The organism is Aeromonas genomosp. paramedia, assembly GCF_023093515.1.
GTDB lineage: Bacteria > Pseudomonadota > Gammaproteobacteria > Enterobacterales > Aeromonadaceae > Aeromonas.
Genome location: NZ_JAAROG010000002.1, coordinates 21,844 through 79,514 on the forward strand (window position 1 = coordinate 21,844; position 57,671 = coordinate 79,514).

At 61.0% G+C, this 57,671-nt stretch carries 48 protein-coding genes and 2 tRNA genes (1 of these 50 running past the window's edge); 24 read left to right on the forward strand and 26 right to left on the reverse strand.

All coding sequences use genetic code 11. The features are described from left to right. A partial coding sequence (locus HB860_RS02205; RefSeq protein WP_247625614.1) for a type I secretion C-terminal target domain-containing protein occupies positions 1-3,176 on the forward strand: 3,176 nt, incomplete at its 5' end. A 191-nt stretch (positions 3,177-3,367) separates the two neighbouring features. Here HB860_RS02205 and mdtH read toward each other — a convergent pair. Further along, positions 3,368-4,561: a multidrug efflux MFS transporter MdtH gene (gene mdtH, locus HB860_RS02210; protein WP_247625615.1), complete on the reverse strand. Its 1,194-nt coding sequence runs from the start codon at positions 4,559-4,561 to the stop codon at positions 3,368-3,370. Positions 4,562-4,769: 208 nt separating this feature from the next. Between mdtH and HB860_RS02215 the strand changes: the two genes are divergently transcribed. After that, a complete protein-coding gene (locus HB860_RS02215) occupies positions 4,770-5,669 on the forward strand; it encodes a LysR family transcriptional regulator (protein ID WP_025325890.1) in 900 nt (299 codons plus the stop codon). Positions 5,670-5,717: 48 nt separating this feature from the next. Here the strand turns inward: HB860_RS02215 and HB860_RS02220 are convergent, their stop codons facing one another. After that, the gene (locus HB860_RS02220) at positions 5,718-7,487 is read right to left on the reverse strand and encodes a M4 family metallopeptidase (protein WP_247625616.1); all 1,770 of its coding nucleotides are present in this window, start codon (positions 7,485-7,487) and stop codon (positions 5,718-5,720) included. A gap of 348 nt (positions 7,488-7,835) precedes the next feature. Here HB860_RS02220 and HB860_RS02225 point away from each other — a divergent pair, with 348 nt between their 5' ends. From HB860_RS02225 to putP, 8 genes are all read left to right on the forward strand, one after another. Then, positions 7,836-8,396 carry a GNAT family N-acetyltransferase gene (locus HB860_RS02225; protein WP_025325892.1) on the forward strand — a complete coding sequence of 187 codons (561 nt, stop codon included), beginning with the start codon at positions 7,836-7,838 and terminating at the stop codon, positions 8,394-8,396. A 61-nt stretch (positions 8,397-8,457) separates the two neighbouring features. After that, positions 8,458-9,009 (forward strand): ribosomal protein S5-alanine N-acetyltransferase, encoded by a 552-nt coding sequence (gene rimJ, locus HB860_RS02230; protein ID WP_139436032.1) that lies wholly within the window; start codon positions 8,458-8,460, stop codon positions 9,007-9,009. Between the two features lie 221 nt (positions 9,010-9,230). Then, positions 9,231-10,337: a 1-acyl-sn-glycerol-3-phosphate acyltransferase gene (locus HB860_RS02235; RefSeq protein ID WP_247625617.1), complete on the forward strand. Its 1,107-nt coding sequence runs from the start codon at positions 9,231-9,233 to the stop codon at positions 10,335-10,337. Between the two features lie 300 nt (positions 10,338-10,637). After that, on the forward strand, positions 10,638-11,108 hold the full coding sequence (locus tag HB860_RS02240) for a YhcH/YjgK/YiaL family protein (protein ID WP_139435960.1): 471 nt from the start codon (positions 10,638-10,640) through the stop codon (positions 11,106-11,108). A gap of 327 nt (positions 11,109-11,435) precedes the next feature. Beyond that, positions 11,436-12,635: an acetate kinase gene (locus tag HB860_RS02245; protein WP_247625618.1), complete on the forward strand. Its 1,200-nt coding sequence runs from the start codon at positions 11,436-11,438 to the stop codon at positions 12,633-12,635. 133 nt (positions 12,636-12,768) lie between these two features. After that, complete coding sequence (locus tag HB860_RS02250) at positions 12,769-14,010, forward strand: mechanosensitive ion channel family protein (RefSeq protein ID WP_139435964.1); 1,242 nt, start codon at positions 12,769-12,771, stop codon at positions 14,008-14,010. Between the two features lie 183 nt (positions 14,011-14,193). Next, positions 14,194-15,120: a L,D-transpeptidase family protein gene (locus HB860_RS02255; protein WP_139435966.1), complete on the forward strand. Its 927-nt coding sequence runs from the start codon at positions 14,194-14,196 to the stop codon at positions 15,118-15,120. Positions 15,121-15,384: 264 nt separating this feature from the next. After that, positions 15,385-16,893, forward strand: coding sequence for a sodium/proline symporter PutP (gene putP, locus HB860_RS02260; RefSeq protein ID WP_247625619.1), 1,509 nt, complete (start codon positions 15,385-15,387; stop codon positions 16,891-16,893). A 61-nt stretch (positions 16,894-16,954) separates the two neighbouring features. Here putP and HB860_RS02265 read toward each other — a convergent pair whose 3' ends face one another. From HB860_RS02265 to HB860_RS02295, 7 genes are all read right to left on the reverse strand, one after another. Further along, positions 16,955-17,545: an MliC family protein gene (locus HB860_RS02265; RefSeq protein WP_247625620.1), complete on the reverse strand. Its 591-nt coding sequence runs from the start codon at positions 17,543-17,545 to the stop codon at positions 16,955-16,957. A 147-nt stretch (positions 17,546-17,692) separates the two neighbouring features. Then, the gene (locus HB860_RS02270) at positions 17,693-18,298 is read right to left on the reverse strand and encodes an NAD(P)H-dependent oxidoreductase (protein WP_247625621.1); all 606 of its coding nucleotides are present in this window, start codon (positions 18,296-18,298) and stop codon (positions 17,693-17,695) included. Positions 18,299-18,354: 56 nt separating this feature from the next. Beyond that, the gene (locus tag HB860_RS02275; protein ID WP_247625622.1) at positions 18,355-18,786 is read right to left on the reverse strand and encodes a MerR family transcriptional regulator; all 432 of its coding nucleotides are present in this window, start codon (positions 18,784-18,786) and stop codon (positions 18,355-18,357) included. 248 nt (positions 18,787-19,034) lie between these two features. After that, positions 19,035-19,328 carry a hypothetical protein gene (locus tag HB860_RS02280; RefSeq protein ID WP_247625623.1) on the reverse strand — a complete coding sequence of 98 codons (294 nt, stop codon included), beginning with the start codon at positions 19,326-19,328 and terminating at the stop codon, positions 19,035-19,037. 23 nt (positions 19,329-19,351) lie between these two features. Beyond that, positions 19,352-20,008 carry a hypothetical protein gene (locus tag HB860_RS02285; RefSeq protein ID WP_247625624.1) on the reverse strand — a complete coding sequence of 219 codons (657 nt, stop codon included), beginning with the start codon at positions 20,006-20,008 and terminating at the stop codon, positions 19,352-19,354. A 2-nt stretch (positions 20,009-20,010) separates the two neighbouring features. After that, positions 20,011-20,244 (reverse strand): DUF2188 domain-containing protein, encoded by a 234-nt coding sequence (locus HB860_RS02290; protein ID WP_247625625.1) that lies wholly within the window; start codon positions 20,242-20,244, stop codon positions 20,011-20,013. Positions 20,245-20,784: 540 nt separating this feature from the next. Continuing rightward, the gene (locus HB860_RS02295; RefSeq protein WP_247625626.1) at positions 20,785-21,147 is read right to left on the reverse strand and encodes a DUF2061 domain-containing protein; all 363 of its coding nucleotides are present in this window, start codon (positions 21,145-21,147) and stop codon (positions 20,785-20,787) included. 179 nt (positions 21,148-21,326) lie between these two features. On the opposite strand from HB860_RS02295, the gene HB860_RS02300 reads away from it, so the two are divergent. Then, positions 21,327-21,533 carry a hypothetical protein gene (locus HB860_RS02300; protein ID WP_139435985.1) on the forward strand — a complete coding sequence of 69 codons (207 nt, stop codon included), beginning with the start codon at positions 21,327-21,329 and terminating at the stop codon, positions 21,531-21,533. A gap of 80 nt (positions 21,534-21,613) precedes the next feature. Here HB860_RS02300 and HB860_RS02305 read toward each other — a convergent pair whose 3' ends face one another. The 3 genes from HB860_RS02305 to HB860_RS02315 are packed head-to-tail and all read right to left on the reverse strand — an operon-like array spanning position 21,614 to position 24,826. After that, positions 21,614-22,468, reverse strand: coding sequence for a 23S rRNA (adenine(2030)-N(6))-methyltransferase RlmJ (locus HB860_RS02305; RefSeq protein ID WP_247625627.1), 855 nt, complete (start codon positions 22,466-22,468; stop codon positions 21,614-21,616). Next, a complete protein-coding gene (locus HB860_RS02310) occupies positions 22,462-22,923 on the reverse strand; it encodes a DUF2390 domain-containing protein (protein ID WP_202046630.1) in 462 nt (153 codons plus the stop codon). Before HB860_RS02310 ends, HB860_RS02305 begins: the two co-directional genes overlap by 7 nt. After that, entirely contained in the window at positions 22,916-24,826 is a 1,911-nt protein-coding gene (locus tag HB860_RS02315) for an ABC transporter ATP-binding protein (RefSeq protein ID WP_247625628.1), read from the reverse strand. Before HB860_RS02315 ends, HB860_RS02310 begins: the two co-directional genes overlap by 8 nt. Before the next feature lie 152 nt (positions 24,827-24,978). On the opposite strand from HB860_RS02315, the gene HB860_RS02320 reads away from it, so the two are divergent. The 3 genes from HB860_RS02320 to HB860_RS02330 all read left to right on the forward strand — a co-directional run bounded on the left by HB860_RS02320 (position 24,979) and on the right by HB860_RS02330 (position 28,103). Beyond that, positions 24,979-25,389: a CBS domain-containing protein gene (locus tag HB860_RS02320; protein WP_139435991.1), complete on the forward strand. Its 411-nt coding sequence runs from the start codon at positions 24,979-24,981 to the stop codon at positions 25,387-25,389. Positions 25,390-25,708: 319 nt separating this feature from the next. Beyond that, entirely contained in the window at positions 25,709-26,809 is a 1,101-nt protein-coding gene (locus HB860_RS02325; RefSeq protein WP_247625629.1) for a porin, read from the forward strand. Between the two features lie 349 nt (positions 26,810-27,158). Next, on the forward strand, positions 27,159-28,103 hold the full coding sequence (locus HB860_RS02330; protein ID WP_139435995.1) for a chemotaxis protein CheV: 945 nt from the start codon (positions 27,159-27,161) through the stop codon (positions 28,101-28,103). A gap of 105 nt (positions 28,104-28,208) precedes the next feature. Here the strand turns inward: HB860_RS02330 and HB860_RS02335 are convergent, their stop codons facing one another. Continuing rightward, entirely contained in the window at positions 28,209-28,817 is a 609-nt protein-coding gene (locus HB860_RS02335; RefSeq protein WP_247625630.1) for an arylesterase, read from the reverse strand. Positions 28,818-28,874: 57 nt separating this feature from the next. Here HB860_RS02335 and HB860_RS02340 point away from each other — a divergent pair, with 57 nt between their 5' ends. Next, positions 28,875-29,600 (forward strand): ABC transporter ATP-binding protein, encoded by a 726-nt coding sequence (locus HB860_RS02340; protein WP_043132953.1) that lies wholly within the window; start codon positions 28,875-28,877, stop codon positions 29,598-29,600. A 97-nt stretch (positions 29,601-29,697) separates the two neighbouring features. Then, on the forward strand, positions 29,698-32,139 hold the full coding sequence (locus HB860_RS02345; protein WP_247625631.1) for an ABC transporter permease: 2,442 nt from the start codon (positions 29,698-29,700) through the stop codon (positions 32,137-32,139). A gap of 63 nt (positions 32,140-32,202) precedes the next feature. Here the strand turns inward: HB860_RS02345 and HB860_RS02350 are convergent, their stop codons facing one another. Beyond that, the gene (locus tag HB860_RS02350) at positions 32,203-33,108 is read right to left on the reverse strand and encodes a TIGR01777 family oxidoreductase (RefSeq protein WP_247625632.1); all 906 of its coding nucleotides are present in this window, start codon (positions 33,106-33,108) and stop codon (positions 32,203-32,205) included. Positions 33,109-33,389: 281 nt separating this feature from the next. On the opposite strand from HB860_RS02350, the gene HB860_RS02355 reads away from it, so the two are divergent. Then, on the forward strand, positions 33,390-34,940 hold the full coding sequence (locus tag HB860_RS02355) for an EAL domain-containing protein (protein ID WP_247625633.1): 1,551 nt from the start codon (positions 33,390-33,392) through the stop codon (positions 34,938-34,940). Positions 34,941-35,056: 116 nt separating this feature from the next. Here the strand turns inward: HB860_RS02355 and HB860_RS02360 are convergent, their stop codons facing one another. Both HB860_RS02360 and HB860_RS02365 read right to left on the reverse strand, forming a co-directional pair. Next, positions 35,057-36,238: a PLP-dependent aminotransferase family protein gene (locus HB860_RS02360; RefSeq protein ID WP_247625634.1), complete on the reverse strand. Its 1,182-nt coding sequence runs from the start codon at positions 36,236-36,238 to the stop codon at positions 35,057-35,059. 245 nt (positions 36,239-36,483) lie between these two features. Beyond that, entirely contained in the window at positions 36,484-37,551 is a 1,068-nt protein-coding gene (locus tag HB860_RS02365; protein WP_247625635.1) for a M28 family metallopeptidase, read from the reverse strand. A gap of 277 nt (positions 37,552-37,828) precedes the next feature. Between HB860_RS02365 and trmB the strand changes: the two genes are divergently transcribed. The 4 genes from trmB to HB860_RS02385 all read left to right on the forward strand — a co-directional run bounded on the left by trmB (position 37,829) and on the right by HB860_RS02385 (position 41,257). Continuing rightward, on the forward strand, positions 37,829-38,542 hold the full coding sequence (gene trmB, locus HB860_RS02370; RefSeq protein ID WP_139436010.1) for a tRNA (guanosine(46)-N7)-methyltransferase TrmB: 714 nt from the start codon (positions 37,829-37,831) through the stop codon (positions 38,540-38,542). Positions 38,543-38,584: 42 nt separating this feature from the next. Continuing rightward, positions 38,585-38,917 (forward strand): YggL family protein, encoded by a 333-nt coding sequence (locus HB860_RS02375; protein WP_005348158.1) that lies wholly within the window; start codon positions 38,585-38,587, stop codon positions 38,915-38,917. A 97-nt stretch (positions 38,918-39,014) separates the two neighbouring features. Continuing rightward, the gene (glsB, locus tag HB860_RS02380; protein ID WP_202046621.1) at positions 39,015-39,935 is read left to right on the forward strand and encodes a glutaminase B; all 921 of its coding nucleotides are present in this window, start codon (positions 39,015-39,017) and stop codon (positions 39,933-39,935) included. 38 nt (positions 39,936-39,973) lie between these two features. Next, on the forward strand, positions 39,974-41,257 hold the full coding sequence (locus HB860_RS02385; RefSeq protein ID WP_432612665.1) for a rhodanese-like domain-containing protein: 1,284 nt from the start codon (positions 39,974-39,976) through the stop codon (positions 41,255-41,257). An 82-nt stretch (positions 41,258-41,339) separates the two neighbouring features. On the opposite strand, the gene HB860_RS02390 is transcribed toward HB860_RS02385, so the two are convergent. The 5 genes from HB860_RS02390 to HB860_RS02410 form a co-directional block, all read right to left on the reverse strand. After that, positions 41,340-43,427 (reverse strand): YjbH domain-containing protein, encoded by a 2,088-nt coding sequence (locus HB860_RS02390; RefSeq protein WP_247625637.1) that lies wholly within the window; start codon positions 43,425-43,427, stop codon positions 41,340-41,342. Beyond that, a complete protein-coding gene (locus tag HB860_RS02395; RefSeq protein WP_247625638.1) occupies positions 43,427-44,176 on the reverse strand; it encodes a capsule biosynthesis GfcC family protein in 750 nt (249 codons plus the stop codon). The genes HB860_RS02390 and HB860_RS02395 overlap by 1 nt, the downstream gene beginning before the upstream one ends. Then, the gene (locus tag HB860_RS02400) at positions 44,173-44,784 is read right to left on the reverse strand and encodes a YjbF family lipoprotein (protein WP_247625639.1); all 612 of its coding nucleotides are present in this window, start codon (positions 44,782-44,784) and stop codon (positions 44,173-44,175) included. The genes HB860_RS02395 and HB860_RS02400 overlap by 4 nt, the downstream gene beginning before the upstream one ends. A gap of 462 nt (positions 44,785-45,246) precedes the next feature. Then, positions 45,247-46,206, reverse strand: coding sequence for a Wzz/FepE/Etk N-terminal domain-containing protein (locus HB860_RS02405; RefSeq protein ID WP_247625640.1), 960 nt, complete (start codon positions 46,204-46,206; stop codon positions 45,247-45,249). Positions 46,207-46,254: 48 nt separating this feature from the next. After that, positions 46,255-48,795 carry an SLBB domain-containing protein gene (locus HB860_RS02410; protein ID WP_247625641.1) on the reverse strand — a complete coding sequence of 847 codons (2,541 nt, stop codon included), beginning with the start codon at positions 48,793-48,795 and terminating at the stop codon, positions 46,255-46,257. 904 nt (positions 48,796-49,699) lie between these two features. Between HB860_RS02410 and HB860_RS02415 the strand changes: the two genes are divergently transcribed. Next, positions 49,700-49,909: a YgdI/YgdR family lipoprotein gene (locus HB860_RS02415; protein ID WP_247625642.1), complete on the forward strand. Its 210-nt coding sequence runs from the start codon at positions 49,700-49,702 to the stop codon at positions 49,907-49,909. A 43-nt stretch (positions 49,910-49,952) separates the two neighbouring features. Here HB860_RS02415 and HB860_RS02420 read toward each other — a convergent pair whose 3' ends face one another. Then, positions 49,953-53,516 carry an ATP-binding cassette domain-containing protein gene (locus HB860_RS02420; protein WP_247625643.1) on the reverse strand — a complete coding sequence of 1,188 codons (3,564 nt, stop codon included), beginning with the start codon at positions 53,514-53,516 and terminating at the stop codon, positions 49,953-49,955. A 99-nt stretch (positions 53,517-53,615) separates the two neighbouring features. Beyond that, complete coding sequence (locus HB860_RS02425) at positions 53,616-54,893, reverse strand: alpha/beta hydrolase (protein WP_247625644.1); 1,278 nt, start codon at positions 54,891-54,893, stop codon at positions 53,616-53,618. Between the two features lie 522 nt (positions 54,894-55,415). Here HB860_RS02425 and HB860_RS02430 point away from each other — a divergent pair. Continuing rightward, positions 55,416-55,637, forward strand: a complete 222-nt coding sequence (locus HB860_RS02430) for a hypothetical protein (protein ID WP_080675078.1) — start codon at positions 55,416-55,418, stop codon at positions 55,635-55,637. Between the two features lie 64 nt (positions 55,638-55,701). Here HB860_RS02430 and HB860_RS02435 read toward each other — a convergent pair. Further along, positions 55,702-55,777, reverse strand: a tRNA-Asn gene (locus HB860_RS02435). Between the two features lie 5 nt (positions 55,778-55,782). Next, positions 55,783-55,858: transfer RNA gene (locus tag HB860_RS02440), tRNA-Phe, on the reverse strand. 611 nt (positions 55,859-56,469) lie between these two features. Here HB860_RS02440 and rraB point away from each other — a divergent pair. After that, positions 56,470-56,805, forward strand: coding sequence for a ribonuclease E inhibitor RraB (gene rraB / locus HB860_RS02445; protein ID WP_025325934.1), 336 nt, complete (start codon positions 56,470-56,472; stop codon positions 56,803-56,805). A 70-nt stretch (positions 56,806-56,875) separates the two neighbouring features. Here rraB and HB860_RS02450 read toward each other — a convergent pair whose 3' ends face one another. Then, positions 56,876-57,671: the 3' end of a putative bifunctional diguanylate cyclase/phosphodiesterase gene (locus HB860_RS02450; RefSeq protein WP_139436744.1), read on the reverse strand. 1,175 nt of this gene lie beyond the right edge of the window; 796 of the gene's 1,971 nt are visible here — the last part of the coding sequence; its start codon lies off the right edge, out of view; the stop codon is at positions 56,876-56,878.

A 57,671-nucleotide genomic window follows, 5' to 3' on the forward strand; every position in this document is an offset into this window, starting at 1 on the left:
TGCCGACCGTTGATGACCGCGTGGACGAAGCGGACGAGACCCTGACACTGACGGTGGGTGGCAAAGACGCCATCGGCACCATCGTGGACAACGATCGGGCGCCGACGGCGGCCGGGGGCCACTGTGTCGGACAGGAAGACAAGCCCCAGGTGCTGACCTGGGCCCAGTTCGGTGCCAGCGACGATCAGGCCGCAGCTGATCTCGGGGTACAGATCAACACCCTACCCCTGAACGGTACCCTCGAATACCTCAATGCCACAGGGCAGTGGGTTGCGGTGCAAACCGGATCCCTCATCTCCTACGCCGAGGTGAATGCGGGCCATCTGCGCTTCGTGCCCGGTCTGAATGAATCGAGCGCCAATGCCGCTAACGGCAACGGCGCCCTGGTCGGCAACATGAAGGGCGACTATGCCAACATTGGCTATCAGATAAGCGACGGTGCCAACCTCAGTAACGGCGGCAAGCTGGTGATCGATGTGGCGGCGGTGGCCGACAAGCCCACCGTGGATGTGGTGTTGAGTGGTAATGGTACCCCCCTCTACCAGGGGTTCCCGAGCGCTGGCATCAGCACCGACAGCTTCCAGTCAGGCAATATCGACCATACCGATCTGGGAGTCGGCGCTCCGAAGCGGGACGCCAGCAGCGGCAATGATCAGTTGAATGGATCCAATACCAAGAATGACTACCTGCTGAGCAGCAAGGGCGGCGGCGACATGCTCTACGGCAAGGGTGGAGATGACCTGCTGGTTGGCGGCAACGCAGAGCAGGGTGATTCCCTCTATGGCGGGACTGACAATGACATCCTGGTGGCCGGTCTGGGTAACGATGGCCTCTATGGTGACACGGGCGATGATATTGCCGTGCTGCGCGGCAACCGGGCCGATTACGTGGTTCAGAAAGGGAGCGGCCACTCAGTCCATGATGCCTGGTTTAATTTCAGTGTTAATGAAAGGGGCGTCGGGGTCATCAAGGCACTCCACGATATCGAACACGTACAGTTCGATGACGGCATTTACGCGATCAATCAGAGCACGGGGGAGCTGACCCTGGTACAGCCGACCCAGGTGGATTACCCGATCGATATCAAGGTTTCCCTCACGGACCGCGATGGCAGTGAAGTACTCGACAGCTTGTTGCTGAGCGGCTTGCCGGCAGGGAGCAAGCTCTATCAGGGGAATGAGCTGCTCGGTACGGTCGGGGCGGAGGGCACACTCCGCCTGCCTGCGAGCAGTGGCCTGTGGAGCAACAGTGCCCTGGATGTCTCCCTCAGTGGCCTCACTCTGCGGGTGCCGGGTGCCCAGGCAGGTCAGGTGGATCTTAAGGTGGAGGCGACCACTCGTGAGCTGCATGCAAATCAGACCAACACGGCCAGTGACGATGACAGCATCCGGCTGAGTTATTTCCAGGGCACGGAAGGGGAACAGGGAAGCCAGACTCGCAACTATGGGAGCGAGCACAATATCGTGGTGGGGGATCTGGATGGCAGCGTGGTGCTGCCGGGTCAGAACTACAACATTGCCTTCATCGTTGATAGTTCCGGTAGTATCGGTGACGAGGCAATGGAGACGATCCGTACACAGCTGGAGCAGGTCTTTACCAGCCTCAAGACCAGCGCGGGCTCTGACAATGCGGGGACCGTCAATCTCTTCCTCGCGGATTTCGATACTACTATTCGCGGCAGTGTCAGTGTCAATCTGGCCGATAGTGGGGCATTGAAGATACTGCTTGATGCCCTCAAGGGGATGTCCGCCGATGGTGGCACCAACTATGAGGCGGCGTTTAGCAAGGCGGCGGACTGGTTTGCCAGCAGCATGGCGACAAACAATGTCGATGCGAAGAACCTGGCCTATTTCATCACCGATGGCAAACCGACTTTCTATGATCTCGGCGCCACCACCAAACTCAGTGATGTGAAGGTCATCGATTGGAATGGTTACGGTGATGAGTATCTCAGCAGTACCTCTTTGAACCTCGGCAACTATGTGCTCGGCAATACCGTGACCTACCGTGGGGTCGAAGTGGTAAACAGCAAAGGGGAAGTCATCAAGTGGACGCAAGAGTGGGGCAACTGGTCTAAGGCCACTGTTGGCGTCATCGTCAAGGGCAGCAATAGTCAGAACCAGATCCAGCTGCTTGGGGGGGACGGTCGAAACAGTACCCAGGACGTTCGCTCCGATTCCTTGCTCGGTTATCAGCTGCTGACGTCAAAAGGGGTGCTTGTTGAGGCTATCGGTTTGGGAGCGGACATCTCCGAAGCTGACCTCCGGTCCTATGACTCGGATGAGATCACCCATACCAATGTGGATGCCAGCGATCTCGCCAGTACCATACTGGGCTCCACGAACAGCAACCTGCCGGGGGCCGACCGCTTCGATGGTGGAGCGGGCGACGACATCCTGTTTGGCGACGCAGTACGCTTCACCGGTATCAGCGGGGAAGGCTATGCGGCCATCAAGCAGTATGTGAGCGGCAAGCTGGGGGCCGGGTCGGTGACCGATGCCCAGGTGCATTCCTATATCACGGAGCACGCCAGCGAGTTCGATCAGTCGTCGAGCAACGACAAGGCGGATGTGCTGCTCGGCGGGGATGGTAATGACATCCTGTTCGGTCAGGGCGGTGACGACTTCCTGTATGGCGGCGCCGGCAACGACATCCTGTTCGGTGGCAGCGGCAACGACACCCTGTTTGGCGAGAGTGGCAGCGACGTGTTGAGTGGTGGCAGCGGCAACGACACCCTGTACGGCGGTACTGGCAACGACATATTGAGTGGCGGGCTGGGCAACGACATCCTCATCGGGGGGATTGGCAACGATGTTCTCAAGGGGGATGCGGGATCCGATACCTTCACCTGGCTGAAGGGGGACACGGTCGCAGGCTCCGTTGCCAAGGACTATGTCGTCGATTTCAGCAAGTCGGAAGGGGACAAGCTGGATCTGAGCGACCTGCTCGACAGCGATGGCAGCAAGAACCAGAGCTCCCTGAAGAGCCTGCTCTCGGTGTTCCAGGACAGCGAAGGGGTGCACCTGCAGGTGAAGGAGAGCAGCGCGGCACCTGTGACCCAGGAGATAGTGCTGGTGAATCACACCTTCGACACTCTGACCGGGGGATCGGGATCCACGGCCAACCAGGTCATCGACTACATGTTGAACAACAATCTGCTGGATATCGACAAGTAACCCAGCCAGATGGACACAAAGCGGCAGAGCAATCTGCCGCTTTTTTTATGTGCGCCATTCGGTCTGTGGGGTGGGGGAAAGAGGAGGGCAGCCAAGGGGAGGGGGAGCCGGTCCTGTGTTGCCGCATATAAAGAAGGGCGCCGACTCGAAGGAGGGGCGCCCCGGGGTCATCCGCATTGTGTGCTCAAGGATCAGGCATTGACCTGGGCCAGGCGGGAATCGCGCTGAAAGCAGTTCACCAGCAGCAGCAGGGTGGTGACGCCGACGGTGCCGAGCACCAGCCAGGGCAGCCAGGGCTGGCCCTGGGCCATGGCGTAGTCGTGCAGGGCGCCGCCCCCCACGTACCCCGTCATGCCACCCAGCGCCAGACCAAGGCGACTGAAGCCCATGTAGCTGCCGCGCGCCCCCGGCTGGGCCAGCTTGGTCATGAGCGTTTCCCGCGCCGGCTCGGCGATGACGATGCCGAGATAGAAGCAGGCGAGCAGCAGGAAGACCGCAGGCAAGGTGGTGGCAAAGGCCACCAGCCCTATCCCCGCCGTCATCAGCAGCACCCCCGCCATCAGGCGGTTTTCCAGCTTGAAGTGGCGCTCGCCGTAACGGGCAAGGGGGTAGAGCAGGGCCAGGGAGATGGCCGTCTCCAGGGTATACATCCAGCCCACCGCCGTGGTGCTGCCCGCCATCTGTTTGACCAGGATGGGGAAGATCAGCATCACCTGCACCCAGAGCGCGTAGTAGCCGCTTAAGATCAGCACCAGCCGGCAGAAGGCCTTGTCCGCCAGCACCTGGCCGAGGCCTGTCCGGATCGGGGTCGGCCGCAGGGAGAGCTTGTAGGGGGGCAGGATCAGCAGGTTGCACAGGGCGGCGCAGATGAACAGACCTGCTCCCAGCAGGCAGACATATTCAAAGTCGAAGTTGAGCAGCCAGCTGCCGAGCAGGGCCCCCACCACGGCGCCGGCACTCTCCAGCATCATCAGCAGGGAGATGTAGCGGCCGCGCTCCCGCGGGCGGGTGAATTTGATCACCAGGGCGGCGCGGGGGGGATCGAACAGGCAGCCGCCGAGCCCAGAGATGATGCAGGAGACGATGAGTTCCAGCCCGCTCTGGGCATAGGCCAGGCTGGCAAAGCCCAGCGCCCGCAGCAACATGCCGCAGACGATGAGGGGGCGAGCCCCGAACTTGTCGGCCAGCGAGCCGCCGAAGACCCCCAGCCCCTGCTGGGTCAATTGACGCAGCCCCAGCGCGAGCCCGACCACACCGGCGGCCCAGCCAAGCTGATCCACGAATCGCAGGCTGATCATGGGCATCACCACGAAGAACCCCAGGATCACCAAGAGGGAATCCAATGCCAAGAACCACCGCCCCAACCGCCTCGCCCGCTCCACCATGACCCTTATACCCCTGCTTGCTTCGATGACATTATTTGTTGTGTACTCATTATCCGAATGGCGCCGTCACCAAACAGAGCCAAGGGCGACGATAAGTCCCTGACTCGCTGGCGTTCTGCCATTTCACGACGATTGATGCTGCTATTCTGGTGGGGCTCCAGATATAGTGGTAGCCGACAACTGGCTATATTTCATATTGGATTTGGTTATGGCTGTGACACTCGATGATTTGCAATTGCTGCTGGATGTGGCCAACCGTGGCAGCTTCAGCAAGGTGGCGGCCATTCGCGGCTGGTCACAACCCATGGTGAGCCAGCGGATCGCCGTGCTGGAGCAGGAGCTGGGTCAGTCCCTGTTCCGTCGTCACCGCCGTGGCGCCACCCCCACACCGGCCTGCGAGCAGTTCCTGCCGGCGGCCACCAGTGCGTTGAGTGCCCTGGAGGGGGGGCGGCTGGCGATGCAGGGGGCGCCCGCCTTGCCGCGGATCCGGCTCTCCTGTCTCCCCTCCCTGACTACAGTGGTGTTTGGTCCCCTGCTGCTGGCTTTGGTGGACGAGGCCTTCGAGATCCGCTGCAGCACGGATCACTCCGGCGTCATCATGCAGGAGCTGCTGACCGGCGAGACAGACGTCGGCTTCATCCTCAAGTGTCCCGCCATCGCGGGCATCCAGCTCGAGCTGCTCTATCGCTCCCCCATCATCGCCGTGGCCTGTGCCACCCATCCGCTGGCCGGACGGCAGGGGCTGACCCTGCAGGACATCGCCAACGAGCGGCTGGCCCCCCAGCAGTGGGGCACCGGCTGTGACGAGTTGATCCTGCAGCTGCGACTGCTGCGCCAGGTAGCGAGCCCGCTGCACGCCATCCAGCCCGCCAGTGCGGCGCGGGAGCTGGCGCTGGAGCATGGCTTCATCACCCTGATGCCGGCGCTCGCCATCACCCGGGACCTGGAGTTTGGCCGCCTGGTGAAACTGGATGTGACGGATCTGCCGCCGGATCACTGGGACGTGATGATGGCCTGGCGCAGCGGCAAGCGGCCCAATCCCGCCAAGGAGCGGGTGCTGGAGGCGGCGCGCACCCTGGCCCGGCGCTGGTCGGGCAAGCCCGCATGAAAAAAGCGCCGGACAAGTCCGGCGCTCTCCCTTCACTGACATTCGGGATCAGTAGCTGGCCTTGAGGCTCACCCCCGAGAAGGCACTGAAGCCGCTCAACTGCACGTGCCAGGTGCCCGCCTTGGGCGAGTTCAGGGTGCAGGTTTCGGCGTTGCCGCTCTTGTAGGGGCGGCAGTCATAGCTGCTGCTGGTTGGCACGCTGCCGAACTTCACGTAGAGATCCGCATCCCCGCTGCCGCCGCTGCTGGTCACCACCAGCTGGCTTCTGCCGGCGGGCACCTCGATGGTGTAGTTCAGCTTGCCCCCCTTGGTGGCGGTGAGATTGGTCACGGCGACCCCGTTTTGCAGCACGTTGCCGGGTTGGGGCGTGGCGCCGCAGCTGGCGTTGACCCCGACCGCACTGAAGGCAGCCGCCACGTCGCTCAGGCTGTAGCCGAGATCGGTGGCCGCCCTGGTCACGCCGCAGGCACCCTGGTCGAAGCTGGTGTTGGGGCCCCAGTAGAGGCGGTTGGCCAGCACGAACACCTCGAATGCCTTGCGGGTATGCCAGCCGCTGGTGTTGGCCAGCAGGTAGAAGGCGCGGTTGTAGACCCCGGAGCTGTGATGCACGTCGATGCCGTCATAGTAATCGCTGGCATGGCCGATGGAGCTGCCGTCCCGGGTCGGATCCTCGAAGTAGCGCAGGGAGCCGTTGCCCTTGAAGATCTGGGCCCCCACCAGCCAGTCGTTGCTGCCCTTCATGTAGTTTTCTGCCGCTTCCCCCGCCATGTCGGAGAAGGCCTCGTTGATGCCGCCCGACTGACCCGAGTAGACCAGGCCCGAGTTCTGCTCGGTGAAGCCGTGGCTCACCTCGTGGGCCGCCACGTCCAGGCTCACCAGGGGGTAGAAGGTGGTGGCGCCGTCGCCGAAGGTCATCTGGCTGCCGTCCCAGAAGGCGTTCTCGTAGTTGCGGCTGTAGTGCACCCGCATCTTGAGCTTGAAGCTGAGCGGCGCCGTGTTGTACCAGTTGCGGTACATGTCGAACACCACGTTGCCGAAGTAGTGGGCATCGTTGAGGGGAGAGTAGGCGCCGTTGATCTCCTTGACCGTGTTCTCCGGGCAGCTGAACTGGTGCACCGCCCCCCCACTGGTGGCGTGGTTGAGGTTGATGGTGTCCACGTTGGTGCTGCTCATGCGGCAGCTGTCGTCCACCTTGAGGGGACCAAAATCGGCGCCATAGAAGTACTTGCCGGTCTTGACGTTGCCCCCCGGGCCTGTGGCGTCCTTGTGGTTGATCCCCTCCCAGCGCTTGAGCTCGCTGCCGGTCTGGGCGTCGATCATCACGAAGGGGCGGCTCGGCTCCTTGCTGGCGGCGAGCCAGGAGACCAGATAGACCAGCCTGGCCTGACCGGTCTCATCCTGCATCACGAACAGCTTGACCTGTTCGTTGCTCCCCTTGGCGCCGCTGCGGGCCTTGAGGGCGGCGTCGCTGGCAGAGAGGGCGACGGCCGGGCCCGTCAGGTCGGCATCTATCTTGCGCAGCATGGTGCCGGACACCTGGTTGACCTGGCCCCCCAGGGCCTGATCGGCCACCAGCACCTGGCCCCACACCGGAATGCCCTGCCAGGTCTGCTCATAGCGTATCCGCTGCTGGCCATTGGGCAGCGTCACCGCCCGCACCTTGCGAAACTCGCCATCCCCTGCGGCGAGGGCGCCGATCCTGGCGGCGCCGCTCACCGCGCCGGGCAGGTCGGAGACCTGGTTCACTTCCACCTGTTCCGCCGCCATGGCGGCGCTTCCCCAGCAGGCCAGCATGACGGCCAAATAGACTTTGTTCATCTCGTCTTTCCTTAGTCGATGAAGATTACACGCCGGGTCCGTTGCCCGGCGCTCTTACACTAGTGCGCCGGTCTGAAATAACTGCCTGTCATTTGTGACAGAGCAGCATAAAGGCGTAGCAGATCTGACTGTTTCCATCCGTGGCTGCTGAAAGTCGTCATTAATCTGGTGACTTGTGCCAATGAAAGGGCTGATTGCTGCAAGGCTGAAAATAGTGCCCAAATGGGCACATCCATATGGGGGTTGCCTGCCGGTGAAAGGCAGCGAAAGTCCTTGGCAAACAAGGGATTGATTGACTACATTGGCTCCCATGACGGCGGGGGCCGGACCAAAGGCGGGGGAGGTGCAATGTTTTCATGGCAACTGGATGACGAGCTGGCGCTCCTGTTCCTGCAACCCGACATGGCCAGCGAACTCTTTCGCCTCTGCCAGCGTAATCGCGACTATCTCTCCCAGTGGCTGCCCTGGGTGCCCCACATCCAGCAGCCCTCTGACAGCGCCACCTTCATTCGCCACGCCATCGAGAAATTTGCCCGGGGCGAGGGGCTGACCACCGCCATCGAGTATCAGGGGGAGGTGGTGGGTGTCATCGGTTACAACCAGATCGATCAGGGGCTGGCCAAGGTCAGCATCGGCTACTGGCTGGCGGAGCGCTGGCAGGGCAACGGCATCATCACCCGGGCCTGTCAGGCCCTGATCCATCACGCCTTCGAGGAGATGGGGATGGAGAAGGTGGAGATCAGCGCCGCGCTGGAGAACGAGCCCAGCCGGGCGGTGTGCGAACGGCTCGGCATGCAGCAGGAGGGGATCACCCGGCGGGCGGAGCGGCTGGCGGACAGGGTGGTGGATCACGTCCACTACGGTCTGCTGCGGGATGACTGGCTCAGGCTGCGGGAACGGGATCACTGATGGGGTCCAGGCCCTGCCAGGTCGCTGGCGCCATGCCTGGCCAGCATGGGGAGGCACAGTGCTGACCCTGCCCCATATCACCACGGCCCGCACCCGGCTGACCGTCCTTCCCCCGGAGCGGGCCGAGCTGATGCTGGATTTCTACCTGCGCAACCGCACCCATCTGCAGCCCTGGGAGCCGAGACGGGACGAGAGCTTCTATACCCTGGGTCACTGGCAGGGGCGGCTACGCGACGGTTACGGCCAGTTTTTCGACGGCAGCGCCGTGCAACTGGTGGCGCTCGATCCCAAAGGGGAGCGGGTGCTCGCCACCTGCAACTTCACCCACATCATGATGGGCATGTTCAAGGCATGCCATCTGGGCTATGCCATCGACCAGGCCCATGAGGGGCAGGGGCTGATGCAGGAGGTGGTGACTGCCGGCATCGACTATCTGTTCCGGGAGCGCGACCTGCACCGCATCATGGCGAGCTACATGCCGGTGAACCGGCGCAGCGGCGCCCTGCTGGCGCGTCTCGGGTTCGAGCGGGAAGGCTATGCCCGGGACTATCTGATGATCAACGGCCGCTGGGAGGACCATGTCCTCACCGCGCTGCTCAATCCGGCCGGTTGAGGAGTCGGTGGCTTTCTCCGGGCGGGGCCAGCCCCTCGTCAAGTCGTCGGCGCAGGTCGTCCCGGATCCTGGTTACCCAGGTTCTCTCGGCTTTTTCACGGCAAGATCGCACTATCTGTATGCCTCTCATACCCCTGACCCCAAAAGCGTGTAAAATTGCGCCCTGAATTTTCCCGGCCAGCAGCAGCTGGTCGCGACTCCATACATGCAAGGCTGACATTGTGACAGAAGTAGATAGATTCGCGGACATTCGCCCCTATCGCGATGACGAAGTGCCGGCTGCCATCGAGCGGCTGATCCAGGATGACGAGTTTATCGGCGCCATCGCCAAATACCGTTTCGGTTCCCTGATGAGCTGGCTGGGCTGGGCCATTCGCCCGCTGATCCGCCAGTTCCTGCGCCACAAGTGGGCCAAGGTCAGCACCGTTCATCAGGTGCAGATGGGGGTGACCCGCTACATGAGCCGCATGATAGCCACCTCCACCCAGGGGGTGAGCTTCTCCGGCCTAGAGCATCTGAAGAAGGAGCAGGGCTATCTGTTCGTCTCCAACCACAGGGACATCGCCATGGATCCGGCGTTCGTCAACTGGGGGCTGCACACCCATGGCTTCGACACCGTGCGCATCGCCATCGGTGACAACCTGCTTCGCAAGCCCTGCGCCACCGAGTTGATGAAGCTCAACAAGAGCTTCATCGTCAAGCGCTCCGCCAAGGGGCCGCGGGAGATGATGAAGGCCCTCGGCGAGCTCTCTGCCTACATAGGGCAATCGGTGCACGAGGGGCACTCCATCTGGATCGCCCAGAAGGAAGGGCGCGCCAAGAACGGGGACGACAAGACGGATCCGGCCATCCTCAAGATGTTCTACGTGGACGGCAAGAAGCAGAAGATCGACTTCGTCGACTACATGCGCAGCCTCAACATAGTGCCGGTGAGCATCAGCTACGAGCTGGACCCCACCGACAAGGCCAAGGCGCGGGAGCTCTACGAGAAGTCGGTCAACGGCAGCTACGAGAAGGGCGAGTTCGAGGACATCGAGAGCATAGTCGCCGGCATCGTCGGCCAGAAGGGGCGGGTACATGTCTCCTTCGGCGCCCCCATCACAGAGGGTTTCAGCGATCCGGACGAACTGGCCGCGCTCATCGACAAGGCGATCTGGAGCAGCTACCGCCTCTTCCCGGGCAACTACCTGGCCGCAGATGTGCCCGGCAAGGCCAGCATCATAGAGCAGACCGCCTTCCTGACCCGCCAGTCGGAGGTGCCGGAAGAGCACAAGGCCATCTGGCGTGCCATGTACGCCAAGCCGGTGGAGAACGCCAGCAAGGTTTGAATGACGCCGATTCGGTGAAAAAAACGGGAGCAGATGCTCCCGTTTTTGCGTCTGGTCAAAGTCGCTGGCAATCGACTAGTGAATAATATTGTTTCAACTGGTACGATCATCGGGTGAATGAGCGGGTATCTCTTGGCAAGGGGCGGGCGACTGTGCAACAGTGACCCGGCGCCAACAAGACGAACCAGGCGCTCTTCGAGTCTGCACGGATGGCAGACGACGCTGAATAAGGACCTTTAGGGGTCCTTTTTCATTGATGGACAAAGATAGGCGGCAGATATACCTAAGGATGCGAACCCCATGATCACCGGCAGTCTGGATACCTTGCAACGCACCCCCTTGCCCGCACCCCTGGCCCGCATCATGGCCGAGGTGGTGAAGAGCCTTGCCCACTGGCGTGAGGCGCCGCTTGGCAAGCAGGAGATCGACGGCCTCAAGCTGTTCTGCCTGGTGAGCGAGGCGCTGACCGAGCCGGTCGCGGATCGCCGCGGCGAGTTTCATGAGCAGTATCTGGACATCCAGCTGCTGCTGCGGGGGGAGGAGTGGATCGGCGTCGGGCCCCATGCCTATGTGAGCGACGGTGCCGATCATCCCCACCCCGATCTCTGGTTCGTCGATGACGACCAGACCAGTTATCTGGCGTTGCAGCCCGGCGACTTTGCCATCTTCTGGCCGGGAGAACTGCATCGCCCTCTCTGTACCCTGACCACCCCGGGCTTGGTGAAGAAGCTGGTTGTCAAGGTCCACCAGTCGCTGCTGACCTCGGTCTGAGCCGCAGCGCCGGGTGCCCGGGCACCCGCCACGACAGGGCCGCGTTGAATACTCGCTGGCCTGTCCCGCATTGATGATTCGATGTGTGCGCCAGTCCCGAGTCTGCACCAGAGAGTTTGAGAAAGATGAGCGCGCCAGGTCCAGGGTTGGCGGTCGGCGCCAGAGAGTTTGAAAGGATAAGCGCGCCAGGCCCTGGGTCGGCGCCAGACAGTTTGAAAAATTGGGCGCACTTTCCTGCGACCATAACGCCCCCGGCAGGGGAATCCCATCCATGTTGGATGACACGACACTGTCGGCATAAAGCCGAAGCACAGGAAGATGTAGAACATGAGCAAGTTGGTATTGATCCTTAACTGCGGTAGCTCTTCCCTGAAATTTGCCGTAATGGACGCCGAAACAGGTGAGGACATGCTGTCCGGCCTGGCCGAATGCTTCAATCTGGATGACGCACGTATCAAATGGAAACTCCACGGAGTCAAGGGCGAAGCCATGCTGGGCGCCGGTGCCGCGCACCAGGCCGCCCTTGACCACATAGTGGGTCACATCCTGCCCCAGGATCCGACACTCGCCGAGCAACTGGTCGCCATCGGCCATCGCATCGTGCACGGTGGCGAGCAGTTCTCCCGCTCCGTGCGCATCGATGATGGCGTCATCGCCGGCATCGAGGCCGCCATTCCGTTCGCCCCCCTGCACAACCCGGCGCACCTCATCGGCATCCGCGCCGCCCTCAAGGTCTTCCCGGCCCTGGCCGAGAAGAACGTGGCCGTGTTCGACACCGCCTTCCACCAGACCTTGCCGCAGGAAGCCTACCTCTACGCGCTGCCCTACAAGCTCTATCAGGAGAACGGCATCCGTCGTTACGGCGCCCACGGCACCTCCCACCGCTTCATCGCCGAAGAGACCGCCAAGGCGCTGGGCAAGCCGCTGTCCGAGCTCAACATCATCAACTGCCATCTGGGCAACGGTGCCTCCGTCTGCGCCATCCGAAACGGCGAGTCCGTCGATACCTCCATGGGCCTGACCCCGCTGGAAGGGCTGGCGATGGGCACCCGCTCCGGCGACATCGATCCCGCCGTGGTCTTCTTCATGCACGACCAGCTCGGCTACAGCGTGGACGAGATCAACCAGGTGCTGACCCGCGAGTCCGGTCTGCTGGGCATGACCGAAGCGAGCAGCGACTGCCGTTACGTCACCAGCAACTATGCCACCGACGCCGGCGCCAAGCGGGCACTGGATGTCTTCACCTACAGAGTTGCCAAGTATGTCGGGGCCTATGCCGCCGCCATGGACGGTCGTCTGGACGCCCTGGTGTTCACCGGCGGCATCGGCGAGAACGCCGCCATGGTGCGCGAGATGGTGCTGGCGCGGCTGGCCCTGTTCGGCTTCAAGGTCGACAAGGAGGCCAACAACGCCGCCGTGCTGGGGGGTGAAGGCCCCATCACCGCCGAAGGCAGCCGCCTGGCCATGGTGATGCCCACCAACGAGGAGCTGGTCATCGCCCGCGATGCCCTGAGCCTGGTCGGTTAAGGCCACCTCGCAGCGAATCAACGCCCGGCCTCTGCCGGGCGTTGTCGTTTCGGGGGCTCGTTGAGCAAGCTGTCATTTGACATGGGGGGCCAGATACGTACCCTGACCGCAGTTTCACGTCGCAGAGGTAGAGATGAAGGAGATATTTTTCAACTGGTTGTCCGGTCTCGGGGTGGAGGTCACCGCCATGATGGCGCTGGTGATCGCCCTGGGCTTCATCGTGCTGACCGGGTTGGCACTGCACCTGGTGCTGCACCGCATCCTGCTGGTGCGCCTGGTGGGGCTGCTCGGCAAGACCAAGCAGGTGTGGCTGCCGCCCCAGTTGCAGCAGCGGCTCTTCTACCGGCTCGCCCTGGTGCTGCAGGGGGCCGTGCTGCTCGGTCAGGCGGAGATCTGGCTGCCCAGGGAGTCCGACAGCCTGCAGCTTATCGAGATGCTGGCCCAGCTCTGGATCCTGCTGTTCCTGCTGCTCGCCCTGTTTGCCCTGCTCGACTGCCTGCTGTCGGTGAGCCGCCATACCCGGCTCGGGCGGGATCTGCCCCTGCGCGGCATCTTCCAGGGGGTGAAACTGGTGGCCAGCATCCTGGTCGGCATCCTGATGATCGCCCTGCTGCTCGGCAAGTCGCCGCTCTTCCTGTTCAGCGGCCTGGGGGCCATGACAGCGGTGCTGATGCTGGTGTTCAAGGACCCCATCCTCGGTCTGGTGGCCGGGATCCAGCTCTCCGCCAACCGCATGCTGAGCGTCGGTGACTGGCTGCAGATGGACAAGTACGGCGCCGATGGCGAGGTGACCGACATCGGCCTCACCACGGTCAAGGTGTCGAACTGGGACAAGACCATCACCACCATTCCCACCTATGCCCTCATCTCCGACTCCTTCAAGAACTGGCAGGGGATGACGGAATCCGGTGGCCGGCGCATCAAGCGCAGCGTCAACATCGACATGACCAGCGTGCGCTTCCTGACCGCCGAGGAGCAGTTGCAGCTCAAGCAGGCCAGGTTGCTGGCCCCCTATCTCAGCCGCAAGGAGCAGGAGCTGAGCAGCTACAACCAGCAACTGAGCGACGCCATCAGCTGCCCCATCAATGGCCGTCACCTCACCAACCTCGGCACCCTGCGCGCCTATCTGGATGCCTACCTGCGTGCCCACCCCGGCATTCGCAAGGACATGACCCTGATGGTGCGCCAGCTGGCACCGACCTCCGACGGCCTGCCGCTGGAGATCTACTGCTTCACGGCGACCACCGCCTGGGCCGATTACGAAGGGATCCAGGCCGATATATTCGACCATATATTCGCCATTATCGGGCAATTTCATCTGCGGTTGCATCAATCTCCAACCGGTTATGACATGCACGCCTGGAAGAACGGGTGATTTGATTCTTGTTGCAGGATGAGGGCAGGGGAAAACGCCATATTAATCATCGACCCGTCACCAAGTGTCGGTTGAAATTTGCGGTGCAGAGGAGAAAAATGGCGGCCTTCTCTTCGCCCCGGGCGCGCAAGCCGCTCCCGGCCTGGCCAGAGTCCTGAATCACCCCAATATCACAGGAAAGTTATGAAGCTCCTCCACAACACGGCGGCTGCACTGTGCTGCAGCCTGCTCCTGACCGCCACGCCCGTGCTTGCCGTCGAATATGCCCTGCCAGCGGCCAACAGCCGCCTGGTGGGCGAGAACCTGGAATACGTGGTGCCGGCCGAAGAGGCGGGCCAGCCCCTGGAAGCGGCCGCGGCCAAGTTCCAGCTGGGATTGACCAACATGCTGGAAGCCAACCCCAAGGCGGATCCCCTGCTGCTGCAGGCGGGCGAGAAGCTGGTCGTGCCGCACCAGCTGATCCTGCCGGATGCCCCCCGCGAGGGCATAGTGCTGAACGTCGCCGAGATGCGCCTCTACTACTACCCCAAAGGCAAGAAGGTGGTGGAAGTGCTGCCCATCGGCATCGGCCAGCTCGGCACCGACACCCCGGAAGACTGGGTGACCAGCGTGCAGCGCAAGAAGGCGGGCCCGACCTGGACCCCGACCGCCAAGATGCACGCCGAGTACGCCGCCCGTGGCGAGACCCTGCCTGCGGTCTGGCCGGCCGGCCCGGACAACCCCATGGGGCTGTTTGCGCTCTACATCGGCAAGATGTACGCCATCCACGGCACCAATGCCCAGTTCGGCATCGGCCTGCGGGTGAGCCACGGTTGCGTGCGGCTGCGTAACGACGACATCGAGTACCTGTTCAAGCAGGTACCGGTCGGCACCCGTGTCCAGTTCGTGAACCAGCCGATCAAGGCCTCGGTCGAGCCGGATGGTCGTCGCTATCTGGAAGTGCACCAGCCCCTCTCCCGCAGCCAGGAGGAGTTCAACTCCAGCCTGCCGGCACCCTTGCCCATGTCCACTGCGGTGACCCGTTTCATCGCCCACGCGGACAGCGACTCCCAGCTGGTCAAGCAGGCCCTGGAGCAGCGCAGCGGCATGCCCATCGCCATCAACCGCTGATCCGGTTGCCCTCGATGTCGAGCCCCGGCCAAGGTCGGGGCTTTTTTATGATGCGTAAAGGAGGGTAAGTCTTTGCAGCGTCGGGATAAAATCCGGCCTAACCGCTCTTGATTGGTTACTTGATTAGGTGTGAAACGTTTTCTCTGTGTTTTTTATTTGTTAAAAATGGTTGTGATCAGGCGATCTGCTGATTAATCTAGGCCGGTTTTTTAAGGAAGAGCCCGTCGCGAGAACGGGTACAAGAGTCACATAACGGAGTTTTGAATGACAGCTAGCACCCCAATGCTCATCACCTTTCTGGTGTACATCCTGGGTATGGTCCTGATCGGCTTTATCGCCTATCGCGCCACCCAGAACTTTGACGACTACATTCTCGGCGGCCGCCGCATGGGGAGCTGGGTGACAGCCCTCTCCGCCGGGGCCTCCGACATGAGTGGCTGGCTCCTGATGGGCCTGCCTGGCGCCGTCTTCATCGGCGGCATCTCCGAGAGCTGGATCGCCATCGGCCTCACCATAGGTGCCTACTTCAACTGGCGCTGGGTGGCCGGTCGGCTGCGGGTTCACACCGAGAAGAACCGCAACGCCCTGACCCTGCCGGACTACTTCACCTACCGTTTCGAGGACAAGAGCCGGGTGCTGCGCATCCTCTCCGCTCTGGTGATCCTGCTGTTCTTCACCATCTACTGCGCCTCCGGCGTGGTGGCCGGTGCCCGCCTGTTCGAGAGCACCTTCGGCATGAGCTATGACACCGCCCTCTGGGTCGGTGCCGCGGCCACCATCACCTACACCTTCTTCGGCGGCTTCCTCGCGGTGAGCTGGACAGATACGGTGCAGGCCACCTTGATGATCTTCGCCCTGATCCTGACCCCGGTGTTCGTCATCATCGCGGTCGGCGGCATCGACACCGCCATGGTGCAGGTGGCGGCGCAGAACGCCAGCAACCTCGACATGTTCAAGAACCTGGACTTCATCGCCATCATCTCCCTGATGGCCTGGGGCCTGGGGTACTTCGGCCAGCCCCACATACTGGCGCGCTTCATGGCGGCGGACTCCCACCACTCCATGGCCAGCGCCCGTCGCATCAGCATGACCTGGATGGTGTTCTGCCTCGGCGGCGCCGTGGCCATCGGCTTCTTCGGCCTCTCCTACTTCTCCACCTTCACCGAGCAGGCCGCCGGCGTCACCGGCAACCCGGAGCGGGTCTTCATCGAGCTCTCCAAGATACTGTTCAACCCCTGGGTTGCCGGCGTGCTGCTCTCCGCCATCCTGGCGGCGGTGATGAGTACCCTGAGCTGTCAGCTGCTGGTCTGCTCCAGCGCCATCACCGAGGATCTCTACAAGCCCTTCCTGCGCAAGAATGCCTCCCAGAAAGAGCTGGTGTGGGTCGGCCGCGCCATGGTGCTGGTGATCTCCCTCATCGCCATCGCCGTGGCCGTGAACCCGGAGAACCGGGTACTGGGGCTGGTGAGCTACGCCTGGGCCGGCTTCGGTGCCGCCTTCGGCCCCGTGGTGCTGCTCTCCGTGCTCTGGTCCCGCATGACCCGCAACGGCGCCCTGGCCGGCATGCTGGCCGGAGCCCTGACAGTCATCGTCTGGAAGCAGTTCGGCTGGCTGGGCCTGTACGAGATCATCCCGGGCTTCGTCTTCGCCACCCTGGCGATAGTGGTGTTCAGCCTGATGGACAAGGCGCCCTCCAAGGCCATGCTGGATCGCTTCGCCGAGGCAGAGCAGGAGTTCCAGACCCCCATGGCCGAGGCTATTGCGGTGAAATAACCCCTGTGACCGCTAACAAAAAGCCCCGCAACTGCGGGGCTTTTTCATGGGCGGGGCGGGCTTATTGGCCGCTGACGCGGCACTGCCGGGCGGCTTGGTCATAACGCTCCAGCCTGGCTTCGTTCCCCTTGGTCAGCAGCGTGAGATTCTGCCCCTCGTAACGGGCGCCGCTGGCGCTGGGAGCTTCAAAGGCGAGCACTTGCGACTGCTGCGCCCCCTCGCTCAGGTTGATCACGGCGGCGGGCCGCTTGGCCTCGTTGTAGAAGTAGGTCGAGAGCCGGATCCCGCCGTCGCACTGGTAGTCGACCGGGCTTGGCACCCTCAGCTGGCCCCCCTTTATCTGCAGCTCTGTGATGCGCAGCTGGTAGCTCTCCTCCACGCATTGGCGCGAGTCGCTCTCTTTCCAGCACTCGTTGCGCCCCTTGATCCAGCCGCGCTGCATCGCCTTCTCCGTCTTCTGCTGCTCGGCCGACAGCTTGCTCAGCGCCTTGGGGTAGAGGGCGGCGAGTTCGTTATCCAGCGCCGCCAGCCCGGCGTCCTGGCAGACAAGCTGCTCGGCCGCGCTGTGAGCCTTGGCACAATCAAAGGAAGGGGTGGCGGCACTGGCCAGCAGCGGCATCAAGGCGAGGGTGCCCAGCAACATCTTGGTCATCGAAAAGGCTCCAGCAAGAGGGGATTCCCACTTACTACAGCACAAGGGCGCCGGGCCGCCGAGGACTTTTTCACCCCAGGCTCCCTTGCCCGCCTCTTCGGGCACCGCTGCCGACAACAATGGTCATCAGGTCGTCGCCGCCCTGACTCAGGGTCGCCGCCGCGCCAGCCGCTGTGCATCACTGCGGGCCGTGGCGGCGGTACGGCCCAGCCAGCGCTGCCGCTCCCGCTCGCTGGCGGTATGGACAGGCCCCAGATGCTGGCGATGGGTCAGCCGGATGCCGCACAGCCCGAGCACGGGCTTGGCGAGGGTACGCTCGACGGGGGAGCCCAGCCACCAGCGGTAGTACCAGACAGGGCTGTCCATGGTGAGCAGCAGGCGCGCCGTCTTGCCGGCGAGCAGGCGTTCGGGAAGCGCCTTGCCTTCCTGATAGCGAAAGGCAAACCCCGAGAGCAGCACCCTGTCCAGCAACCCCTTGAGCCGGGCCGGCAGGTGGCCCCACCAGAGGGGGGCGACGATCACCAGATGGTGGGCCTGCTTCAGGCTCTGCTGCAATGCCTGCAGATCGGGCTCGAGGGGCTGCGCCTCGTCATAGCCATGGTGCAGATCCGGCTCGAAGGCGAGTTCCCCCACGTGATGCAGGGTGACCTCTGCGCCGCCCTCCTCGGCGCTGCGGGCATACTCCCTGGCCAGGGCATGGCAGAGGCTGTCGGGTTTGGGGTTGCCGTTGATGATAAGCAGCTTGGGTGTCATGGCGTGGCTCCTGATGAAGTGAGCCCCCATTACACCCCTTGTCCCATGGGACAGAGTCAAGCCACCTTGTGCGCCCGTCCTGCAAGCCCTTGCTCAGCCTGTGGGAGCGGCTCGTTCTGGCCGGGGGCGCCATAGCGGCAGGGGTGCTGCGCCAGCAGGGCGGCGCACTGGCTCAAGGCCTGGTGCTGGCGTTGCAGCCTGGCCACGTCGGCCTCGATCTGCGCCAGCTTGCCCGCGATAAGCAGCTCCACCTTCTGCCAGGGAAACTCGGCGAGACTGGTTAGGCCCGCCAGCAAGGGAACCAGCTCCCCCAGCTTGCAGCCAAGTCGCTGGGCCTCGCGGATAAAGCCGACCCACTCCAGATCCTCGGCCCGGTAGACGCGATACTTGCCGCGCCGCCTGGGCTCGGGCAGCAACCCGAGCTGCTCGTAGAGACGGACAGCCTTGGGTGTGGTGCCCGCCAGCCGGGCAAATTCGCCGATATACATATTGCTGCTCGCAAAGGTGGTGTGAAAGGAGCCCACTATAAGCAAACATTGGGTCATTTGCGGAAAATCCATAAATTGAGCTTATAGTGGCTACTGCGAGCCAGACAGGGCCATCTGGTGGCCGAAAAGGGCTCCCCAAGGAGATTTCCCGATCCTGGTTTATGTCGTGGCTGGGTTATATGTGATGGTATGAATACGCTATTCTAATCGCATCTACAGGCTGTATGGAGTTGGTATACATAACCGATTTAGCCAATAGAAGCATTTGGCGAAATTTTCGTTTCACCCGCTTGCTCAATTACCTGGCCAGTTACGGTGCCTGTGATGGAAAGCTTGCCACCGCTGTTGATTATGTTGCCAGTAACCATTCCGAGCATCTCCACAACTGCGCCATGCTCAACAACCAAATCTTTCGTAGCCATTCCATGCAAAACGAGGAAGCCACCAGGCTTAACGGTGACTTTCCCGGTAAACATGCCATACATTTTTAGTTCAGAGACGATTTCAATATCGCCCTCGATTTTTCCGTGCTCAGTGCGCATGGGTTCTCCTTTATAAAAACGCTTCAAACAGCTGCCTCGCTTGCGAACTCCTGCAGGCTTGACTTGTTACATTTCTTTGCGAACCATAAATCCATCATAGAAATAATTTCTATGACTTCCACCTCATCAACAGAATCATGACCATCATTAATTACAAGCTCGTCATGTAAAAATGCTTGGAAGTCATTAAAGTCACCCCATATTACACTCCCACTTGGCGCCCTTTCTATTTCACTAGGAAGAAACCAATTTCTAACAACCTTTATGACTTTTATTGGATCATCATCATGATTCTTAATATCCGAACCAGAAAGGTCAGAAAGTGCCTTTTGATAACGATACCTTTCCTTTTCAAGAATAAGTATTTTCTTTCTCGACCAAACATCGCCTTTAAGTTTTTGACAACCATAATCAATCCCTAATTCGAAGGGCATATTCATACGATAATGCTCCTCCGAACCTGACGAAATGATTCGGGATAGGTCATGAATACCGAACTTAGACTCAAGTATTAGGTTAAGGATCTTATCGATTCTCGTTTCGCCTGAATCATTGCGCTCTAAAGACAAACGAGGAGTAAATCCCAAAGTTTTAACTGTGAAAACGACCGAAAGTAGCAATTGTCGATAATCATCATCAAATGGACAGTTCACAAATACATTAGAATCAAAATCATCCATAACTATTTCTTGTCCTTCGGTGGATGAGGATCATTTCCATAACTGTCCTTCTCCTTGATTCGACCATCACGGCCATGGACATAGAATTCGGCATTTTGATTTTTTGCTACTTGTCTGCCGTAATCGATAGCCTCTTGCTGAGTGTCAAAGAGCTTAGTTGCTTTTGAGCTACCACCTTTTTTTACCGCCCAGCCGCCATCACTACTTCGTACTACGTGTTGAGAATTCTTACTCATATCAACCTCCATAAAATGTAACAGTGATTAGATGGAAGGGGTACTAACACATGAATACAGCCCTCTATCTAACCCACTTTAAATAACATTTAAATAAATGGATTACTTTCCTGCCTCTGAAGCGGATGATATTCGTTTTCCCTCTTCTTTTTACACAACCATTTTGACTGTGTAGAAAATCAGTGTGACTTTGGCCATGGTAAGCGCCGGTATGGCTACCGCACTGGATTTCAGCTTCCAGATTGCTGCGATTGACCAAAGGGACGTGTCTGGCGTGGCTCATGGGTGACTCCAACGAGGCATATATTGCCATTCGGATATGTTAGCGGGGGGAGCGATGAGGGGAAGGGCAGGGTGATGGATTTTCGGGCGGGATCAAAGAATGAGCTGCTATGGCAAGGGATGCGTCGGTGCCCCGGGTCTGCAAGAGGGGGCTATGCCCCCTCATTGGGCTCATGGGGCCGGTTGTCTTTTAGGCCAGCACCAGGGGTTGGCGGCTGTTATGGCAGCTCGTGAAGGGGAAGGGCTGGTCGCCCTCCCTTACGCCAGCGCCAATGTCTGGCGGCTGCGCCACAGCCGCTCGTGGAAGAAGAAGACGACTGTGTTGATGGCAGGTTCGATCAGTGCCATCACGCCGCCGGTGAGCAGCTCGCCGCTCAGCAGGTAGGCGACGCCGAAGGCCACCGAGAAGTGCACCAGGGCGAAACTGCTGGTCTTGGCCTGCAGGCTGTGGTCGGGCTTGAGCTTGTGCCAGCCAAGGTCGTGGAAGTAGAAGGCGACAGTGTTGACGGCGGGCTCGATCAGGGCGATCAGGCTGGCGGTGAGCAGTTCGCCGGTCAGCAAATAAGCCACGGTGAAGGCGACACTGAAGTGCAGGATGGCGAAGCTGATGGTCTTTTTCATGATGGTATCTCCTCTGGCGATGAAGGCAGTATCACCCAGAATCACATCAAATGAAAATCATTCTCATATATCAGCTAAATAGAAAAAGCCTATCGACCGAGGAGAAGCCACCAGATTGGGAGTTGCCTGGGGCCATGGCGGCGCTAGAGTGTGCCTTTTGCCATGAAAAAGGAGCTTTCATGACCATCAATGCCAACATCTATGTGCTGTTCATCCTGCTGCTGATGATCCTTGTCGGCGTCGTGGCCTGGCGACTGGCCCGGCGCAAGAGCCGCCACCCCGTGCTTGTCACCGTCCTGTGCGTACTGCTCTGCCTGATGCCGCCCTTCGCCCTGCTGGCGCTGCTCATTCTGGCGCTCTGGCGAGATATGCCCGTGAGGGCCTGAGGCGAGCGGCGTCATTCCGGCAACGGCAGACAGAGAAAAGCCCCTTTCGGGGCTTTGTCATGTTTGTGGCTGGTGAGGACTCAGTCGGCTGCCTTGTTGAGCCACTCCACCCTGTACTGGGCGCCGGCGCCCTGGGCCAGCTTGGCGCACAGGGGTTTGAGGAAGGCTTCGATCTGCTCGTCCAGCATCCAGGGGGGGCTGACGATCAGCATGCCGGAGCCGTTCATGCCCCAATCGGCGGTCTGGCCGGCCACTTCGAGCTCCGCCACCAGGACATTGCCGAAGTTTTCCCGCTTGATCGCCTTGAGCATGTCGCGGGACTTGTCCGCCTCCTGCCCGAGGATGGGATACCAGAGGGCGTAGATGCCGGTGGCCCAGCGCTTCTGCGCTTTTTTAAGGGTATCGACCACGGCGAAGTAGTCTTCTTTCAGCTCATAGGGAGGGTCGATGAGCACCAGGCCCCGGCGCGGCGTCGGCGGCAGCAGGGCGACCAGCCCCTCGAAACCGTCGCGATGGTGGACGGCGACGCGGGGGTCATAGCCCATGTTGGCGCGAAGATCCTCCACCTCGTTGTTGTGCAGCTCCATCAGCGCCAGCTTGTCCTGCTCGCGGATAAGGCGGCGCGACAGCTCCGGCGAGCCCGGGTAGTAGTGCAGCTGACCATCGCTATTCATCTCTTCGATGACGCCAAGATAGGGGGCCATGGCGGACCATTGGGCCCGCTCGTCCCACAGGCGGCCGATGCCGTCGGCGTACTCAGCCTTCTTCTGGGACCAGTCGCCGCGCAGGTCGTAGAGACCGCCACCGGCATGGGTGTCCAGCACGATGAAGGGCTTCTCCTTCTTCTTGAGGGACTCGATGATCAGGGCCTGGACGGCGTGTTTCAGCACGTCGGCATGGTTGCCGGCGTGAAAGGCGTGGCGATAGCTCAGCATATTAGGTCTCTGAGGGGGCCCTGCTGGGCACCCAGTAACGATAGATAGTTCAACAGGTTGTGGCTCTTGCCACGAAACAGGGAGAGGCCGCGCAGGGTCTGCAGCAAGACCCCCTGTTGCAGCCGCTCCAGCTCCAGCTCGTGGGCCAGCATGGCCTGATACTCCTCCTCGGCCAGCCGTGATTTGGCTTGCTGGCGCAGGGTGCGCCAGGGGAGCAGCACGGCCTCGGTCTGGACCAGGGCCGGTTGCAGATCGGTGAGGTCGACCGGGATACCGAGCAAGTCCAGATGATGCAGCAGGAGCGCCAGATTGACGTTGCCCCCCTGGCTCTGCACCTCGAGCCAGTCCTGGCTGCGCTGGCCATAGACCTTGCCGCTCCAGTGCCAGAAGCCGAGCGGCGTCGGCAGCTCGTGCACGGCGACCCGCTCGCTTGCCATCAGCTGTTCGTCACGCAAAGAAGGCCTGCTCCATGGTTTCCAGCTCCTCACTGAGGCTCATCCACTCCAGCTCCACCTCTTCCAGCTGCTCCTTGAGGGGGCCCTGGGACTTGAGCAGCTCGGAGAGCTTGCCCTTGGCGCTCTCTTCGTAGATGGCGGGATCGGCCAGCTGGCTCTCGATGTCGCCAAGCTTGCCCTGCAGCTTCTCCATGCTGGCCTCGAGTTTCTCCAGCTTCTGGCGCAGGGGCCGGGTCGCTTGCCGGAACTGGGCCTCGAGCCGTTTCTGATCCTTGCGTGCCACCGCCGAGTTGGCGGAGATGGGGCCGTCCACCGGCTTGGCGTTGGCCTCTTTCTCCTGCTCGCCGAGCCACTTGTGGTAGTCGTCCAGATCGCCGTCGAACGGTTCGACCCGGCCACCGTGGACCAGATAGAAGTCATCCGTGGTGGTGCGCAGCAGGTGACGGTCGTGAGAGACCACCACCATGGCGCCTTCGAAGCCTTGCAGCGCCATGGTCAGGGCGTGGCGCATCTCCAGATCCAGGTGGTTGGTCGGTTCATCCAGCAGCAGCAGGTTCGGCTTTTGCCAGGTGATGAGGGCCAGCACCAGCCGCGCCTTCTCGCCACCGGAGAAGGGGGCCACCTTGTCCAGCGCCTTGTCGCCGTGGAAGCCGAAGCTGCCGAGGTAGTTGCGCAGCTCCTGCTCGGACTTGTCCGGGGCGAGGCGAGCCAGGTGATCGAGGGGGGTATCGTCCAGACGCAGGGTCTCGAGCTGATGCTGGGCGAAGTAGCCGATGCTGACCCCGGCGCTCACTTCAAGCTTGCCCGAGAGCGGCGCATTGGAGCCCGACAACATCTTGATGAAGGTGGACTTGCCGGCGCCGTTGCGCCCCAGCAGGCCGATGCGCGAGCCCGGCACCAGGTTCATCTTTATCTTCTCCAGGATCACCTTGTCACCGTAACCGGCACACAGGTTCTCCATGGCGATGAGGGGGGTCGGCAGGGCCGAGGGCTCGCGAAACTCGAAGCTGAACTCGGAGTCGGCGTGGGCGGGCAGGATCTTCTCCATCCGCTCCATGGCTTTCAACCGGCTCTGGGCCTGACGGGCCTTGGAGGCCTTGTAGCGGAAGCGGTCCACATAGGCCTGCATGTGGGACATCTCCCGCTGCTGCTTCTCGTACATGGATTGCTGCTGGGCCAGCTGCTCGGCGCGCTGCAGCTCGAAGTCGGAGTAGCCGCCGGTGTATTCGTTGAGCTTGCCGTTCTCGATGTGGATGATGCGGTTGATGACCGAATCGAGGAAGTCGCGGTCGTGCGAAATCAGCACCAGCGTGCCCTGATAGCCCTTGAGCCACTTCTCCAGCCAGATGACGGCGTCGAGATCCAGGTGGTTGGTCGGTTCATCCAGCAGCAGCAGATCGGAGCGGCACAGCAGGGCCTGGGCCAGGTTCAGGCGCATGCGCCAGCCACCGGAGAAGCTCCTTACCGGCGAGTCGAGCTGATCGCCACCAAAGCCCAGCCCGTGCAGCAGCTCGGCGGCGCGGGCGCGGATGCTGTAGGCGCCTATGGTGTCGAGCCTGCCGTGCAGCTCGGCGACCAGGAGGCCATTGTCATCCGCCTCGGCCTGGGCCAGCTGGGCTTCGAGGGCGCGGAACTCCTTGTCGCCATCGACCACGTACTCCAGCGCGGAGCAGTCCAGCGCCGGGGTCTCCTGGGCCACGCCGGCAATCTGCCAGCCGGCAGGCAGGCTGAAGCTGCCGTTGTCGATGGCCAGCTCGCCCCGCACCAGCGCAAAGAAGGTGGACTTGCCACAGCCGTTCTTGCCCACCAGGCCCACCTTGTGGCCGGGGTGAATGGTGGCGGACGCGTTGTCCAGCAGCGTGCGGCCGCCGCGGATCAGTTCGATTTGACTGGCAACTATCATGGATGGATCTGCTTGGCTCAATGAAGGGGAGAAACTGGCGCGGATCTTACGTGAAATGACTCGGATTTGCACTTGAGGCAGGCGGGCATGGCTGGCTGCGGCAAGAAAAACGTGCCATAACAGAGACATCTGTCAGGGGGCTGGAGGCTTCCATGTTGATTAAAGAGATCATGACGACCCGGGTTGCGACCGTTTCCATGGATGACAGGCTGGGTGTCATCAAGGCGATCTTCGAGCAGGCCCACTTTCGCCACCTGCTGGTGCTGGAAGATGACGTGCTGGTGGGAGTCATCTCGGACCGGGATCTGCTGCGCGCCCTCAGCCCCTATCTCGACACGGATGCCGAGATGAACCGCGACACCGAGACCCTCAACCGGCGGGCCCATCAGATCATGAGTCGCCAACCCATCACCATCTCTCCCGACTCGTCCTTGCCGGAAGCCGCGGCCATCATGCTGGAGCAGCATGTCTCCTGCCTGCCGGTACTGGAAAACGGCGCCCTGGTCGGCATCGTCAGCTGGAAAGACCTGCTGCGCGTCATGCGGGACTGGCAACCTGTCTGAGGCGTTCCTGGGAGCGACTGGATCCCGTTTTGCCGGGTTTTCATTGACTCTTTCTCGATATAACCCTCTGCACTTACCAATAACAACTGCCGTATAACTCTGGTTTATTCTATTTATTGGTTTAAAATTCTACATATTGATAAATTTGCGACATTTGGTGTCGCAATGAATGGGTTAAATCGAGTATTTCTAATTAATCAGCCCCCTCTTCAGTTCCTATCAAGGTTCGCAGATCTACCCTAGGTCATCGGAACATAAACCCGATCCTAACGACCGAGTACAGGTCTGATTGATAGTGTTTACACCAGAGGAATGAACAATGAAAAAGACAGCATTGACGATGGCCATCTCCAGCCTGCTGCTGGCCGGTGGTGCACAAGCTGCAACTGTTTACGATCAGAATGGTACCAAGCTTGATATCGGTGGCCGCGTCAACGGCATGTACTACGGTACCGATGACAACGCCAGCGAAGGCGACGCCAGCTACCTGCGTCTGCACGTCGCAGGTGAGACCAAGATCGACGAAGAAACCACCGCATTCGGTTTCGCCGAGTACAACCTGCCTGTCTCCGGTTCTGACAATGACGAGCTGCGTTATGGCTACGCCGGCATCAAGAACGATCGTTTCGGTGCCTTCAGCTATGGTCGTCAGGACGGTCTGTTCACCAAAGCGGTAAACAACTACACCGACGTACTGCCTGAGTGGGGTGGTGACGGCCTGGGCAAGGACACTGACGTGTTCGGTACCGGCCGTACCAATGCGCTGGCCCAGTACATGTACAACTGGCAAGGCCTGACTCTGGGCGCCCAGTTCACCGGCAACAACGACCCGCAAAACCAAAGCCGTAGCGATCGTAGCGGCGTCAACGGTACCTGGAACCCGAAAGGCTCTTCCGAAGGTTACGCCCTGTCTGCCAACTATGACTTCGACATGGGTCTGAGCCTGGGTACTGCCTATAACCAGGCTGGCAAGACCGACGAGCAAGCCGAGAACGTGAGCTTCGGTGGCGATAACGATGCCAAGCTGTTCGGTTTCGGTGCCAAATACTCTGCCGGTAACCTCTACATGGCGGCTACCTACTCCCACGGTGAAGATCACCTCTTCGTCGACACCGGCTCCATGCGCGGTTATGCCGAGAAGATGGATGGCTACGAAGCCGTCGTACAGTACAACATCACGCCGAAGTTCAAGCCGTCCCTGGCCTACCTGCGCACCGATGTTAAAGACAGCGCCCACGGTATCGATGACACCGCCACCGAGTACGTATCTATCGGTGCCTGGTACAACTTCACCGACAACTTCAACGCCTATGTTGACTACAAAATCAACATGCTGGACGAAGTTGGTTCTACCGGCAAGAACAGCCTGAACAAGTCTACTGACGATATCGTTGCTGTAGCACTGCAGTACAACTTCTAAGTCGTTCCCTGACTGCCTACTGTATTTTTTGACCGGCCGCCTCGCGGCCGGTTTTTTTATGGGCGCAAAACCAGACGTGCCCTTTCTCGGCCATCAGGCCAATCCCGGGTTCAGCATTCTTCCCTGCTGGTCGATAACTCTCTTTGTCGGGCCGATGGAGATGAGGGCTGCTGGCATGGGGCTATGGGGTGAGGATCACGCCCCGCGGTCAAGATCCTATCTTTTCTCGACCCTTTTCATTATTTCTATAGAGACTTGCGTTGCTCCTGCCGGGGGAATGCGGGTCTGGTTGGCATGCTGGCGCCCCTCTGGCGGGGCGGCACTCGGAAAACGGACGTAAGGGCTTTATATGGCGAGCATATTGGATTCGGTGGATCAACGTACCCAGCTGGTGGGGGAGAATCGCCTGGAGTTGCTGATGTTCCGGTTGGGATCCCAGCAGCTGTTTGCGATCAACGTCTTCAAGGTGCGGGAGGTGGTGAAGCTGCCCCATCTCAACAAGATGCCGGGCTCCCATCACAACATCAGCGGGGTGGCGAACATCCGCGGCGTCTCCATTCCCGTCATCAACCTGCGCGGTGCCATCGGCATGCGCCCCATGGCGGTCGACAACGAATCCAACCTCATCATCACCGAATACAACCGTACCATTCAGGGGTTCTTGGTGGGGCAGGTAGCCCACATCGTCAACATGACCTGGAAGGACATATTGCCGCCTCCCCGTTCGGCGGGGCGCGCCAACTACCTCACCGCCATCACCCGCATCCCGGAGGGCGGGGTCGACCAGATTGTCGAAATCATCGACGTGGAGAAGGTGCTGGCGGAGATCATCACCTATGACATCCGCATCTCGGCGGAAGTGCTGGACAAGGAGATCCTGCCCCAGATGCAGGGGCGCCGGGTGCTCATCGTCGATGACTCCAGCACGGCACGCAATCAGGTGCGCGAGACCCTCGCCCAGCTCGGCCTCGAGGTGATCGAGTGCCAGGATGGGCTGCAGGCGCTCAAGCTGCTCAAGGGGTGGTGCGATGCGGGCAAGAAGGTGACCGACGAGATCATGCTGATGATAACGGACGCCGAGATGCCGGAGATGGATGGCTATCGCCTGACCCACGAGGTGCGCAGCGATCCGCGCATGGCCGATCTCTTCATCACCCTCAATACCTCACTGAGCGGCAACTTCAACGAGGCCATGGTCAAGAAGGTGGGATGTGACCGCTTCATCTCCAAGTTCCAGCCTGATCTGCTGGTCGGGGTCACCCAGGAGCGGATGCGCCAGATCCTGGGGGCTTGAACCCGACTCAAGGGCTTATCGCCTCAAGCCAGCCCGATAACAGAACACCCGCCTTGGCGGGTGTTCTGTTTTGGCGGGCAGGGGGCCAATGCCGTCCCCCTGGGGTCACTGGGTCAGCAGGGGCTCGATAAAGCGGGCGACCCGGTCGCGGATCTGGGGCTGCGCCGCTGCCGTGGGGTGGAGCCCATCGTTCATCATGAGTTCAGGGCGCAGCACAATATCATCGATAAAGAAGGGCATCAGCGGCAGGTCATTGGCCTGCGCCAGCTCCGGGAAGATCTGCTCGAACTGCTGCAGGTAGCGGGCGCCATAGTTGCGGGGCAGCTGGATCTGGGTCAGCACCGTCTTCGCCTGGCTGGCCTTGGCCAGCTCCACCATCTTGGTGAGGTTGGCCCGGGTGATGGCGGGGGCGAAGCCGCGCAGGCCATCGTTGGCCCCCAGCTCGATCAGTACCCAGTCAGGCTTGTGCTCCTCGAGCAGGGCGGGCAGGCGGGCCAGCCCTCCCTGGGTGGTTTCACCGCTGATGCTGGCGTTGATGAGCCTGTGCTCGCCACCCTGCTGCTGCCACTTCTCGTTGAGCAGGGCAGGCCAGCTCTGTTCGGCCTGCATCTGGTAGCCGGCACTCAGGCTGTCCCCCAGTACCAGCAGGGTTTGCGCCTGGACCGATGAGATCCAGCAACACAGGCAACTCAAGACGAACAAGACACGGGTCATGCATTCAACTCCCAGGATCTATTGTCATTACAGGTTAAGGCAAACAGGAAACGCATCATGAGTTCAACGCCCATTATCACCGTCAGGGGGCTCGGCAAAACCGTTCGCCTCGGCCAGGAAAGTCTCACCATCCTTGAAGGGATCGATCTGCAAGTCAATACCGGCGAGACGCTGGCCCTGGTCGGCGCCTCCGGTTCCGGCAAGTCCACCCTGCTCGGCCTGCTGGCCGGGCTCGACCTGCCGAGCAGCGGCGAGATAGAGATCCTGGGCCAGTCCCTGACCCGGCTGGACGAGGAGGGGCGGGCCAGATTGCGTGCCGAGCAGGTGGGGTTCGTGTTCCAGTCCTTCCTGCTGCTGCCCACCCTGAGCGCCCTGGAGAACGTCATGCTGCCGGCCGAGCTGCGCGGCGAGACCGACTGTGAGCCCAGGGCCCGCGAGCTGCTCACCCAGGTCGGGCTGGCCGAGCGGCTGCACCACCTGCCGCCGCGCCTGTCCGGGGGGGAACAGCAGCGGGTCGCCATCGCCCGGGCCTTTATGACTCGGCCCAGCCTGCTGCTGGCGGACGAGCCGACCGGCAACCTCGACAGCAAGACGGGGGAGACGGTGATCGAGCTGCTGTTTCGTCTCAACCGCGAGCACAACACCACACTAGTGGTGGTGACCCACGATCATGAGCTGGCCCAGCGCTGCCAGCGGCAGCTGGTGATGGCGGCGGGACGGCTGGAGGCGGATGCGCCAGCATCTGAAGCCACCTTGGCTCCCCGTGTCAGGGAGCTGTCATGAATCAATGGAGACTGGGTTTCAAACTGCTGCGCCGGGAAGGGTTCAGCGGGGAGCTGTGGTTCTGGCTTGTGCTGGCGCCGGGCATGGGGAGCAAGTCATGAGTCAATGGAGACTGGGTTTCAAGCTGCTGCGCCGGGAAGGATTCAGCGGGGAACTGCGCTGGTTCGTGCTGGCGCTGGCCCTGAGCGTGGCCTGCGTGCTGAGCGTGGCCCTGGTGGCGGATCGGCTGGATGCGGGGCTCAAGGCCTCGGGCCGCGACTTCATCGGGGCGGATCGGGTGCTGCGCTCCGCCACCCCGGCGCCCGAGGCCTGGCTCGCCCAGGCGAAGCAGGAGGGGCTCCTCGTCCAGACCACGGTCAGCTTCAACAGCATGTTGTTTCATGGCGACGGCCTGCAGCTGGCGTCCATTCGTGCCGTGCCGAGCGATTTCCCCTTCTATGGCAAGCTGGAGCTGATGCCCCAGCGTGCCCCTGCGCCCGGCGAGATCTGGCTCTCCGCCCGGGTGATGCAGTTGCTCGGTGCCAAACTCGGGGACGAGCTGGAGGTCGGCAACACCAGATTGACGGTGGCGGGGGAGCTGGGTCAGGAGCCGGATCAGGGCTTCAGCCCCTTCCAGATGGCGCCAAGGGCGCTGATCCACAGCGCCGATATCGAGGCAACCGGCGCCCTCTTGCCGGGCAGCCGCCAGCAGTGGCGCTATCTCATCAAGGGATCCCGGGAGGGGGTCGCCCGCTATGAGCGCTGGCTCAAGCCCAAGCTGACGGCAGGGCAGAAGCTGATCAAGCCCGACGATCAAGGTTCCCAGGTCGGCAAGTCCCTGGCCAATGCCGAGCGCTTCTTCCGCCTGGCGTCCCTGGCCGGCGTGCTGCTGGGGGCCCTGGCCATGGGCATAGCGGTGCGCCACTTCGCCGAGCGCCAGACCAACATGGTGGCGCTGCTCAAGACGCTGGGGGCGTCGCGGCGTACCCTCTGGCAACTGATGGGGACGCTCCTCGCCTCCCTGACCCTGATAGGTGCCCTGATCGGCCTGGTGGCGGGGAGCGCCATGCAGTGGCTGACGCTGCAACTGCTGGGGGATCTGCTGCCAGCTGATCTGCCGCCGCCCTCCTGGCGCCCCTTTGCCCTGGGTCTGGCGGTCGCCTTCTTCATCACCCTGCTGCTGGCCTTCATCCCCTTCCTGCGCCTGCTCAAGGTGCCGCCTCTGCGGGTGCTGCGCCGGGAGCTGGAGGCGGGCATTCCCCCCTGGCTGACGGTGCCCGTGGGCCTGCTCGGTCTGTTCGCCCTGGTCTGGGGCTTTACCGCCGATGTCAGGCTGGCGCTCGGTCTCATCGGGGGCATGGGGCTGCTGATGGTGCTGCTGGCGCTGCTGGCCTCCGGGCTGCTGCGACTCGGTGGTCGGCTCAAGGGGCCCCATGCCCTGCGTCTGGCCATCAGTCACCTCTCCCGCGAGCGCGGCAGCGGCCTGTTCCAGCTGGCGGGCTTTGCCCTGGCGCTCATGTTGTTCGGGCTCTTGTGGGCGGCGCGGGTCGATCTGCTGGATGATTTTTCCGCCCGTCTGCCCGCGGATGCCCCCAACCGCTTCCTGGTCAATGTGGCCGACGGGGAGCGCGACGGCATACTGGCGGATCTGCACAAGGCCGGCGCCATCACCTCGGACTTCTACCCCATGGTGCGCGGGCGTCTGACCCGGATCGCCGGTCAGGCGGTGGGTGAGGATGCGGCCCGGGAGGGGGTGAACCGCGAGCTCAACTTCACCACCACGGCGACCCTGCCCCCCGACAACCAGGTCACCTCGGGCCAGTGGCTCGGCGGCAAGGGGGAGGTCTCCGTCGACGAGGTGCTGGCGGGCCAGCTCGGCATCGCCCTGGGGGACGCCCTCAGCTTCACCATAGAGGGGCGCAGCTTCGAGGCCAGGGTGACCAGCCTGAGGTCCATCAAGTGGGACAACATGCGGCCGAACTTCTACATGATCTTCTCGCCGGACGTGCTGGCCCCCTTCTCCCAGACCTGGCTTGGCAGCTATCGTCTGCCGCCTGAGGGACGCAGCGCCGAGGTGGAGCTCATCCGTCGTCACCCCACGGTGAGCCTCATCGACGTGGAGGATCTGATAGGGCGGCTGACCCTGGTCTCGGATCAGGTGAGCCGGGCGCTGGGGCTGATGCTGGGGCTGGTGACGGTGGCCGCCCTGCTGGTGCTGCTGACCCAGACCCAGGCCAGCATGGCCCATCGGCGCCGGGAGCTGCTCTTGATGCGCACCCTGGGGGCGGGCAGCAAACTGCTCGAGAAGATGCTGCGCTGGGAGCTGGTGGCGAGCGGCGCCCTGGCGGGGCTGTGCGCCGCCATGGTGGTGGAGCTCTGCTCCTTTGGCCTGCAGTGGTGGTGGTTCGATGGCCAGTGGCAGTTCCACTGGGCCATCTGGGCCGGCCTGCCCTTGCTGGGGGCCCTGCTGGTGACCCTGGCCGGTCAGGGCATGCGCCGTCAGCTGCTGGCAGGCACCCTGAGCGACCGCCTGAGAGGCCTGGGGCAGGGGCTGCTCTGACGGCCGCTGGCGAGGCACCGATAGTAACAATCCCGACCCAGGTCGGGATTTTTCATGGTGGTGTCAGCGCGGGGGCTGCAGCAGGTTGCCAAGGGCCTCGGGGAGGGCCGGATAGGTGAAGTGGAACCCCGCCTCCTGCAGGCGTGCGGGCAGGATCTGCTGGCCGGTGAGCAGCAGATCCGCCGCCTCGCCCATCAGCAGCCGAAGCACCCGGGCTGGCACGAAGAAGAGGTGCGGGCGATGCAGCGTGCTGGCCAGGGTCTGGCTGAACTGGCGATTGCTGACCGGCTGCGGGGCCGTGCCATTGAAGATCCCCTCGCACTCGTCGTGCTCGAGGAGAAACAGCATGGCCCGCACCAGATCCTGCACGTGGATCCAGCTCATCATCTGGGTGCCCGGGCCCATGGGGCCGCCGAGCCCCAGCCGATAGGGGGGCAGCATCCTGGGCAGGGCGCCCCCATCGGTGCCGAGCACCAGGCCGATGCGCACTATGCAGACCCGGATCTGGGGGCTGCGGGCCTGCAGGGCCAGCTGCTCCCACCGCTGGCAGAGGCGGTGGGTGAACTCGTCGTGGGGATGGTGGCAGCGCTCGTCCAGGGGCTCATCCCCCTGGCGGCCATACCAGCCGATGGCGGAGGCGCTCAGCAGCAATCTGGGGGGCGTGCTGGAGAGCTTGACGAGATCCACCAGTTGCTCGGTCAGCAGCCAGCGGCTGTTGCACAGCAACTGCTTGCGGGACTCGCTCCAGCGGCCACTGGCGATGGGCTCCCCGGCCAGGTTGATGACGATGTCCACGTCGTTGAGGTGATCCAGCCGGTCCAGGTTGTCCAGCAGAGTGACGTCGTGACCGAGCAGCTCATAGGCCCGGCTGCCCTGGCGGGTCAGCACCACCACCTCGTGCGCCACCTTGAGGTGTGCCACCAGGCGGCGGCCGATAAAGCCCGTTCCCCCCGTGATCAGTATCTTCATGTGCTGCCTCCCTGATGGCTGTTGGCTCTACTCTAGAGGCTGGGCACTGGATGGACAAGCTCCTGTTTTTATGAGCATTATAAATTCATGATGGCGCCGCCTCGCGCGCCTCGCGCCAGGGTGCTGGCGCTGGCCCAAGGCATGTGCGCTGGATGGGGAGGGGGGCTTGCCTCCCAGAGCGGGTGCCATCCGGATTTCACCCGAGCGCCTCATCATTGCTTGCCAAGCGGGCGGCAGCGGGTAAACTCGCCTGCTTTTTCGCCGTGACCATGAGGACGGTTATGCCATTTCGTCGTTTAAGGGTGCGTCAATTCTATGTCCGGCTGGCCTGTGCCCTGCTGGCGGGTCTGCTGCCCATGGTGCTGGGGCTTGCCGTCATCACCTGGCAGACCGCCGCCGGAGTGCAGCAGGATGCGGTGGAGCGGCTGCAACATGCCAGGCTGATGTTCGACCGCACCCTGGACAACGCCCAGCTGGCGGCATCGGCCCTTGCCGGCAGTCTGAACAAGCCCTGCCTCGAGGTGGTTCAGGGGCTGCGGGATCAGGTGGCGACGGTGCCGGATGTGCGCAGCGTCAACCTGGCAGAGGGCTCGACCATCTACTGCACCTCCCTCTATGGCCCGGTCAGCGGGGAGGTCCAGCTGGGCGACTACGTGGGTGGCAAGCTGGATCTCATGAAGGGCAACCCCGTCACTCCGAATCGCCCCCTCATCGTCTACCGGGAGGAGATGGGCAGGTTCAGTGTGCTGGTGGGGATAGATGGCTACTACCTGCTCAACATTCTGGACATGCTGAGCCGCAACTCCCCCCTCGGGCTGGTGGTCGGCCAGGAGATGCTGCTGCGAGACAGCCAGCTCACCGACCGACTCATCCCGTCGGACAGTCTGGGCTACCTGGAGGAGGCCTCCAGCAAGTATCCGTTCAAGGTGGTGACCAGGGTATCTGTCGATGAATACAGGGCCCACATCTGGGACTACTCCAAGGTCGGCATCATAGTCTACCCCCTGCTGAGCGTGCTGTTCGGGGTGGGGATCTTCTGGCTGATGGGACGCTCGACCTCCCCGACCCAGGAGCTGAAGCGGGCGCTGGATCAGCAGGAGTTCATCCCCTATCTGCAACCCGTGGTGACGGGGAAGGATGCACACTGGAGTGGCTGCGAGGTGTTGATGCGCTGGCAGCATCCCCGTCAGGGGATGATCTCGCCGGATCGCTTCATTCCGCTGGCGGAAGACAGCGGCCTCATCGTCCCCATGACCCGGCTGCTGATGGCCCAGGTGCGGGAGACCTTTGCCCCCCTGGCGGATCAGTTGCCCAGGGGATTCCACTTCGGTTTCAACATCAGCGCCAGCCACTGCAAGGATCTGAGCCTGCTGGACGATTGCCGGGACTTTATCGACGCCTTCCGCAACAACCCCATCAAGCTGGTGCTGGAGTTGACCGAGCGGGAGCTCATCGTAGCGGACGAGACGACAGACCGGCTGTTTGCCGAACTGCATCAGCTCGGCGTCTTCATCGCCATCGACGACTTCGGTACGGGCCACTCCAGCCTGACCTATCTGCAGGCCTTCCAGGTGGACTTCCTCAAGATCGACAAGAGCTTCGTCGGCATGATTGGCTCGGATGCGCTCTCCAGCCACATCGTCGAGAACGTCATCGATCTGGCGACCCGGCTCGGTCTGCTGCTGGTGGCGGAAGGGGTGGAGAACCAGGTGCAGGCCGATTACCTGAGGGAGCGCCAGGTGGATTTCCAGCAGGGCTACTTCTATGGCAGGCCCATGCCGATGACGGCCTTTGCCAGCCTGCTGCCCACCCAGCAGCCCCCGTCAGCCTGAGGGGCAGCGCCAAGGTGCTCGGCGCCAATGGCTTGCTCGCCCGCTGACAAGGGCTGAGAGCGAGGCATAAAAAAACCAGCGACCCGGGTCGCTGGTTTTTTTTCATCCCCAGAGGCTCAGAGCATGCGGGAGAGGGCGCGGCAGAGGCGCTTGATGCCCTCTTCCGTGGTGGCCTCATCCACACAGGAGAAGCTCAGGCGCAGGGTGTTCTGGATCTCGGGGCGCACATAGAAGGGGGCGCCGGGCACGAAGGCGACCTTCTCCTTGATCGCCTCGTCGAACAGGGCCATGGCGCTGACGCTTTTTGGCAGGGTCAGCCAGAGGAACATGCCCCCCTCGGGGCGGGTGTAGCTGACGCCGGGCGGGCAGTGACGGCTCAGGGCGGCCTCCATGGCGGCCCGCTGGCGGCCATAGACCTCCTTGATCTTCTCCAGATGAGCGTCGAGGGAGTGATCGGTCAGGAAGCGGTGCAGCACCTGCTGGCTGAAGGCGTTGCTGTGCAGATCCGTGGCCTGCTTGGCGATGGTGACCTTCTTGCGCAGCCAGTCCGGCACCAGCATCCAGCCCAGACGGAAGGCGGGCACCACAGTCTTGGAGAAGGAGCCGAGCAGTACGGTATTGTTCGGCGCCAGCTTGGCGATGGGGGGCAGGTGTTCCCCCTCGAAGCGCAGCTCGCCGTAAGGGTCGTCCTCCACCATCAGCAGATCGTGGCGCACCAGCCGCTCGGCCAGAGCCTCGCGGTTGGCACGGCTATAGGAGACCCCGCTCGGGTTCTGGAAGTTGGGCACGCCGTACAGCAGCCTGGCGCTGGAACCCTGCTCCAGCAGCGCATCCAGCGCGGCCAGATCCAGTCCCTCTTCCCCGAGCGTGATGGGCTTGAAATTCGGTTGATAGACGGAGAACGCCTGGATGGCCCCCAGGTAGCCCGGCTCTTCGATGATGAGATCCTGCCCCTCGTCCACCAGTACCTTGCCCAGCAGATCCAGCGCCTGCTGGGAGCCGCTGGTGATCAGGATATTGTCCGGGTTGACCTCCATGCCGTGGCGGCTCTGGTAGCGATCGGCGATGTACTGGCGCAGCGGGGCGAACCCTTCGGTGGTGGCGTATTGCAGCGCCGCGGCGCCCTGCTCGCGCAGCACGTCCTGGCAGGCTTGCTCGATGGCCTTGACCGGGAACAGGTGGGGATTGGGCAGGCCGCCGGCGAAGGAGATGATCTCCGGATTGGCGGCGACTTTCAGGATTTCACGGATAAAGGAAGGCTCGACCTTCTCGAAGCGCTGGGCAAAAAACGGCTGCATAGGGTTCTCTCTGACTAGGTGGCGGTCGCTCCATTCAACCGCCAGGTTATCCGTTTGTATCAGATTTCAGAAATGAGGCAATGGCTGTCACAAAAATCCATAAAAAAGGGCAGGTTTGGCACCTGCCCGAATTTTATCGTCTCTACCCTGGCCGGGGGCGCCAAAACCCCTGCCAGGTGTTCATCTGCCCTGAGCTCAGAGCCCGGGCTCTTTCAGCTTGAAGAGGCAGTTCATCGGCTTGGTACTCAGAGCCCGGGAGCTTTCAAGAAGCTGATCATCAGATCCGTGTTGGCACCGAGCTGCTGCTGGACCCGGCCCGGGAACAGCTCCGCCATCTTGTCGAGGCGGTCGTGCTCCGTGTGCCAGATCTTGCCCCACTGGGTCTCGCTGTCCCGATCGCAGGCGCTCTTGCCGGCCTCGTCGTAGCAGTCCCACAGCGCCGGGTTGGTGCTCTGGGAGTAGCCGTCATAGCCATCCTCCCCGTTGATGGTGAAGTTGGTGGCCTCCACGTAGGCGATGGGCACCCCCAGGCAGGCAAAAGGCGCATGATCCGACCAGCTGCCGGTCTCCCCTTCCGGGTAGCCGTCGTAGCTGGGGTGAATGGCGAACGGGGTGGCGCTCTGCTTGGAGATGGCCAGCAGGCGGTCGCGCACCTTGGGATCGAAGCTGTAGCGGCCCGGCTCGGCGCAGTTGTACTCGGCCACGTCGGAGTGGGCGGAGTGGACGTAGACGATGTCGCCCCCGGCTATGGTGTCGTAGTTCACCATGGCCAGCAGCTTGGCGACGGCGTCGCTGTCGAGGCTGGCGGCATAGGCCTTGGAGCCGTTGAGGCCGTTCTCCTCCGCCCCGAAGAAGGCGAAGCGTACCGTGTAGGGCAGGGTCTCTCCCTTGAGCGCCTCGGCGACCGCCAGCAGGGCCGCGACACCGGCACCGTTGTCGGTGGCACCTTCGGAGCCCTTCTTCTCGCCGGTGCTGTCATAGTGGGCACCGATGAGGATCACCTTGTCACTCTGGCCCTTGAGCTCGGCGACCAGGTTCTGGGAGTGCTTCTCGGTGCCGCTTCGGGTGTAGCTGAAGGGCTGGTTCTGCACCTCGTAGCCCCAGCCGGTCAGATGGTCCTGGATCCAGGCCGCGGCACGGGTTTCGGCCTCGGTGCCCGTGGGTCTGGCACCTATGCCTTCGGCACTCGAGCTCAGCTGCACCAGGTATTCATAGGCCTGGGTCCCGGGGGCGGGGGGCTGGGAGTCATTGTCCGAGGGGTTGCACCCGGCCAGCAGGGCCGAGATGACGAGGGTCAAAAGGGCTCTTTTCATACTGCAATCCTTTGTTGTGTATGGTTTTATTTTTCCGCGTCAGGATGCACCTGACGCCCGGCAGATTCTGTGAGGGGGGTGGCATTTGTCAATCGCAGTGGCGGAATTGGTCAGTCAGGGGGGATTTGTTGTGCGAAACACTTGCGCCTTGGGCCTATCTTGGGATAATTCGCTCCCCTGTTTTTGCCGATTGATGAAATAACGAACCACCCAGGTCGGCCTAAACCCGGATTGACCCCGGTTCTGTTACCCGGATTGATGAAATAACGAGACAAATATGCCTGTGACCCAAGATGTATTTAACGAAGACGGCAAGTTCATGCGCAAGATCCGCAGCTTCGTCCGTCGCGAAGGCCGCCTGACCAAAGGGCAGGAGAAGGCCCTGGAAGAGCTCTGGCCGGTCATGGGCATCGATTTTGCACCACAACCCCTGGACATGGTGGCGCTGTTTGGCCGCGAAGCCCCTGTGGTGCTGGAAATCGGCTTCGGCATGGGCGCCTCCCTGGTGGAGATGGCCAGGAATGCCCCCGAGAAGAACTTCATCGGTATCGAGGTGCACTCCCCGGGCGTGGGGGCCTGCCTCGGCACCGCCCAGGAAGCGGGCGTCACCAACCTGCGCGTGATCTGTCACGATGCGGTGGAGGTGCTGGAGCACATGATCCCGAACGGTTCACTCTCCTGCCTGCAGCTCTTCTTCCCGGACCCCTGGCACAAGAGCCGTCACCACAAGCGCCGCATCGTACAGCCGGCCTTCGCCCAGGACATCCGCCAGAAGCTCGCCATCGGTGGCGTCTTCCACATGGCCACCGACTGGGAAAACTACGCCGAGCACATGCTGGAAGTGATGAGCGCCGCCGAGGGGTACGAGAACACCTCCGCCACCGGCAACTGGGTGCCCCGTCCCGACTGGCGCCCGCTGACCAAATTCGAGCAACGTGGCCATCGTCTGGGCCACGGGGTCTGGGATCTGATTTTCAAGCGTGTCAGCTGAGCTGGCACGTCAACTCCGTATCCACTAACTTGAGGAGCTATCATGGCCAATCGTAGCCGCCGTCTGCGCAAGAAACTGCGCGTCGATGAATTCCAGGAAATGGGTTTCGACATCAGTTTCAACTTCCCGGTCGGCACTGCCGAAGAGACCATCGATGCGGTAGTCGATGCGATGATCGATGAGGTTGTTGAACCCCGTAAGCTGGCCTTCGCCGGTTCAGGCCACCTGGCCTGGGAAGGGATGATCTGCACCCAGCAACTGGGCAAGTGTACCGAAGAGGACCGCGCCGCCGTCAAATCCTGGCTGGAAGGCAAGGGGATGGAGGCCGTGGTGGTCACCGAGCTGTTCGATCTCTGGTACGGTGAGCCGGCCTGATATCCGACTGCCTCTCGGGCAGATAGAAAATCCCGCCGCCGGCGGGATTTTTGTCGGTGAGCCTCGCCTCACCTCGTCTCATCTCATGGAATCGTCGATGGTGTTGTCATCCGAATTACTGGCCAGCATCCTGGAAGAGGTGCGCCCGCTGCTCGGGCAGGGCAAGGTGGCCGATTACATTCCCGCGCTGGCGCAGGTGCCGGCGGACAGGCTCGGGATCGCCGTCTGCACCGTGGAGGGGGAGCTGTTCACCGCCGGTGACGCCTGCGAACCCTTCTCCATCCAGAGCATCTCCAAGGCCCTGAGCCTGACCCTGGCACTCACCCTCTATCAGGAGGAGGAGATCTGGGCCCGGGTGGGCAAGGAGCCCTCAGGCCAGCCGTTCAACTCACTGGTGCAGCTGGAGTTCGAGCACGGCATTCCCCGCAACCCCTTCATCAATGCCGGCGCTCTGGTGGTGAGCGACCTGCTGGAGACCCGGCTCACGGCCCCGCGCCAACGGACCCTGGAGCTGGTGCGTCGCCTGTGCGGCAATCCCGCCATCATGGCGGACCAGGTGGTGGCCCGCTCCGAATATCAGCACGCCGCCCGCAACGCCGCCATCGCCTACCTGATGAAGGCCTATGGCAACTTCGAGAACGAGGTGGACAAGGTGTTGCAGAGCTACTTCAATGCCTGCGCCATCCGCATGAGCTGCGTCGATCTGGCCCGGGCATTCATCTATCTGGCCAACCGCGGCGTGCCGCTCGGCGAGAGTTCGCCCCTGTTGCCTGCCCGCACCACCAAGCAGGTCAATGCCCTGCTCGCCACCTGCGGCCTCTATGACGAGGCGGGCGACTTCGCCTACCGGGTCGGCATGCCGGGCAAGTCCGGGGTGGGGGGCGGCATCATGGCGCTGATCCCCGGCGAGCTGGTGGTCTGCGTCTGGTCCCCCGAACTCAACAAGGCGGGCAACTCCCTGGCGGGCACGGCGGCGCTGGAGCTGCTGGCCGAGCGCCTCGGCCGCTCCATTTTTTAACTTTGTTCACTATGCATCGAGACAACATCATGAAACGAATGACTGGACTGTGGCGCAGCGGCCTGGCCGCCCTGCTGCTCTGGTGTGCCTGGCCCGCCCTGGCCGCCGAACTGCCCCCTCTCTCCCTGGCCGATGCCAAGGCGAAGCAGGCCGTGATCCTGGATACCCGCCCCAGCTACTTCTACCAGGGCTGGCCCATGGCGGGCGAAAAGCAGGGGGGCCACGTGGCCGGCGCAGAGAACCTTTCCGCCGAGTGGAAATACAGTGACGAAGAGTGGCCCAAGGCGCTCGCGAGCAAGGGGCTGAAGGCCGATCTGCCGGTCGCCCTCTACGGCGCCCCGCGGGAAGTGGCCGAGGTGGCCCGTCTGCTGCGCCAGCAGGGCATCAAGCAGCTGTTCGAGCTGCAGGGCTGGCAGAGCGCGCCGCGCGAGCACCTGGCCCGCTGGCAGCAGCTGGTCTACCCGCTCTGGCTCGCCGATCTGCAGGCTGGCAAGCCGGTGGCGGCCGCCCCCAAGGGGGACTGGAAGCTGTTCGAGGTGGACTGGGGCTCGCCCAAGGCTTACTTGCTGAGCCATATCCCGGGGGCCGGTTACATCGACACCAACCGCCTGGAAGAGGAGCCGCTGTGGAACAAGGTCTCTGACGAAGCCCTCAAGCAGCTGCTGCTGGAGAACGGCATCCGCCACGACACCACCGTCATCCTCTATGGTCGCAACACCATGGCGGCGGCCCGTGCCGCTCACCTGATGATGTATGCCGGGGTGGAAGACGTGCGCCTGCTGGACGGCGGCCTGGATGCCTGGTTCGTGCAGCACCTGCGCACCGAAACCGGCCTGGCCAACAAGTTTGAACCGGTGAAGGAGTTTGGCGTGGCCATTCCGGCCCATCCCGAGTACTACACCAGCCTGGACCAGGCCAAGGCGCTGCTCAAGCAGCCCGATAGCGCCCTGGTCAGCGTGCGCACCTGGGACGAGTTTGTCGGCAACACCTCAGGCTACAGCTACATCAAGCCCAAGGGCGACATCCCCGGCGCCAAGTGGGGTCACGGCGGCGTGGATGCCAACAGCATGAGCGACTTCCACAACCCGGACGGCACCATGAAACCGGCCCGCGAGATCCTCGCCATGTGGGACCAGTGGGACATAGCCCCCACCCAGCAGGCCGCCTTCTACTGCGGCACCGGCTGGCGCGCCTCCGAGGCCTTCTTCTACGCCTGGCTGATGGACTGGAAGCGGATCAGCGTCTACGACGGCGGCTGGTACGAGTGGAGCTCAGACCCCAAGAACCCCACAGTCACCGGTGAGCGCAAGCCCAAGGGCTGATCGCAGAGACCCATGTGCCAGAAACAAAAAAGCACCTTCATGGAAGGTGCTTTTTTTATCTGCGACGTGCAGTCACTTCATGTCAGAAGGAGGCGACGCTGCTCTGGCTGTAAAGCCCGTACTTTCTGGCCAGCATCTGGCCGCCGTCCCGGGTCAGGGGGACCCAACTGATGGTGCCGCTGTCTATGGTGGACTTGAACATCATCAGATCGAACGGGATTGTGATGTAGAGCCCCTTGGTAAAGCTCCCCTCGCCATACTCTTCTGCCGACACATTGGTGAAGGTGGCAAAGAAACCGGCGCTGATCCCCGAATCAAACTGCTTGGCGAAGTTGAAGGTGGCGCCATAGTCCCCCGCCAGGTAGCGACCCACCGAGATCTGGGCCGTCACCTTGTCCAGAAACTCAGGCTGCCAGTAGGTGGTGACATGGCCGGTCGCCACCTGATAGTCGGCCAGTTGGAGGGTGTTTTCCCAGTCCCGCTGCTTCACCAGGTTGATGTCTGCCCCTATGGCCCAGTTGCGGTTGAAGGGGCGATACAAGGCCTCCCCACCGACCCCGGCGTACATCATCTCCAGATAGCCGCCATAGGCCTGGGCATACCAGGCATCATCATATTTATCCATATGGGTGAGCTGCAGGTTATTCAGGAGCACATCCGAGGAGGTAACATATTCTCTGATCCAGGTTCTGACCCGTGGCAAGGCCTCGCCATCGGGTGGGGGAGCCGTGTAGTTGAACTTGTCGTAGTTGTTGAACAGGTTGAAGAAGAGCGTGCTGCTCAGCCAGTTGTGCTCTGTCACGTACCAGTCGGTATTGGCATTCAACCCGACCTGATACATGTAAAAACTCTCTGAGCCTCCGATGGACTGGCTCAGTTTGGGCACAATCTTGAAGCTCCATGAGCGGGGTTCCGCCTCATGGCGCAGTTTCCCTGCTACCCGGGTCGGCGCCTGACGGCTGACTTCGATCTCCTGTGTCTGGCCGAGAGGAAGGTCGCTGTTGGCGCGGCGTACAGAGTCCAGATCGACGCGGGTCTCCTGCAGTGGCATTCCTTGCTTCTGCTCGATTATCCGCAACTGCTTCACCGACGCAGGGACGTCATTGACGGCTAGCATGGTGGCCCTGTGCTCGCCTTGCGTCTGCTCCCGGAAGCGGGTCTGCTCACCCACCAGGGTAAGGGTATCGTCATCACCGTAGAGAGAAACCTCTTGCCAGCCTGCATTGGCGGCAAGCTGAGAGGACAAATCCTGCCAGTCCACTTCATCCAGAGAGGCGGTTTCGCTGACCTGATAGGCCGGAACCGGGGGGTCCATGAGTTTGGGCAGCGACAAGGAGGGATCGTTGAAATTGGTATGCAGTGTCACCCCCCACATCAGCGTATCGCCGCGCTGATAACTGAGGTGCATGTCGAGAGCATCATAGGGCTGGTAGACTATGCCCACATTGATGGGGGTGCTTTGTGTTATGACGCCCGCCGACTCGTGACTGTAGTCATTGCCATCGTATTCAAGCTTCAACCTCAATGGTTGCCAGGGCGTCTGGTACTCGATCCCGCCAAAGAATGCGGCAGGTCCATGGAACAGGCTGCCAAATTCAAATTTGCCACCACTGCCAGAGAAACTGTCGTCGCGCTGGCACCAGGCCTCACGGGCTTCACAGAAGGGGTTCTTGATATTGCCGCTCTGCCCCATATTTCCCCATGCCATCCCGAGGGTGAAATCCAGGTTCTTGTAGCGTTTGCTGGCGACTATGTACTCGCTGTCAAAGAGTCCGGTCCCCATGACATCGCGAAGTCCGACAGAGACATGAGGGCGCCAGGTGGATTCATTCCAGAGTCTGGCTTTGACATCCATGCCCTTGTCTTTATAGGTTTGATCGCCACTGAAGCTCTCGTCATTGCTATACAGGCGGGTGCGAATGTCGGTGTATCTCAGGGTGGCTTCCAGCCAGTCGAATGGCTGCATGGAGATAGACCAGCGTCGATATTCCTGGTTATCCATGTAGTTGAATGAGAACTCACCTTCTGGGGCCATGCGCGCCGTTGGCATCTGGAGCAGACCTACGCCACCAAAGTCACTCTGGGTGGGAAAGGTAGGGGAGAAACTATCCGTATTGGCGCAAGCGATAGGAGAGACAAGAATAGAGAGGGTGGCGATTCTGGTTAGCATTACTCGGGTATCCGATTAGCAATCATTTCGGCAATACGGAGATTGATGTTTTTAAATTTGGCCGGCAGTAACTCGGGAGCGAACCCGGCAAACAGTGTTGCACCGGGCATGGGTTCTATATGGTATTCATTCCAGACGGCCACGGGTGATAACTGGATGCTGCCATCTGGCTGGATAAGATATACCTCGCCCGGGTTGGCACCGGCCAACAAGCTATGGCCTTGCCAATATTCAGCCAAACCTTTTCCATGTTCATGAGGCAATGCCTTGCGGCTATTGATTAGCCCCATCAAATATAAACGGGATGGTCGAGGAGAAACATAGAGTGAGTAATTTCCGGTCAAACGAGGGTTGTTGCCTGGTTCAATTCTGCTGAGATCGGGATCCAGCTTTATGTCAATCCGGCCTGTGACATCAAGCTGATCCAGCTCTCGCAACAGTTGCTGGGTTGTTTGGACCAGGCCACCTTGATGCTCTCTCATCCACATCACCTGGAGTGATTTCACATCGGCGAGCAAAAGCTCCTTGACTTGCTGGGCCACTCGCTCTTCCGTGGGGGATGAGATGATGGCGGCAGGCCAATAGATATGGCCAGGTAGCTTGGTATTATTTAGTAGCTGTTCAAGACGCTGGCTATCCGAAAGGGAGATGGTGGTACCATTGACATTACCGAAGACTACTTTAGTAACGCTGTCAGCGTGAAGCAAGGGCACATAGCCTATCAATAACGAGAGTATTATTTTTTTCATGATGCGTAAGGCTTGGTAAAGACCATCTCTATGGTGCTGTTGTCAGGGCCTAGCTTTTGAATAGTTTTTCTGACCAGGCCAGACTTCTTGTCCAACCAGTAATAATTCTTCCATGTTTGACCATCTTTTATCGACTGCACAGTTTCCTCATAGAGGGAGGCCACAATGATGGTGCCGTTGATATCCAGGTCTTCGTCCGCCAGTTGCCGGAATACACTGTGTAGGCTTCTCCCGCTGCTGCGACTTTTTGCCCATTCCGCGCTGTAACTGAACTGTGCACCCGAAGTGATGGAAGATTGGGATAATGGGTCTGTCATCGAGTTTGCAAAGTAATCAAGATCATTATCCAACTTCAGTGTTCTGGTTATACGACCATGCTTGGTCACAATCATGCCTCTGTCGCTGCTGACCCATGACAGTCGATTATTCTCTGCAAATGCAAGAACGACGAATACTCTGGGCCTGTCATCGACTGTTACAAATGCACTGGCATAAGGTAGTTTATGGATTGCTTCTGGGGTGATGGTTATTTCTTCATTCCCGGAAAAAAGAAATTTAAGTTGCTGATAGCTATCAAAGTTGTTGTCTGCACAGCCAAACAACAACATTGATAGCACTATGAAAATGCGCTTAGTTAGCATGCAAGCATCACTGAATAGATAGGCATGAAAATAAAGACTGCCCTGAGGCAGTCTTTAAATATTAATATCAACGAGCTGTGCTGGTCACAGTCGAGGTGGAGCTGTTGCTGTTGCCGTCGTCATTGCTGGCAACGGAGACGGCAACACCAATGGCCGCAGCAGCGGCTACGCCAACGGCCAGGGCACCTGCGGTGATGCCACCGACAGCAGCACCAGCAGCTCCAGCAGCACCAGCAGCAGCGCCACCGGTACTAGCACCAGCGCCTGCAGCTACTGTTTCTGCAGCCATGGTCGGGGCGGACAGCGCCAGCAGGGCAGTCATAATCAAAACACTCTTCTTCATATATTTCCCTTATAAAATCAGAATAGTCGACGATCGTTCTACTCTATTATGATGGCAAGCCATCGTTTTTGATCAGTTTGTATCCATTATTTTTTATCATGACGGAATGCAAACCGAACCAAAACTACCATCACTCCCAGCATGCCGCCAAACAGTGCACCCAAGACAACAATCAGTGCCCGTTTGGGTTTTATTTTCTCTTCGGCTATGACGGCAGGATCAAGTACTTTAAAAACGTATTCCTGATTGACCTCGGCGAGCATCAAGGTCTTGGTCTGCTCTTCGATCAGTTGATAAAAAACCTTCTGCATATCGGCGACGGAGGTCTTGGATAACTGCTCGGTCAGATAGGAAATATTGCGCTTTGCCTCATCTTGATCCCGTTGTTTCATGGTGTGATTGAGATCATCGATCAACCAGTCCACCCACTGTTTGGCCAGTTGCGGTGAATAAAAGTCGATGGTGACAGTCAATAATTCCGTTTTGGGATCGCTGTTGAGGGTGACCAGATTCTTGAAAGCCTTGATCAGTTCCCAGTCGCTGGGTTTGGGTGACTTGCCCGGAGGCACCTCACGCACCCATTTCTGCATATCAACATCGTAGATTGAGGGGTCGATGATCAAGTCACCTGTGGCTTTATCCATGCCGGTGGCGGCGATCAGAGGGACAGCCAGCTGGTGCTGGCGGATGAAATCCCCAAGAAACAGCCGTGATTTGCCCACTTCGATGGCTATCGAGGCCTTATCCCCGCCTTTGTTGCCAAGATCGACGCCAGCCAGGCTGGCCAGCCCGCCGAAGCGGGAGGCCAGAGCGGAGAGCCCGCCACCTTGCTGTTCAAGGGAGGGAGTCAGGAGCGCTTCGGCACGATAGATATTGGGGCTTAAGAGTGCGAAGGCGACGGCGAGGCAGGTGGCAATGAAGGTGGTGGAAAAGATCCACCACTTGCCATGCCATAAGGTAATCACCAGTTCCCGCAGGTCAATTTCATCACTCACCGGAGACATATCTCTCGGCAAGGAAATGACGTTCGCTTTTTGTGCTTCCATTATGATTTGATGAGTCCTATGGAATATAAAATGATGCGCTCAATGGCATTATTTGATTGCGGACCAGGCTACGCCCAACTGATACATGATCTGTGTGGCGGAAGACATGATGCTCAGGTTATCCAGATAATCAGAGTCCACCGGGACTATGATGGTGTCACCGGGTTCAAGGCTCTTTCGTCCGCCAAACCAGCTATCATTGGGTAACATCACACTGCCATTGGCTTTTATCACATAGACGCGATCGGTATCGGCTTGCTTCTTGGTGCCACCGGCAAGACTGATGTACTCATTGATGCTGGTGTTCTCTTTATAGATATGTGAAGAGGGGAATTGCACCATGCCTGCGATGGAGACCACATTCTGCATGGTCGGGATATATAATTTATCGCCATCCTCCAGCAATATATCTGATTGCTTTTCTCCAGAGAGCAAGGCTGGCATATCTATGGTCATCCGACCAATTGCCTTGCTGTTCTCCAGTTGATTCACAACCGTCATGGCCTCGGCAGGAGAGCTGCTGTAGTTGGCAATGGTGCTCTGCCTGCGCAACGTCATGGTCGATATCTCTTGGCGAAGTTCATCCCGCAGCATCACCAATCGCTCCTCTTCCTGCTGGCGCAGGGCTTTACGTGCAAATATTGCACCGTTGGGATTGGCGTAGGCAGTAATGCCACCCACCCGCTCGATCAGATCGTGCAGGCTTTCTCCGCGACGCACGGTATAAGTGCCGGGGAATTTCACTTCACCGAAGACCTGGACGGTCGCCTCTTCCCGCCACTGGGGATGGGGCAGAACGTTGATATTGTCTTTGGATTGCAGGAGTGGCGAATTGTACGGGCTATTGGCTGTGTCCAGGGAGAATCGCTCATTCTGGACCAGGATGCTGTCACCACGCTCATTGACGCGGGACAGTTCGACAATGTTGGCCTGCTCATTGAACCCGCCGGCGGCGAGAATGGCATCGGACATGCGACTGCTCTCGGTCAGTGGGTAGAGGCCCGGGTATTTCACTTCCCCCCTGACTTCCATTATTTTGACCGGCTGGCCCTGAGTCGACTGCGCTTTCAAGCGTTCGATGACTGGCGCCAACAAGACTTGCCTGGAGTCAGCCACAACGGCATCTGTTGCCGTTTTATCGGAAAGTGAGGAGAGCTTGACCTGACTATCGGTATTCAATTCATCACTTTTGACATTGGCGCCGGTGGATGCATCTGTGCGCATCATGGCAGCGTTGCTCAATTCTTGCGACTTGGTTCCGAGGTCTTTTACTTTTGTATTCGTCGCCGCAGTCTCTCTGAGGCGGTCAGTAGCATCGTTGCGGAACACCAGCACCTGATCCCTGGCCTGAAGCAGGACATCATCCTTGCCGCCGGGGTGTTGCAGGGCATTGCCCAAATTGAATTGAATCACGCTGATATTACGCTGGGAGTCAATCTCTCTGACCACCAGAGCGTAACTCAAATCGGTAGCCGAAATGAGGTCTCGCTCAACACTCTGCAATATAGTGCTGACTCGAGTACCGGGAGAGAAGCTGTAGACGCCGTCACGAACGACTGCACCTTTGACCACAATGGCCTGGCTATATTCGGTGCTGCTCGGTTTGACCGATATCTTGTCCCCGTCCCGAATATTGAAAAGGCGATCATGGGCGTTGGCCAGTGTCAGGTTGAATACCCTGAGACCGTTATCAGAGTGGCGCTCTACGGAGACCTCTTGCAACGCGGCGGCTTTGACGCCGCCAGCCAGAGCGAGTACATCCGCCAGTGGCGCCGAATTTCTCAGCTCGTAAATGGCGGGGCGCTTGACCAGCCCGTTGATGGCGACCTCACTGCCCTTGGCAGGAACAAACACTGTATCTCCGGCCTGTAAACGGATGTCTTGGCTGGTATCACCCCAGACAAGCATCTTGTAGAGATCCACATCGATGACGTTTTGCCCTGCGCGTTTCACCTGGATTTTTCGCAAGGAACCGACTGTGTCTATGCCACCAGCGGCCTGCAATACCTGAGTCACGGTCGCCATGCCACTAACATTGTAAGCGCCCGGGCGGTAGGCGTCTCCCATGACAAACACCTGCATGGAACGCATTGAACCAAAGCTGATGAAGGAATTTACACCTATCATCTGCTCCTTGATCCTGGATTCAAGGTCACTTCTGAATTGCTGGAAGGTTAAGCCACTGGCGGAGATAGGGCCGAGACTGGGAAAATCAATAAAACCTTCCCGGCCGACACTCAAATCATAAACCGCATTTTCTTTACCGTAGAGTTGAACATGAATTTCATCTCCAGGGCCAATAACATAGTCATCCGCAACTGGCATGTCGGTAATAGGAGCATCCAGGATGGGCTCACCGGCAAATACATTATACCCAAATGGTTGCAAATCCCCTGGTTGTGCCACTCCGGCAACGAGGGGGCGCTGGGATACCTGGCTATAATCCAGTTCACGTGGGGCGGCAACAGGAGCCGATGGTGTGACAGGGGTAACAGCACTGGCACTATTTAGCTGTTCAGTGGATATACCATACTGCTTTGCCAGAGCCTGTTGTTCTGCCGGTGGCAGACGCTTGAATTGCTCCATCATCTGCGGGCTTATCTGCGGTGCAGCGAATATATTCAAACTAATCGCAGCTAAGATCCATGACGCTGTTATAACTTTCATTTTACGTAAAGCCTTGCAATGGGTTTGTTTTGACTGCTACAAGTGATCAACATAAATTAAATCATGCTCACTCATAAATTAAGTGGATGATCTTTTTATGTGATGTTTCCTGTAAAAAAATTGGGCTCTCTCATTGCAATATCTGTGTATGATTTCTTATGTTTTATTGTTGGCAGTTAATTTAACTGCTCACTGACTCGTGTACTGTGCAATCAGTACGGGTTGTGACCACCATGTATTGGCGACATAAGGGCATCACACAAGCAGCATCAAATTGCTGCTCCGTCACAGTATTGTGAATTTACTCAATGAGGGGCTCGTCGTGGTGTCCATCTGGACTGGAGGTAAAACAGACATAGCTACCGCATCCGAATGACATATCGGCATGAAAATGTAATTATTTTGTTATGAAGCTTGATCGCCAGACAGATGGTGTCGTATCCGATGGGGCGAAGAAGATGAATTATTGATGGTTTTAGTAATTATGTTGCCATTTGAATTCAGTGTCGAAATCTATCAAAAACGTATTTTTTTGCAACATATATCAGACAGTTCTCAGTCTGAATGTCGGATGATTCTCAATCTCTGATTTTTTTGAGTGAGCAATGATGTTTTATGTAGTCAATTTGTTTGTTTTGTGGTGTTTATGTGTTTGTTTTTTTGTGTGATTTTTTTTGTTGAATCTGAATGGAAGTACTTGCTTGGGTGTTGACTTTTTAACTTTATTCTCAATCCATCTGTTTTTCATCGCTACTCGGCCCTGAATCCGCCTGAGCTAGGCTTCACTTATGAACCTAATGGTGAGAGTGAAGGGGGGGGGTAGGCAATGAAACGACGGATGATGATCCTGGTGTGCATGCTGGGGCTGGTGGCGTGCAGCTCCCAATACATCATGAGCACCCGGGACGGGAAGATGATTACCACCGACAGCAAGCCCAGGCTGGATGAGGACACGGGCATGTACCGCTACTACGACGAAGAGGGGCGGGAGATGTTGATCAACAAGGATGACATCACCCAGATCATGGAGCGTTGAGAGGCACGACGAGCAGGGCTGCCCGCGGGCAGCCCTTTTTGTTTCAGCCCGTCAGCTCCCCCACCTGGCGGTTCACCTGACCGGCGAACAGCTGGTGGAAGCGGGAGCCCGGATTGGCCAGCAGGCTGACCGGGGAGCCCTGCTCCACCACTGTGCCGGCCTCCATCACCACCACCTTGTCCACCGACAACAGCGGCTCCAGATGGTGGGCTATCACCAGATAGCTGGCCTGTGGCCGGTAGCGATAGAGCAGCTCTGCCATCTTGCGCATGCCGCCGTGGCTGAGATCCGAGGTGGCCTCGTCCAGCACTATGAGGGGGCGGCGCGACAGCAGGATACGGGCGATCACCAGCAGCTGGGTCTCGCCGGCGGAGAGTTGCAGCCGATCGAGATCCTCGTCCAGCCGGCCGGCGCAGCGCTCGGCCAGGCCGACCCGGGCCAGCGCCTGCTCCAGCGCGGCGTCGCTCTGCTCGCTCAGGGGGGCGAGATTCGCGCGCAGGGTGCCGAAGAAGGTGAGGGGGATCTGGGAGACGGTGTCATAGAGTGCGCGCACCGCCTCCGACGCCAGGGCAGAGAGCGGCTGATCGCCGTAGTAAATCTCTCCCTGGGAGGCCGGATACATGGCCTGCAGCACCCCGAGCAGGGAGCTCTTGCCTGCCCCGGTACGCCCGCACACCCCCACCTTCTCGCCGGGGGCCAGCTCGAAGTTGACCCTGTGCAGGGCCCACTGGCTGGCGCCCGGGTAGCGCAGCCCCAGGTTGTCGAAGCGCACCGCCGGATGGGGGGTGGCGAGGGCCTCTCCCTCCTGGCGCTCGCTCTCTATCTCGCTGTATTCACGCACCCGCTCCACCGCATTCATCACCTGCTCCACTTCGGCGAAGGTACGGATCAGGGAGTTGAGCATGGCCGATGCGGTGAAGGCGTAGGTGATGGCCACGGCCCCCAGCAGCGGGCTGTTGCCAAAGGCCACCATCAGTGCCACTGCCCCCACCAGGGCGGCGGAGAGCAGGGTCTGGTGCATGCCGAGCCAGCGGTTGATGGAGGTGGTGGTGTACCAGCTGCGCAGGTTGTTGTCATAGTGATGCAGTACCTGATCCAGGGCGAAGCGCTCGGCCCCGGCCAGACGCAGGGCGGGGGCGCCGCGAATGGTCTCGCTGATGCTGATGTAGAGCGGGGAGCGCAGCACCGAGGACTGGCGCCGCAGCTTGAGCTGCACCGCCCGGTAGCGCCGTTGCAGCACGTAGAGCGCCCAGCCCACCAGGGGGGCGATAAGCAGCAGCAGGGGGATGTTGATGCCGATGACCACCACCTGCAGAGCCACAGAAACCAGCATGCCGAACAGCCCCATCAGCATGGACAGCAGCACCTCCTGGGCCTCCCCGAGATCCCGGTCGAAGCGGTTGAGGATGCGCCCCTGGGGCACCTTGTCGAAGAACGCCATGGGGGCGCGGCTGATGCGGCCCAGCATGCCGTCGAACAGGGTCCAGGCCAGCTTGAGGCCGAGTTTGTAGTTGATGACCCGCACCACCATGATGCAGACCAGCGATCCCGCCCCCAGCAGCACATAGATGCCGAGCAGGGTGTTCACATCGCTCACCTCGGCCTTGCCGCCGAGCCAGAGATCCGAGGCGATGCGCAGCCCCTCCTGACCCAGGGTGAGCAGCAGGGCGATCAGGATGGCGCCGGGGGCGGCCAGACGCTGCCACATGAAGCCGAACAGCCCCCAGTCCACCTTGCCCTCCACCACCTTCTCCTCGCTGAACTGCTCCGCCTCCTGGGGGGGGACCGGAGGAGTGGGCTGCGGGTGCTGGATGAGATCCGCCAGCTGGTGGGCATCGAGCTCCACCAGGCGGCCCTGCTCGATGCGGATCACCCGATCGCAGTGGGCCAGCACGTCCGGGTCGTGGCTCACCAGCAGCCGGGTCGGCCCCGGCTTGAAGGCGAGCCCCTGCTCCAGCACCTGGGCCGAGACCATGGGATCCAGCGCAGACAAGGGGTTGTCCAGCAGCAGGATGTCGGCCTCTGCATAGAGGGCGCGGGCCAGGGCGACCCGCTGCTGCTGGCCGCCGGAGAGACGGGTGCCGAGCTCACCCACCAGGGTCTGATCCCCGTGGCTAAGCAGCCCCAGATCCGTGGTGAGGGCGCAGGCACCGAGCACCCAGTGGTAGCGCTCCTCATCCCAGGGTTGGCCGAACAGAATGTTGTTGCGGATGCTGTCGTTCATCAGCCAGGGCTTGTGGCCCAGATGCGCCACCCGGCCGTTGCGACGGACAGTCCCCTCAAAGCCGTTGTCAAAACCGGCGACCAGGTGCAGCAGGCAGCTCTTGCCCGCCCCGGTTGCCCCTGTGATCCCCACCAGCTCCCCCGGCTCGATGTGCAGACTGACCCCCTGCAGCACCGGTTTTTGCTGGTGCAGGGCGGTGACCTCTTCCAGCCGCAGGCTGCCGACCGGCAGGCTGGGATCGCCGAGATCCCGATGCTGCTCCGGGCTGCTCAGAAACTCGCACAGCCGGTTGAAGCCGGTATTGAAGTTGATCAGGGTGCGGATGAGGTAAGGCAGCCGCATCATGGGGATCCGCAGCACGGCGAACAGGGCGATGGTGGTGAACACCTGGGGCAGGGTCAGGCTCTGGCCCGAGGCCAGATAGGTGGTGAAGGTGGCGAGCGTCACCAGCAGCGGGGTGCTCATCATCAGGAAGCTGTTGATGGCATCGAGCTTGAGCACCCGGCCGAGCACCCCCAGCTCCTGCTGGCGCTTGGCGTTGGCCGCCCGGGTGAAGAAGGCGCCGAGGCCGTTCTGGCGCACCAGCCGCAGCTTCTTGATGTACTCCGCCAGTATGCCGTTGCGCTCGTCCTGCTGGCGCTTGAGTTGCTGCTCCTGCTGGTTCATGCGGCGCACCACCCGGGTGGAGAGCAGCAGCAGCAGGGTGAGCACCGCAAAGCCCACCAGACCGGCGCTGCCCACCTGCCACACCAGCAGGGCTATGGTGCCCGCCAGTTGCAGCGCCATGGTGAGCGGCATGGCGGGATCCGCCAATATCCAGGTGATGTCCCACACGTCCCGGTTGATGAGGTTCTGTACCCGGCCACCGGCCCTGTCATCGAAGCTCTTGCCGCCGAGCTTCATCACCTTGGCGAGCAGGGATTCGGCCAGCAGGCGGCGAATGGGGACGTGCATCTTGAGCGCCAGTTGCAGGGAGTGCTCCGCCAGCATGCCGGCGGCGAGCACCGAGGCAAACAGGGCGAAGGCGAGCAGCAGCTTGTGGCCGGTGCTGGCCCCAGTGCCGAGCTGGGTCATGCTGTGGTTGAGCAGCCAGGGGCTGGCCAGGGTGGCCAGCATGCCGATCAGCTGCAGCAGGGTGAGCAGGCCGATACGGCGACGGTAGTGGCGCCAGATAAAGGCCATGATGGGCCAGGGGCGCACCGGCGCAGCGGCGGTGAGCGCGAGGAAGGCATCGGCCCGCGCGTCGCGCCTGTCTTCCGGCAGCAGGGGGTAGAGATCGTCGAGACCGACCTGGGGCTCGGTCAGCCCCTTGCGTTGCAGCGGGCCCGTCCAGTGATAGAAGAGGCGGCTCAGCCAGCCGGCCGAGGTTTCCGGATGATCCAAAGGGTGTCCTTGTTGTTTTGTGTTGCTTCCGACAGGGCGGGGCGGCTCATGGGCCGCCCTCGATATTCTTTTTATGGCGGGCTCGTCGCCCGAGCGGGATCAGTGATCCCGATTCATGCGGATGAGCCTGTCCAGGATCTGCTCGCCGTCGACTCTCAGGCCGTTGTGCTCGTACTCGTTGGTGATCCAGGCGCGGCTGTTGCCAAGGCCCCTGAGGGTGTCGCGGCTGTAGTCGAACTCCACGTACATGTCCTCGGCATAGACGGCGCAGGCGACGGGCACGGGGTTCTTGGCCAGCTGCACCGGGTCGTAGAGGGGGCCCCAATCGGCCTTCTTGGCCAGCAGGTGGGCGGCCTCCTTGAGCGGCATCAGCTCGCGGAATTGCTCGAACATCCAGGGGAAGATCATCTCGCCGGTGAAGGCAAAATCCTTGCCGGGCGCCCAGGCCAGGGCCGGGTACTCCCCCCTGATCCGCTCGGCCGCCCAGTTGCTGGCGCTCCCCTCGCAATAGATGGACTCGTGCAAAATGGCGAACACCGGATTGGTGTTGAACGGCTGCATGGCCTGCATCTTGTAGAGGAAGGCGGGGTTGATCCGCTCGCCGATGAAGGCGTCCTCCAGCAGGTAGTAGAGCTCCTCGAAGGCGCCGCTGGCGCCGAGATCCAGCCCCTGCTGCTGCAACTGCGCCACCGTCAGGCGCTGGCCGTTCGGCAGGCGCACGTCGTGGCGGTGCAGGTGGGTCGCCAGCCGGTTGGCGATGGCCTGGGCATGGGGGAAGCGGGCGAAGAAGGCGCGGTTCTTGTCCGCCACCCGTTGATAGGTGGCGCGGTAGACCTCGTCCGCGCTGCGACCTATGGGGGCCACGCCGCCGGTGAGGTAGACCTCGTGCAGGCTGTCCGGGAACAGGGAGAGATAGGTGAGGCTGCAAAAGCCGCCGAAGCTCTGGCCAAGCAGGCTCCAGGGCCGGTCCGGGCTCAGGGTCTCGCGAATGTATTCGGCGTCCCGCACTATGCTGTCGGCGCGAAAATGGGCGAGGTAGCCGGCCTGCTCCCCCGGGGTGAGCCCGGCCAGCGCCTCGGCGCTGATGGGGCTGGAGTGGCCGGTGCCGCGCTGATCGAGCAGCAGCACCCGAAACTCCTGCAGGGCCCGCTTGATCCAGCCGCCGCTCGCGGTCGGGCGCGGGGCGCCAAAGCCCGGCCCCCCCTGCAGATAGAGCAGCCAGGGCAGCTCGTCATCCAGCCTGTCCTGGCGACAGAGGGTGCGGCCAAACAGGGTGATGCTCTCCTCGTCATCCGGTTTCTGGTGGTTGAGGGGCACGGTGAAGAAGTGTGGCTCGCAATGGATGCCATCCAGCACATAGTGCAAGGGGCTGCTCATCTGGGGTCTCCCTGGGATCGGAAATCGTCGGCCTCATCATAGCCCCGGCTCGCAGACGGGTCACGCCGGTTTTCCCGATATTGGGCGGCCCCATGAGGAGGCTCTCTCCCGAGCGCCCGGCCGCTTTATTGTTGTGGACCGATTGACCTTGAGCCGAACCGGGATCAAGATGAGCGGCCTGCCGAGGAGGGCAGGGGAGCTGGACACAACAGGATGAGGTGGGCTCGATGAAGCCGCGATGGATAAGGTTCAGAAAGAGAAGAAAAGAGACGGATCCTGAGGGCGTGCTGCAGGCGGGGTTGCTGGTATTCAGCGCCACCTGCGGGGCGACCCTGTTGCTGGCGGCCTGTAACGGCGGCTAGCAGCCATGAAAGGCCCACCCGACAGGGTGGGCCTCTTCATTTGCCTCCCTTTTTCGGCAGGGGTGGACCGGCCTGGAGCCCTTTGCTGGCGCGGGTTTGCGGTAGTCTGATACCTGCTGCTATGGTCAATTTACGACGGGATCCACAGAGGGAGGCGATCATGAATAGTCGTGAAAGGGTACTGGCTCATTTGGCCACAGATCACCGGGTTGCAGGATTGACCGCTGGCGAGGCTCTGGCCGGTATCAGCCACTCGATGAGTTCACTCCTGCTGCAACAAGATCAGCACTTCTTCCGCTCTCATGCCGATGATCCTTGTCACGAGGTCGCCCGGGCATGTTCTGCCGGTCATGTCTGGCACGGTGACGAGAATCGCTATTAGGGGATGACATTTCGGGAAGGGGAGATGCAGAAAGGCCCGCTCAGATGAGCGGGCCTTTCGAATTTGGCTCCTCCTGCTGGACTTGAACCAGCGACATACGGATTAACAGTCCGCCGTTCTACCGACTGAACTAAGGAGGAATTATTGGTGCCCAGAGACGGAATCGAACCGCCGACACGGGGATTTTCAATCCCCTGCTCTACCGACTGAGCTATCTGGGCAACGGCGCGCATTAAACCCTTTCTGCGCCGAGGTGTCAACCGCCGGGGGCAGATTGTGGCATCGTTCGCTCGATAACCGAACAATCGGCCCTGTTTCATCCGTTTTTCCGCCCTGTCGCGTCGTTTTCATGGGCAACCCGGGCAAAAGGAGGGCGGATTCCCCCTAGACGGGCGTCATGACTCAGTGACGACCATGACCCAGGCCCATCATAGGGGCGAGCCGATGAGCGGGCGCCTTGCTTCTGAGGGGGTGTCATTCAAACGAGCTCTGTCATGCTCCCGGGCTGACCCTCTGCCATCGGCCCCCCCAGGGTGGGAAACACCGATCCCCAAAGAGTCTGCAATCTGTCTTGCTTGCCTCAAGCCGGAGGGGGCTGTGCCCGTCAAAGGCGGGTTATTGCACGTTTTGACCTTTTTACGGACACCCCCCTTTGGTGGGGAGCGGGCAAGGCAGTTATCTTGGTCCGCCGCATTGAGCCCGTTGCGCTCTGCGGGTATGCTTTGCCGCAACCATCCCCCTGGCGGCGACCCGGGCCGACGCGGCCGCAGCGTGCCTGCCAGCAGGGGCTGACATCCATCCAATACCGCCTGGGGTTTATATGAGTATCAACATGCAAGAGTGGCGCGACGAGACCACCGCCATCGTCAACGAGCTGCTGGCCGATGGCAGCAACCCGAGTCTGGACTACGAGATTGAGCACCACTTTGCCTGCCAGGACTTCGATCTGCTGGAGAAGGCGGCGGTCGACCTGTTCAAGGCCGGCTTTGAGGTGACAGATGCCGAGGAGATGGAGCTGGATGACGGCGCCACCATCTTCTGCTTCGATGCCACAGTGGAGTGCAAGCTGGATATCGAGACCATAGTGGCCGACATCGAGAAGATGCTGCCTATCCTGGAAAAATACGGCGTGGACTACGACGGCTGGGGCACCTATTTCCAGGAGTAAGCGCGCCAGAGTCGATGCGTCTGCAAACACAACAAGGCCACCCTCGGGTGGCCTTGTTGTTGGCGGTGTCTCAGGCCGGCAACTGGTAGTTGCGGGCAAACTCGGCGGGGGGCAGGGGGCGGCTGAACAGGTAACCCTGCAGGCGATCGCAGCCCGCCTGGGCCAGCCAGGCCTGCTGCTCCACGGTTTCCACCCCTTCGGCGGTGATCCTGATGCCGAGTTCATGGCCGAGCCCGATGACGGAGCGCACTATGGCGGTGGTGGCCTGGTTGCTGGCCAGCCCCTGGGTGAAGCTTCTGTCGAGCTTGAGGGTGGCCACCTGCAGCCTCGGCAGGTAGGCGAGCGAGCAGTAACCCGTGCCGAAGTCGTCGATGGCGAGCTGGAAGCCCGCCTCGATGAGGCAGGCCAGGTTGCTCTCTATCTCGTCGGCATTCTCCATCAGCACCCCCTCGGTGATCTCCAGCTCCAGCTGCCAGGGGGCCAGCCCGTGGCGCTCGATGCAGTCGAAGATCTGCGGGCAGAGTTCGGGGTCGCGGAACTGCAGCGGTGACAGGTTGATGGAGAGCACCAGATCCGGCGCCGCCACCTGCCAGCGGGCCAGCTGGGCACAGCCCAGCTCCAGCATCAGCTGGCCGAGCTGACCGATGAGGCCCAGCTCTTCCGCCAGGGGAATGAACTCGTCGGGGGAGATCATGCCGAACTCAGGATGAGGCCAGCGGCAGAGCAGCTCGGCCCCGTGCAGCCGGTTGCTGTGGGTGCAGATGATGGGCTGGTAGACGGCGGTCAGCTCGGCCGACTTGATGGCCAGCGGCAGCTGGGCGGCGATGTGCTGACGGCGCTTGAGCTTGGCGTCCAGCTCGGGGTCG

What these genes read in the sequence shown, in the direction of transcription:
- mdtH (WP_247625615.1), bottom strand. Translation starts at nt 4,561, where the DNA reads ATGGTGGAGCGGGCGAGGCGGTTGGGGCGGTGGTTCTTGGCATTGGAT.
- HB860_RS02215 (WP_025325890.1), top strand. Translation starts at nt 4,770, where the DNA reads ATGGCTGTGACACTCGATGATTTGCAATTGCTGCTGGATGTGGCCAAC.
- HB860_RS02220 (WP_247625616.1), bottom strand. Translation starts at nt 7,487, where the DNA reads ATGAACAAAGTCTATTTGGCCGTCATGCTGGCCTGCTGGGGAAGCGCC.
- HB860_RS02225 (WP_025325892.1), top strand. Translation starts at nt 7,836, where the DNA reads ATGTTTTCATGGCAACTGGATGACGAGCTGGCGCTCCTGTTCCTGCAA.
- HB860_RS02240 (WP_139435960.1), top strand. Translation starts at nt 10,638, where the DNA reads ATGATCACCGGCAGTCTGGATACCTTGCAACGCACCCCCTTGCCCGCA.
- HB860_RS02245 (WP_247625618.1), top strand. Translation starts at nt 11,436, where the DNA reads ATGAGCAAGTTGGTATTGATCCTTAACTGCGGTAGCTCTTCCCTGAAA.
- HB860_RS02250 (WP_139435964.1), top strand. Translation starts at nt 12,769, where the DNA reads ATGAAGGAGATATTTTTCAACTGGTTGTCCGGTCTCGGGGTGGAGGTC.
- HB860_RS02255 (WP_139435966.1), top strand. Translation starts at nt 14,194, where the DNA reads ATGAAGCTCCTCCACAACACGGCGGCTGCACTGTGCTGCAGCCTGCTC.
- putP (WP_247625619.1), top strand. Translation starts at nt 15,385, where the DNA reads ATGACAGCTAGCACCCCAATGCTCATCACCTTTCTGGTGTACATCCTG.
- HB860_RS02265 (WP_247625620.1), bottom strand. Translation starts at nt 17,545, where the DNA reads ATGACCAAGATGTTGCTGGGCACCCTCGCCTTGATGCCGCTGCTGGCC.
- HB860_RS02270 (WP_247625621.1), bottom strand. Translation starts at nt 18,298, where the DNA reads ATGACACCCAAGCTGCTTATCATCAACGGCAACCCCAAACCCGACAGC.
- HB860_RS02275 (WP_247625622.1), bottom strand. Translation starts at nt 18,786, where the DNA reads ATGTATATCGGCGAATTTGCCCGGCTGGCGGGCACCACACCCAAGGCT.
- HB860_RS02280 (WP_247625623.1), bottom strand. Translation starts at nt 19,328, where the DNA reads ATGCGCACTGAGCACGGAAAAATCGAGGGCGATATTGAAATCGTCTCT.
- HB860_RS02285 (WP_247625624.1), bottom strand. Translation starts at nt 20,008, where the DNA reads ATGGATGATTTTGATTCTAATGTATTTGTGAACTGTCCATTTGATGAT.
- HB860_RS02290 (WP_247625625.1), bottom strand. Translation starts at nt 20,244, where the DNA reads ATGAGTAAGAATTCTCAACACGTAGTACGAAGTAGTGATGGCGGCTGG.
- HB860_RS02295 (WP_247625626.1), bottom strand. Translation starts at nt 21,147, where the DNA reads ATGAAAAAGACCATCAGCTTCGCCATCCTGCACTTCAGTGTCGCCTTC.
- HB860_RS02300 (WP_139435985.1), top strand. Translation starts at nt 21,327, where the DNA reads ATGACCATCAATGCCAACATCTATGTGCTGTTCATCCTGCTGCTGATG.
- HB860_RS02305 (WP_247625627.1), bottom strand. Translation starts at nt 22,468, where the DNA reads ATGCTGAGCTATCGCCACGCCTTTCACGCCGGCAACCATGCCGACGTG.
- HB860_RS02315 (WP_247625628.1), bottom strand. Translation starts at nt 24,826, where the DNA reads ATGATAGTTGCCAGTCAAATCGAACTGATCCGCGGCGGCCGCACGCTG.
- HB860_RS02320 (WP_139435991.1), top strand. Translation starts at nt 24,979, where the DNA reads ATGTTGATTAAAGAGATCATGACGACCCGGGTTGCGACCGTTTCCATG.
- HB860_RS02325 (WP_247625629.1), top strand. Translation starts at nt 25,709, where the DNA reads ATGAAAAAGACAGCATTGACGATGGCCATCTCCAGCCTGCTGCTGGCC.
- HB860_RS02330 (WP_139435995.1), top strand. Translation starts at nt 27,159, where the DNA reads ATGGCGAGCATATTGGATTCGGTGGATCAACGTACCCAGCTGGTGGGG.
- HB860_RS02335 (WP_247625630.1), bottom strand. Translation starts at nt 28,817, where the DNA reads ATGACCCGTGTCTTGTTCGTCTTGAGTTGCCTGTGTTGCTGGATCTCA.
- HB860_RS02340 (WP_043132953.1), top strand. Translation starts at nt 28,875, where the DNA reads ATGAGTTCAACGCCCATTATCACCGTCAGGGGGCTCGGCAAAACCGTT.
- HB860_RS02345 (WP_247625631.1), top strand. Translation starts at nt 29,698, where the DNA reads ATGAGTCAATGGAGACTGGGTTTCAAGCTGCTGCGCCGGGAAGGATTC.
- HB860_RS02350 (WP_247625632.1), bottom strand. Translation starts at nt 33,108, where the DNA reads ATGAAGATACTGATCACGGGGGGAACGGGCTTTATCGGCCGCCGCCTG.
- HB860_RS02355 (WP_247625633.1), top strand. Translation starts at nt 33,390, where the DNA reads ATGCCATTTCGTCGTTTAAGGGTGCGTCAATTCTATGTCCGGCTGGCC.
- HB860_RS02360 (WP_247625634.1), bottom strand. Translation starts at nt 36,238, where the DNA reads ATGCAGCCGTTTTTTGCCCAGCGCTTCGAGAAGGTCGAGCCTTCCTTT.
- HB860_RS02365 (WP_247625635.1), bottom strand. Translation starts at nt 37,551, where the DNA reads ATGAAAAGAGCCCTTTTGACCCTCGTCATCTCGGCCCTGCTGGCCGGG.
- trmB (WP_139436010.1), top strand. Translation starts at nt 37,829, where the DNA reads ATGCCTGTGACCCAAGATGTATTTAACGAAGACGGCAAGTTCATGCGC.
- HB860_RS02375 (WP_005348158.1), top strand. Translation starts at nt 38,585, where the DNA reads ATGGCCAATCGTAGCCGCCGTCTGCGCAAGAAACTGCGCGTCGATGAA.
- glsB (WP_202046621.1), top strand. Translation starts at nt 39,015, where the DNA reads ATGGTGTTGTCATCCGAATTACTGGCCAGCATCCTGGAAGAGGTGCGC.
- HB860_RS02385 (WP_432612665.1), top strand. Translation starts at nt 39,974, where the DNA reads ATGACTGGACTGTGGCGCAGCGGCCTGGCCGCCCTGCTGCTCTGGTGT.
- HB860_RS02390 (WP_247625637.1), bottom strand. Translation starts at nt 43,427, where the DNA reads ATGCTAACCAGAATCGCCACCCTCTCTATTCTTGTCTCTCCTATCGCT.
- HB860_RS02395 (WP_247625638.1), bottom strand. Translation starts at nt 44,176, where the DNA reads ATGAAAAAAATAATACTCTCGTTATTGATAGGCTATGTGCCCTTGCTT.
- HB860_RS02400 (WP_247625639.1), bottom strand. Translation starts at nt 44,784, where the DNA reads ATGTTGTTGTTTGGCTGTGCAGACAACAACTTTGATAGCTATCAGCAA.
- HB860_RS02405 (WP_247625640.1), bottom strand. Translation starts at nt 46,206, where the DNA reads ATGGAAGCACAAAAAGCGAACGTCATTTCCTTGCCGAGAGATATGTCT.
- HB860_RS02410 (WP_247625641.1), bottom strand. Translation starts at nt 48,795, where the DNA reads ATGATGGAGCAATTCAAGCGTCTGCCACCGGCAGAACAACAGGCTCTG.
- HB860_RS02415 (WP_247625642.1), top strand. Translation starts at nt 49,700, where the DNA reads ATGAAACGACGGATGATGATCCTGGTGTGCATGCTGGGGCTGGTGGCG.
- HB860_RS02425 (WP_247625644.1), bottom strand. Translation starts at nt 54,893, where the DNA reads ATGAGCAGCCCCTTGCACTATGTGCTGGATGGCATCCATTGCGAGCCA.
- HB860_RS02430 (WP_080675078.1), top strand. Translation starts at nt 55,416, where the DNA reads ATGAATAGTCGTGAAAGGGTACTGGCTCATTTGGCCACAGATCACCGG.
- rraB (WP_025325934.1), top strand. Translation starts at nt 56,470, where the DNA reads ATGCAAGAGTGGCGCGACGAGACCACCGCCATCGTCAACGAGCTGCTG.